51 protein-coding genes and 1 riboswitch (2 of these 52 cut by a window edge) are annotated in these 57,671 nt (G+C 43.1%); of the genes, 42 read left to right on the forward strand and 9 right to left on the reverse strand.

Going from position 1 to position 57,671, the window contains the following annotated elements:
• The 18 genes from minD to T487_RS0107320 all read left to right on the forward strand — a co-directional run.
• A protein-coding gene (gene minD / locus T487_RS0107235; RefSeq protein ID WP_031575899.1) for a septum site-determining protein MinD crosses the window boundary here: on the forward strand, window positions 1-128 show its end. Its footprint begins 670 nt before the window's first position; the window shows 128 of its 798 coding nt (coding positions 671-798); its start codon lies off the left edge, out of view; its stop codon occupies window positions 126-128.
• Between the two features lie 12 nt (window positions 129-140).
• Window positions 141-404 (forward strand): cell division topological specificity factor MinE, encoded by a 264-nt coding sequence (minE, locus tag T487_RS0107240; RefSeq protein ID WP_031575901.1) that lies wholly within the window; start codon window positions 141-143, stop codon window positions 402-404.
• Between the two features lie 106 nt (window positions 405-510).
• Window positions 511-1,650 carry an FtsW/RodA/SpoVE family cell cycle protein gene (locus T487_RS0107245; protein ID WP_031575903.1) on the forward strand — a complete coding sequence of 380 codons (1,140 nt, stop codon included), beginning with the start codon at window positions 511-513 and terminating at the stop codon, window positions 1,648-1,650.
• A 42-nt stretch (window positions 1,651-1,692) separates the two neighbouring features.
• Window positions 1,693-3,102, forward strand: a complete 1,410-nt coding sequence (locus tag T487_RS0107250) for a ribonuclease E/G (RefSeq protein ID WP_031575906.1) — start codon at window positions 1,693-1,695, stop codon at window positions 3,100-3,102.
• A 125-nt stretch (window positions 3,103-3,227) separates the two neighbouring features.
• Complete coding sequence (rplU, locus tag T487_RS0107255) at window positions 3,228-3,542, forward strand: 50S ribosomal protein L21 (RefSeq protein ID WP_031575909.1); 315 nt, start codon at window positions 3,228-3,230, stop codon at window positions 3,540-3,542.
• A 2-nt stretch (window positions 3,543-3,544) separates the two neighbouring features.
• Window positions 3,545-3,877, forward strand: a complete 333-nt coding sequence (locus tag T487_RS0107260) for a ribosomal-processing cysteine protease Prp (RefSeq protein ID WP_031575911.1) — start codon at window positions 3,545-3,547, stop codon at window positions 3,875-3,877.
• A 4-nt stretch (window positions 3,878-3,881) separates the two neighbouring features.
• The gene (rpmA, locus tag T487_RS0107265; RefSeq protein WP_031575914.1) at window positions 3,882-4,181 is read left to right on the forward strand and encodes a 50S ribosomal protein L27; all 300 of its coding nucleotides are present in this window, start codon (window positions 3,882-3,884) and stop codon (window positions 4,179-4,181) included.
• A 117-nt stretch (window positions 4,182-4,298) separates the two neighbouring features.
• Entirely contained in the window at window positions 4,299-5,576 is a 1,278-nt protein-coding gene (obgE, locus tag T487_RS0107270) for a GTPase ObgE (RefSeq protein ID WP_031575917.1), read from the forward strand.
• A gap of 11 nt (window positions 5,577-5,587) precedes the next feature.
• Window positions 5,588-5,884 carry a ribosome assembly RNA-binding protein YhbY gene (gene yhbY, locus T487_RS0107275; RefSeq protein ID WP_031575920.1) on the forward strand — a complete coding sequence of 99 codons (297 nt, stop codon included), beginning with the start codon at window positions 5,588-5,590 and terminating at the stop codon, window positions 5,882-5,884.
• Window positions 5,881-7,065 carry a nicotinate (nicotinamide) nucleotide adenylyltransferase gene (nadD, locus tag T487_RS0107280; protein ID WP_074542640.1) on the forward strand — a complete coding sequence of 395 codons (1,185 nt, stop codon included), beginning with the start codon at window positions 5,881-5,883 and terminating at the stop codon, window positions 7,063-7,065. Before yhbY ends, nadD begins: the two co-directional genes overlap by 4 nt.
• On the forward strand, window positions 7,055-8,014 hold the full coding sequence (locus tag T487_RS0107285) for an RluA family pseudouridine synthase (protein ID WP_051651579.1): 960 nt from the start codon (window positions 7,055-7,057) through the stop codon (window positions 8,012-8,014). Before nadD ends, T487_RS0107285 begins: the two co-directional genes overlap by 11 nt.
• 90 nt (window positions 8,015-8,104) lie before the next feature.
• Window positions 8,105-8,338 carry a hypothetical protein gene (locus tag T487_RS0107290; RefSeq protein ID WP_031575928.1) on the forward strand — a complete coding sequence of 78 codons (234 nt, stop codon included), beginning with the start codon at window positions 8,105-8,107 and terminating at the stop codon, window positions 8,336-8,338.
• 214 nt (window positions 8,339-8,552) lie between these two features.
• Window positions 8,553-10,469, forward strand: coding sequence for a 1,4-alpha-glucan branching protein GlgB (gene glgB / locus T487_RS0107295; protein WP_031575931.1), 1,917 nt, complete (start codon window positions 8,553-8,555; stop codon window positions 10,467-10,469).
• On the forward strand, window positions 10,466-11,602 hold the full coding sequence (locus T487_RS0107300; RefSeq protein ID WP_176758089.1) for a glucose-1-phosphate adenylyltransferase: 1,137 nt from the start codon (window positions 10,466-10,468) through the stop codon (window positions 11,600-11,602). Before glgB ends, T487_RS0107300 begins: the two co-directional genes overlap by 4 nt.
• Before the next feature lies 1 nt (window position 11,603).
• Window positions 11,604-12,740 carry a glucose-1-phosphate adenylyltransferase subunit GlgD gene (gene glgD / locus T487_RS0107305; protein ID WP_031575936.1) on the forward strand — a complete coding sequence of 379 codons (1,137 nt, stop codon included), beginning with the start codon at window positions 11,604-11,606 and terminating at the stop codon, window positions 12,738-12,740.
• Between the two features lie 9 nt (window positions 12,741-12,749).
• Window positions 12,750-14,183: a glycogen synthase GlgA gene (gene glgA, locus T487_RS0107310; protein ID WP_031575939.1), complete on the forward strand. Its 1,434-nt coding sequence runs from the start codon at window positions 12,750-12,752 to the stop codon at window positions 14,181-14,183.
• Between the two features lie 13 nt (window positions 14,184-14,196).
• Window positions 14,197-16,620 carry a glycogen/starch/alpha-glucan phosphorylase gene (locus tag T487_RS0107315; protein ID WP_031575941.1) on the forward strand — a complete coding sequence of 808 codons (2,424 nt, stop codon included), beginning with the start codon at window positions 14,197-14,199 and terminating at the stop codon, window positions 16,618-16,620.
• Between the two features lie 99 nt (window positions 16,621-16,719).
• Window positions 16,720-18,549, forward strand: coding sequence for a glycoside hydrolase family 13 protein (locus T487_RS0107320; RefSeq protein ID WP_074542639.1), 1,830 nt, complete (start codon window positions 16,720-16,722; stop codon window positions 18,547-18,549).
• A gap of 54 nt (window positions 18,550-18,603) precedes the next feature.
• Here the strand turns inward: T487_RS0107320 and T487_RS0107325 are convergent, their stop codons facing one another.
• The gene (locus tag T487_RS0107325; protein ID WP_162178234.1) at window positions 18,604-19,950 is read right to left on the reverse strand and encodes a D-alanyl-D-alanine carboxypeptidase family protein; all 1,347 of its coding nucleotides are present in this window, start codon (window positions 19,948-19,950) and stop codon (window positions 18,604-18,606) included.
• Window positions 19,951-20,108: 158 nt separating this feature from the next.
• On the opposite strand from T487_RS0107325, the gene T487_RS0107330 reads away from it, so the two are divergent.
• The gene (locus tag T487_RS0107330; RefSeq protein ID WP_162178235.1) at window positions 20,109-20,663 is read left to right on the forward strand and encodes a helix-hairpin-helix domain-containing protein; all 555 of its coding nucleotides are present in this window, start codon (window positions 20,109-20,111) and stop codon (window positions 20,661-20,663) included.
• Window positions 20,664-20,774: 111 nt separating this feature from the next.
• Here the strand turns inward: T487_RS0107330 and gltX are convergent, their stop codons facing one another.
• Together gltX and T487_RS15415 are read right to left on the reverse strand one after the other, a co-directional pair.
• Window positions 20,775-22,241 carry a glutamate--tRNA ligase gene (gltX, locus tag T487_RS0107335; RefSeq protein ID WP_036909298.1) on the reverse strand — a complete coding sequence of 489 codons (1,467 nt, stop codon included), beginning with the start codon at window positions 22,239-22,241 and terminating at the stop codon, window positions 20,775-20,777.
• 83 nt (window positions 22,242-22,324) lie between these two features.
• On the reverse strand, window positions 22,325-23,194 hold the full coding sequence (locus T487_RS15415) for a ComEC/Rec2 family competence protein (protein ID WP_162178236.1): 870 nt from the start codon (window positions 23,192-23,194) through the stop codon (window positions 22,325-22,327).
• 211 nt (window positions 23,195-23,405) lie between these two features.
• On the opposite strand from T487_RS15415, the gene T487_RS0107345 reads away from it, so the two are divergent.
• On the forward strand, window positions 23,406-24,149 hold the full coding sequence (locus T487_RS0107345) for a lysophospholipid acyltransferase family protein (protein ID WP_051651582.1): 744 nt from the start codon (window positions 23,406-23,408) through the stop codon (window positions 24,147-24,149).
• Between the two features lie 44 nt (window positions 24,150-24,193).
• Here the strand turns inward: T487_RS0107345 and T487_RS0107350 are convergent, their stop codons facing one another.
• Window positions 24,194-24,661 carry an Lrp/AsnC ligand binding domain-containing protein gene (locus T487_RS0107350; RefSeq protein WP_031575961.1) on the reverse strand — a complete coding sequence of 156 codons (468 nt, stop codon included), beginning with the start codon at window positions 24,659-24,661 and terminating at the stop codon, window positions 24,194-24,196.
• 243 nt (window positions 24,662-24,904) lie between these two features.
• Between T487_RS0107350 and T487_RS15890 the strand changes: the two genes are divergently transcribed.
• Window positions 24,905-25,288, forward strand: a complete 384-nt coding sequence (locus tag T487_RS15890) for a hypothetical protein (RefSeq protein WP_143004621.1) — start codon at window positions 24,905-24,907, stop codon at window positions 25,286-25,288.
• A 73-nt stretch (window positions 25,289-25,361) separates the two neighbouring features.
• Here the strand turns inward: T487_RS15890 and T487_RS0107360 are convergent, their stop codons facing one another.
• On the reverse strand, window positions 25,362-28,400 hold the full coding sequence (locus T487_RS0107360; RefSeq protein ID WP_031575966.1) for a vitamin B12-dependent ribonucleotide reductase: 3,039 nt from the start codon (window positions 28,398-28,400) through the stop codon (window positions 25,362-25,364).
• 186 nt (window positions 28,401-28,586) lie between these two features.
• On the opposite strand from T487_RS0107360, the gene T487_RS0107365 reads away from it, so the two are divergent.
• Genes T487_RS0107365 through T487_RS0107375 form a run of 3 tightly spaced genes read left to right on the forward strand, consistent with a single transcriptional unit; the run spans window position 28,587 to window position 30,447 of the window.
• Window positions 28,587-29,102: a gamma carbonic anhydrase family protein gene (locus T487_RS0107365; protein WP_031575969.1), complete on the forward strand. Its 516-nt coding sequence runs from the start codon at window positions 28,587-28,589 to the stop codon at window positions 29,100-29,102.
• Entirely contained in the window at window positions 29,095-29,952 is an 858-nt protein-coding gene (locus T487_RS0107370; RefSeq protein ID WP_031575971.1) for a CvfB family protein, read from the forward strand. Before T487_RS0107365 ends, T487_RS0107370 begins: the two co-directional genes overlap by 8 nt.
• A 12-nt stretch (window positions 29,953-29,964) precedes the next feature.
• Entirely contained in the window at window positions 29,965-30,447 is a 483-nt protein-coding gene (locus tag T487_RS0107375) for a GAF domain-containing protein (protein ID WP_031575972.1), read from the forward strand.
• 62 nt (window positions 30,448-30,509) lie between these two features.
• On the opposite strand, the gene T487_RS0107380 is transcribed toward T487_RS0107375, so the two are convergent.
• The 3 genes from T487_RS0107380 to T487_RS0107390 form a co-directional block, all read right to left on the reverse strand.
• Complete coding sequence (locus T487_RS0107380; RefSeq protein WP_051651584.1) at window positions 30,510-31,544, reverse strand: aromatic acid exporter family protein; 1,035 nt, start codon at window positions 31,542-31,544, stop codon at window positions 30,510-30,512.
• A gap of 154 nt (window positions 31,545-31,698) precedes the next feature.
• A complete protein-coding gene (locus T487_RS0107385) occupies window positions 31,699-34,359 on the reverse strand; it encodes a cation-translocating P-type ATPase (RefSeq protein ID WP_031575978.1) in 2,661 nt (886 codons plus the stop codon).
• Between the two features lie 81 nt (window positions 34,360-34,440).
• Window positions 34,441-36,354, reverse strand: coding sequence for an NAD(+) synthase (locus T487_RS0107390; protein ID WP_031575980.1), 1,914 nt, complete (start codon window positions 36,352-36,354; stop codon window positions 34,441-34,443).
• 299 nt (window positions 36,355-36,653) lie between these two features.
• Here T487_RS0107390 and T487_RS0107395 point away from each other — a divergent pair, with 299 nt between their 5' ends.
• From T487_RS0107395 to T487_RS0107475, 17 genes are all read left to right on the forward strand, one after another.
• The gene (locus T487_RS0107395; protein WP_031575981.1) at window positions 36,654-40,367 is read left to right on the forward strand and encodes a phosphoribosylformylglycinamidine synthase; all 3,714 of its coding nucleotides are present in this window, start codon (window positions 36,654-36,656) and stop codon (window positions 40,365-40,367) included.
• Window positions 40,368-40,403: 36 nt separating this feature from the next.
• Window positions 40,404-40,886 (forward strand): 5-(carboxyamino)imidazole ribonucleotide mutase, encoded by a 483-nt coding sequence (gene purE, locus T487_RS0107400; protein ID WP_031575983.1) that lies wholly within the window; start codon window positions 40,404-40,406, stop codon window positions 40,884-40,886.
• Complete coding sequence (gene purC, locus T487_RS0107405; RefSeq protein ID WP_031575985.1) at window positions 40,883-41,584, forward strand: phosphoribosylaminoimidazolesuccinocarboxamide synthase; 702 nt, start codon at window positions 40,883-40,885, stop codon at window positions 41,582-41,584. The genes purE and purC overlap by 4 nt, the downstream gene beginning before the upstream one ends.
• Before the next feature lie 5 nt (window positions 41,585-41,589).
• Window positions 41,590-42,981, forward strand: a complete 1,392-nt coding sequence (gene purF, locus T487_RS0107410) for an amidophosphoribosyltransferase (RefSeq protein WP_031575987.1) — start codon at window positions 41,590-41,592, stop codon at window positions 42,979-42,981.
• Window positions 42,982-42,983: 2 nt separating this feature from the next.
• Window positions 42,984-43,985: a phosphoribosylformylglycinamidine cyclo-ligase gene (gene purM, locus T487_RS0107415; protein WP_031575990.1), complete on the forward strand. Its 1,002-nt coding sequence runs from the start codon at window positions 42,984-42,986 to the stop codon at window positions 43,983-43,985.
• Complete coding sequence (locus T487_RS0107420; RefSeq protein ID WP_051651585.1) at window positions 43,973-44,560, forward strand: formyltransferase family protein; 588 nt, start codon at window positions 43,973-43,975, stop codon at window positions 44,558-44,560. The genes purM and T487_RS0107420 overlap by 13 nt, the downstream gene beginning before the upstream one ends.
• Complete coding sequence (gene purH / locus T487_RS0107425; RefSeq protein WP_031575994.1) at window positions 44,535-46,034, forward strand: bifunctional phosphoribosylaminoimidazolecarboxamide formyltransferase/IMP cyclohydrolase; 1,500 nt, start codon at window positions 44,535-44,537, stop codon at window positions 46,032-46,034. Before T487_RS0107420 ends, purH begins: the two co-directional genes overlap by 26 nt.
• A 10-nt stretch (window positions 46,035-46,044) precedes the next feature.
• Complete coding sequence (purD, locus tag T487_RS0107430) at window positions 46,045-47,298, forward strand: phosphoribosylamine--glycine ligase (protein WP_031575996.1); 1,254 nt, start codon at window positions 46,045-46,047, stop codon at window positions 47,296-47,298.
• 100 nt (window positions 47,299-47,398) lie between these two features.
• Window positions 47,399-47,500: riboswitch (SAM riboswitch) on the forward strand.
• Window positions 47,501-47,583: 83 nt separating this feature from the next.
• A complete protein-coding gene (locus T487_RS0107435) occupies window positions 47,584-48,555 on the forward strand; it encodes a methionine ABC transporter ATP-binding protein (RefSeq protein WP_031575998.1) in 972 nt (323 codons plus the stop codon).
• Complete coding sequence (locus tag T487_RS0107440) at window positions 48,545-49,186, forward strand: methionine ABC transporter permease (protein WP_031576000.1); 642 nt, start codon at window positions 48,545-48,547, stop codon at window positions 49,184-49,186. Before T487_RS0107435 ends, T487_RS0107440 begins: the two co-directional genes overlap by 11 nt.
• Before the next feature lie 144 nt (window positions 49,187-49,330).
• Window positions 49,331-50,122 carry a MetQ/NlpA family ABC transporter substrate-binding protein gene (locus T487_RS0107445; RefSeq protein ID WP_031576003.1) on the forward strand — a complete coding sequence of 264 codons (792 nt, stop codon included), beginning with the start codon at window positions 49,331-49,333 and terminating at the stop codon, window positions 50,120-50,122.
• A 191-nt stretch (window positions 50,123-50,313) separates the two neighbouring features.
• The gene (locus T487_RS0107450) at window positions 50,314-51,576 is read left to right on the forward strand and encodes a 4Fe-4S dicluster domain-containing protein (RefSeq protein WP_031576006.1); all 1,263 of its coding nucleotides are present in this window, start codon (window positions 50,314-50,316) and stop codon (window positions 51,574-51,576) included.
• Window positions 51,577-51,588: 12 nt separating this feature from the next.
• Window positions 51,589-52,461, forward strand: a complete 873-nt coding sequence (locus T487_RS0107455) for an RnfABCDGE type electron transport complex subunit D (protein WP_051651586.1) — start codon at window positions 51,589-51,591, stop codon at window positions 52,459-52,461.
• Window positions 52,461-53,465 carry an RnfABCDGE type electron transport complex subunit G gene (locus tag T487_RS15895; RefSeq protein ID WP_051651587.1) on the forward strand — a complete coding sequence of 335 codons (1,005 nt, stop codon included), beginning with the start codon at window positions 52,461-52,463 and terminating at the stop codon, window positions 53,463-53,465. Before T487_RS0107455 ends, T487_RS15895 begins: the two co-directional genes overlap by 1 nt.
• A 1-nt stretch (window position 53,466) precedes the next feature.
• Window positions 53,467-54,180, forward strand: coding sequence for an RnfABCDGE type electron transport complex subunit E (locus T487_RS0107465; RefSeq protein WP_074542638.1), 714 nt, complete (start codon window positions 53,467-53,469; stop codon window positions 54,178-54,180).
• Complete coding sequence (gene rsxA, locus T487_RS0107470; protein ID WP_031576015.1) at window positions 54,180-54,755, forward strand: electron transport complex subunit RsxA; 576 nt, start codon at window positions 54,180-54,182, stop codon at window positions 54,753-54,755. The genes T487_RS0107465 and rsxA overlap by 1 nt, the downstream gene beginning before the upstream one ends.
• 18 nt (window positions 54,756-54,773) lie before the next feature.
• The gene (locus tag T487_RS0107475) at window positions 54,774-55,604 is read left to right on the forward strand and encodes an RnfABCDGE type electron transport complex subunit B (RefSeq protein ID WP_031576017.1); all 831 of its coding nucleotides are present in this window, start codon (window positions 54,774-54,776) and stop codon (window positions 55,602-55,604) included.
• A 158-nt stretch (window positions 55,605-55,762) separates the two neighbouring features.
• Here the strand turns inward: T487_RS0107475 and T487_RS0107480 are convergent, their stop codons facing one another.
• A complete protein-coding gene (locus T487_RS0107480) occupies window positions 55,763-56,941 on the reverse strand; it encodes an acetyl-CoA C-acetyltransferase (RefSeq protein WP_031576019.1) in 1,179 nt (392 codons plus the stop codon).
• Between the two features lie 426 nt (window positions 56,942-57,367).
• Between T487_RS0107480 and T487_RS0107485 the strand changes: the two genes are divergently transcribed.
• On the forward strand, window positions 57,368-57,671 hold the 5' portion of the coding sequence (locus T487_RS0107485; RefSeq protein WP_051651588.1) for an NfeD family protein. 116 nt of this gene lie beyond the right edge of the window; the window shows 304 of its 420 coding nt (coding positions 1-304); its start codon is at window positions 57,368-57,370; its stop codon lies beyond the right edge, outside the window.

Consider the following 57,671-nt stretch of genomic DNA (forward strand, 5'->3'; position numbering starts at 1 on the left):
CCTTGGCGGGTACCGCCTTTATCAATATCGCAAAGAGAATCACCGGTGAAGAAGTGCCTCTACTGGACCTGAAACCAGAGGAACTCGGATTCTTCGGCAAAATATCCAAGTTATTCAAAAAAAAGTAGAGGGGGTACCACATGGATATATTTAGCTTCTTTAAAAAGAAAAGCGGATCTAAAGATACCGCGAAGGACCGTCTGAAACTGATTTTAATGCACGACAGAGGGGATGTCTCTCCTGAGCTTTTAGAGAATATCAAAAATGATATTCTGGAGGTTCTGAGAAAATATGTGGAAATCGATATAGACCAGGAACTGGATCTGCAGATAACACAGACTGACAGTGAGTTCGGCTCAGTACCTGCCCTCGTGGCAAACATTCCGATCCGTAAGAAAAAATAGGCTAAATCCTAAGAAAATGTTAAATTGAAAGTGAGAGTTGTATGAGTTACTATAATAATGCATACAACTTTTATTTTTTGTTTCCACAAGGGAAGGGATTTTACACATGAATGTACTCAAAGCTCTGATCATTGATCGCAAAGATCTCAAAGAACTGGATTTCGGCATACTGCTCAGTGCAGTGGCGATCCTGTTCTATGGTGTTTTCAATATATATACTGCAACAAACTTCTACTACGCAAGACTTCAGCTCATCTGGCTTGTTCTGTCTTTGTTTGTGGTTTATGTGATCCTTCTTATGGATTATCGGAAGGTTTATAGAATAGTGGATTTATTTTACTGGATTGTTATCATTTTACTTGTGCTTGTTTTATTCACCTCCAAAGTGAAAGGCGCCGCTGGATGGTTCAGTATTGGTTCAAGAGGATTCCAGCCCGCTGAGTTTGCTAAGCTCACTACGATGCTGATGGTGGGAAAAGAACTGCAGAAAGTGGATGGAAACATCAACAATCTGAGAAACTTCATGAAGGTGACTTTCTATGCAGCACTGCCGATGATTCTTATGATGCTGCAGCCTGAAATGGGGATCACCATGATCACATTTTTCATCGTGTTGGGTATTTATTTTGCTGCAGGTCTGTCCCTGAAAGTTATTTTTGCTGGATTTGGTTTTGTCGCCATGGCTGTCATCATCGTGCTTCAGACAAACTTTCTTCCTTCTCACTGGAGTGCAAGGCTCACAAGCTTTCTGTTCAATGAGGGAAGTGAGCTTGGTATAAACTATCAGCTCAGCAGAAGCGTCATCAGCATCGGTTCAGGACAAGTGTCTGGTAAATTCAATTTTCTTCAGTTTCTTCAGGATATGACAGTCTCCACACAATCCAGCACTCAATTTTTCAATCGTGTTCCAGAAAATCATACGGACTTTATATTTTCTGTGCTTGCAGAAAATTTCGGTCTCATTGGTGGGATCACACTGCTTTTGCTCTATGGATTTCTCCTGTATCGTATGATCAGAATTGCCAAGAAGTCTGAAGATATTTTCGGCAGCACCATTGCTGTTGGGGTGTTTTCCTCTTTCTTGTTCTCTATCCTTCAAAATGTTGGGATGACCATGGGACTTATGCCCATATCAGGAATCACACTTCCGTTGGTTTCCTATGGAGGAAGCTCCGTTCTGACTACGTTTATTGCCATCGGAATGGTTCTCAATGTAGGTATGAAAAAGAAAACAACACTTTTCTAGTAAGTATGCTGAGGTATAAACACCTCAGAAAGGTTGAATAAAATGATTGAACTGTTTATAGAAGACGATGCTCATCGTCGAATTGCACTTAAAGAACGAGGCAGCCTGACTGAATTTTATATAGAAGATACCGGACAGAACATTCAGCCTGGAGACCTCTATCTTGGGATTATCAAGAAAAAAGTGAAGTCACTTAAATCTGTATTTGTCGATATTGGCGCAAAGAAAAACGCCTATCTCTATGTTCAGGATTTCCAAAGATTTCAGGACTATAAAGAAGGACAGAGTGTTCTTGTGGAAGTTCTGAAAGAAGAAGAAGGATCCAAAGGGACGAAGGTCACTGATAAGATTTCTATTGGTGGGAAATATGTGGTTCTTTTCCCAGGCAAAGGACTTGGATTTTCCAAAAAACTCAATCGGGATCTTTTTCTTGATACACATGGCAGTTTTGCAGCAATAGAAGGGTATCGCATACTATTCCGTGAAGCTTCCATGGATGCTTCAAGAAAAGATATTGAAGAAGAAATAAGCCAAATAACACGTTCCTTTGAAGATGTATATAAAAAATCAGAAACTGGAGCAGGTCCACTGAAACTCTATGGCCAAAGTTCTGTGCTTTCGAGGATTCTGCGAGACAATTTTTCAAAAATACAGATGATCTACGTCAATAGCAGAAGCCTTCAGAGCGAACTGGAGGATCAGTATGGGATTCCATCTCTTCTTCATAAAAGCGAGCGAAGTCTTTTTGATTTCTACGGTATTGAGAATGAACTGTCAAATCTTCGGAATCGAAAAGTATATCTGAAAGACGGCGGGAATATTGTCATTGAAGAAACAGAAGCCATGGTGGTGGTTGATGTGAACAGCGCGAAGCACAAAGGATCCCAGAGCAAAGAAGATTTTGTGATGGAAGTGAATCTTCAGGCAGCAGGGGAGATTGCCCGTCAGATCAGGCTCAGAAATTTATCAGGAATTATACTGATAGACTTCATCGATGTGAAAAATGATGCGCAAAAATCTCTTTTGAAAGAAGCCGTAGAAAAAGCATTTCAAGAAGATCCTCTCTTTGGCAAATGCTATCCCATCACAGATTTAGGACTTCTCCAGCTGACAAGGAAAAAGAAGGGATCTCCCATCTACTCTTATCTTGAAGAATTCTGCACGTTCTGCAAGGGAGCGGGTACTAGGCTCTCTTTCTCCTATGTCATGATGCGTATCAAGAATGAACTGGCAAGCAAGACAGAACAGATTGACATCAAAGATTTCCACATTCAGCTCCATAAGCATTATGAAGAAACCGTCAGAGATGACATCGACTTGTTTATCCAGAAGATTGAATCTGGTCAGAAAAGAATCTATTTGGAATTTAAAGATTTTCATCAGGATTATGAGGTTCAGCCTCTGGTTTTTAAAAACCAGATTCAGGAGATGGAAAAATATTTGATCTCATAACAACTTATCCTTTACATTGCAGGGTAAGATTGCTATAATATTTTGTAGGCCGCTCCGAAAAGGTTTTGTTAAACAGCCCAAAGCTGTACCTTGAAGGCGAGTACTGATATGAGGAGGTGTTTCATATGTATGCAGTTTTAAACACAGGTGGTAAGCAGTATAAGGTATCTGAAGGAGATATTCTCAGAATTGAGAAGATTTCTGCAGAGCTGAATTCTACTGTAGAACTCACTGATGTTTTGGCAGTTTCCAACGGAGAAGGTGAATTGACCATTGGTAACCCTGTAGTAGAGGGTGCTAAGGTTGTTGCGAAGGTTCTTGCTCACGGTAAGGCGAAGAAGGTTGTTGTCTTCAAGTTCAAGCCAAAGAAGGACTATAGAAAGAAGCAAGGTCACAGACAGCCTTTCACAAAGATTCTGATTGAGAAAATCGAAGCGTAATCATGATTGAAGTCCGATTTTTAAGAAAATCCGGTAATCTGATCTCGTTCACTTATGAAGGTCATGCAGACTATGATGAATATGGCAAAGACATTGTATGTGCAGCAGTTACAGCACAATGTATGATGGCATATAACGGTCTGGATGAAGTGCTGAAAGTGAAAAACAAGATCGATCTTCACGAAGATGGCGGATATTTATCTGTCAGCATCGATGGTGCAGATGCTTCTGAAAAGAAGGATGCCCAAGTGATTATGGAGACATTGTTATTAGGAATCAAAGCAATTAAATTGCAGTACGGTCATTTTATTAACCTAATTGAAGAGGAGGTGTAACACCATGCTTATATTAAACCTTCAGTTTTTTGCTTCCAAAAAGGGAGTAGGAAGTACAAGGAATGGTAGAGACTCTGAGGCGAAAAGACTTGGAGTGAAGTCCGCTGACGGACAGTTTGTTCTTGCAGGAAATATTCTCGTTAGACAGAGAGGAACAAAGATTCACCCAGGCACCAACGTGGGCAGGGGAAGCGATGATACTTTATTCGCAAAAGTTGATGGAGTCGTAAGATTCGAAAGACTTGGTAAGGATAGAAAAAAAGCGAGTGTTTACCCAGTTGAACTGGAAGCAGTTGCAGAATAGTTAGCTTGAATGGGCCTGCTTATGCAGGCCTTATTTTTTAGAAAGTGAAATCACGAAACAAGTGATTTGTAGTATAATAGAAAAAAACCAGATAAGGTAGGTGAGAAGGCTATGAATATGTTTATAGATATTGCAGATATTTTTATTAAAAGCGGTGATGGTGGCGACGGTGCTATTTCCTTCAGAAGAGAAAAATACGTTTCTCATGGTGGTCCAGACGGTGGTGACGGCGGACGTGGTGGTGACATCATTTTCGTAGTAGACCCTTCGATGACAACACTTCTGAATTTCAAGTATAAGAGAAAACATGAAGCAGGACGTGGTGAAAACGGCGGTAAGAACAAGTGTTATGGCAAGGATGCAGAAGACCTCATTATTCCTGTTCCTCTAGGTACTGTCATCAAGGACAAGGAAAGCGGGAAAATCATTTCTGATCTTTCATCGGTTGATGATACGTATATCGTACTAAAGGGCGGAAAAGGCGGAAAAGGAAACACCAAATTCGCCACTCCCACAAGACAGGCCCCCGATTTTGCTGAACCAGGCATGCCTGGTGAGGAACGTCATGTCACACTGGAGCTGAAACTTCTAGCAGATGTGGGCCTCTTAGGATTCCCGAATGTTGGTAAGTCCACGCTTTTATCCAAGGTATCCAAAGCTCAGCCAAAGATTGCCAATTACCACTTCACCACTCTGGAACCCAATTTAGGTGTAGTCGCAATGCCAGGGATCAATCCTTTTGTAATTGCAGACATCCCAGGAATTATTGAAGGAGCTTCTGAAGGTGTTGGACTTGGAATACAGTTCCTTCGTCATATAGAACGTACCAGATTGCTGCTTCATATCGTGGATGTATCTGGTATCGAAGGAAGAAATCCAGTGGAAGACTTCATCAAAATCAATGAAGAATTAAAGAAATACAAATTAGACCTGACAGACAGACCTCAAATTGTTGTCATGAATAAATTGGATCTCCTTTATGATAAATCTTATTTAGATGAGTTTAGAAAAGAGATTGAAGGCCTCGGATATTCTGAAATCTATGCCATTTCCGCTGCTACAGGGGAAGGCGTTGCAGAAGTCATGAAGGCATGTGCTGAAAAACTTCAGACGATTCCAGTGATAGAAACCATCTACGATGTAGAGGACTTCTATATTCCTGAAATCAAACAGTTCACCTATGATGTGGAAATTGATGAAGAGGGTGTATTTGTTGTTTCCGGTTCCTTTGTGGACAGACTGCTTAATGCCGTTGACATCCATAACCCAAGCCACTTGAGATACTTCCACAAAGTGCTTGGAAACAAGGGCGTTCTAGACCGCCTCAAAGAAATGGGTATTGAAGACGGAGACTTTATCAGACTCAATGATTTTGAATTTGAGTATTACGCATAGGAGGAACCTAAATGATTTCAACAAAACAAAGAGCATACCTTAGAAGCTTAGCCAATCAGATTGATCCAATTTTCCAAGTAGGAAAGGGTGGCATTGAAGCGCCCTTTATCCGACAGGTAGAAGATGCTCTTGAAAAAAGAGAACTGATCAAAATCCATATACTGGAAAACAGTGGAATGGATGCAAGAGAGGCCCATGATCAGCTGGTAAGTGCAATCGGATGTGAAGGCATTCAGATTATCGGCTCAAAGATTGTGCTCTATAAAGAAAGTAAAAACAACAAGAAAATAGAACTTCCAAGAAGATGAACATTGGTATCCTAGGGGGGACCTTCAACCCCGTTCATCTTGGCCATCTTTATATGGCTGAGGAAGCTATGAAAAATTTGAAGCTTGACCACGTGATATTCATGCCCAATTATATCCCCCCTCATAAAGAAAATAGTTCTGTTTCAGCTGCGGAACGTGTGAAGATGCTTCATCTTGCACTTTCAGACCATCCCGACTTTTCTGTTTCTACTTTTGAAGTCGAAAAGACCGGTATCAGCTACACCTATGAAACAGTAGAAGAACTTCATAGAAGGCATCCTTTGGATACCTTCTTTTTTATCATTGGCGAAGATTCCTACGTGAATTTCTGGAAATGGAAGAACCCCGAAGGAATTCTCAAATATGTGGAAGTTGCAGTGATTGAACGGACAGGATTTCCGAAGGAGGCCTCCAGTAAAACCGATGAACTTTTCAGACAGAATCATAAGAAAGCATTCCGTATCTTATCTGAAACAGTTGATATTTCCAGTACAGACATCAGAATCAGATTAAAAGAGGGGAAGGACGCTTACGAACTGCTCCCAAGAAAAGTTGCAGAGTATATTAAAGAGAAGAAGCTTTATCTCTGTTCTCCCTGGACGTTCCAACAGCTGCAGACTTATGTGAAAGAGCATGTGAAGCCCATGAGGTACGTTCATATTGAAGGAGTGGTGGAAGCGGCGCTGCTCCTCTCTGAACTGTATGGCGGTAATAGGGATGCCATTGCACTTGCAGCACTTTGTCATGACATGCTGAAAGATCATGAAGTCTCCTTCCTTTTGGAGCTCATTCATCGATATGGGGAAATGCCTGTAGATGATGGGAACTCACCACAAATTCTCCATGCTCAGGCAGGTGCTATTTATCTGGAGCATGTTTGCTGCATCAGAAATGAAGAGGTGTTAAACGCAGTCCGGTATCACACCACAGGTCGAGCTCAAATGAGTCTTACTGAAAAAATAATATTTATTGCAGACTATATTGAAAAAGGCAGGAATTTCCCGGGTGTGGAAAATCTTCGGAAACTCGCAGGAGAGAATCTCGACCAAGCCGTTCTCGCTGCATTGTCAGGCACCATAAAGCATCTGGAAAGCCTTAATAAGCCTGTTGCTGCTGTCTCCAGATCGGCAATGGATTACTATGAGCGAGTTCTGCAGGAAAGGACCAAACATGAACAATAGAGAGAATCTACAATCCATTGAAAAAAATATCCCGCTCACCTATGTGGGAGAAAAAATCAAAACCTACCTGAAAGATGAACTGGGACTGTCCACGAGATTCGTTAGAAGTGCTGCGCTGTCCAAGCGGATACTGATCAACGGAAAAACTGTAAAACTTGATTATATATTAAGGGAAGAAGATCAGCTTCGAATCCATTTAGAGGCAAAAGAACATCAGGAAATTGAAGCTGAAGAGATCCCTATCCATGTGGTATACGAAGATGATGCGATTCTGGTGCTCAACAAAGAGCCTTATATGGTGGTACATCCTACGAAATCCTATCAAAGCGGCACACTCAGCAATGCTGTGATGCACCATTATAAAAGCAATGGAAAGAACACCATCATCAGACTTGTGTCAAGGCTTGATATGAACACGTCTGGACTCATCATTCTTGCTAAAAACCAGTTTGTGCATTCCAGAATTTCACAGGATATGCAAGCGGACTTATATGAGAAGTATTATGTGGCCATCGTCAAAGGAGCTTTTCCTGAAGAAACTTCTTTAATTGACCTGCCTATATACCGAGATGAGGAAGGCGCCTATCAACGTGTTGTGGATGAGAGAGGCCAACGAAGCCTGACTGAGGTAAAGGTGCTTCACTACGCAAACGGTCACACTTTGCTTCTCCTGAAGCTACTGACAGGACGGACCCATCAAATCCGCGTTCATCTCAGTCATCTAGGCTATCCCATAATTGGAGATGAGCTTTATGGCGGAGATCTTACTATTATGAAAAGACAGGCACTTCATGCTGTTTACCTCTCATTCAGGCATCCAGTGACCGAAGAGAAGATGAGCGCTTATGCTGAAGTTCTGGAAGATTTTAAAGAAGCGGCACAAAAGATTGGTCTTCATCTGAGTTCAATTGAAAATGAAATCGCAAAACTGCAGGTTGTGGAAAGCTAAGGCTTTTCACAACCTTTTTTTACGTTGTATTTTTAAAATTTTCACAAAGTAATGCTAGAATGGAACTAATAAAGCAGAAGGAGAATTCAGATGAGAGATCATAAAAACCAACCGTCCTCCTCGTTCGATCCTATTTTAGATGACTATAAGGACAAAGAGAAAAAATTGATGGAGAATGAGTGCATCACTGGCACCCATGATGAAGAAAGCACGGATAGGCTTCTTTCCAGGTTCAGGGGAAACCGCACCCTGTATTTGCTCACGCAACTGATGTTTATTCTAGGAATACTCATCGCCCTGATTCTTTTTATAACGAGAGAATAATTCACGCTTCCAAAGGGCTGTATATATCTATGAAAATGGCCTATTTCCTACTTTTGCACTATTAGAAGCAGTGGAATTATGGTATATTATAAATAGAAAATAGTAAATATTCTCACATTATCACATAGTTTTTTTGCGTGATTACTTCAACTGAATCAGAAAGCAAAATTCGAGTGCTGATAATAGTACTGTATTCAATACATGGGAGGAAACTATGACAAAGACAAAAGACGATCCAAACAAGGTATTAAACACGGAATTCAACCACTATCTGTTCAACACTGGAAACCACAGAAGGGCCTATGAATTTATGGGCGCACATCTCATCGAATTTGAAGGAAAAAAAGGGGTCCAATTTACAGTTTGGGCACCGAACGCACAGAATGTGACCCTTGCTGGAGACTTTAACAATTGGGGTTATGAGGAGATGTTTCCACAAGGCTCCACAGGAATCTGGACCTGTTTTTTAGAAGGTCTGGGAGAGAATGTACTTTATAAATACAGAATCAGAAGACACGATGGATATGAATTTTTAAAAGCGGATCCCTATGCCTTTTACTCCGAACTTCGACCAAAAACCGCTTCCATCGTAAAAGACCTGGATGGCTTCAAATGGACAGATGGCAACTGGCGCGGCAGAAGCAAAAGAGTGCCCGTCAATGAAAAGCCCATGAATATCTATGAAGTGCACCTGGGATCCTGGAAAAGACATTGGGATGGGACATTCTTTACTATTGAAGAATACACCAAGGAGCTCATTCCCTATGTGAAAGAAATGGGATACACACACATTGAACTGATGCCGCTGATGGAACATCCTTTAGATGATTCTTGGGGCTATCAGATCACTGGATATTACAGCATGACTTCTCGTTATGGTGATCCTAAAGATCTTATGGCTTTTGTAAATGAGTGCCATAATGAAGGAATCGGCGTCATCATGGATTGGGTTCCTGCTCATTTTTGCAGAGATGCCCATGGACTGCTCCTCTTTGATGGAACTCCTACCTATGAATACCAGGATCCAAACAAAGCGGCCAACAACAGATGGGGAACCACCCATTTTGATTACGGAAAGCCACAGGTCCACAGTTTTCTCATTTCCAATGCTCTCTTCTGGATGGATTTCTTCCACATAGATGGACTCCGTGTAGATGCAGTGTCTGCAATGCTCTATCTCGATTATGACGATGGACCCTGGACACCTAATATATACGGTGGGAACACAAACCTGGAAGGCGTAGACTTTCTCAAAAAGCTCAATACGGTCGTCAAAGAAGAGTATCCCGCTGCACTGATGATCGCCGAAGAAAGCACTGCTTTTCCACTGATTTCTCATGAAATTGAGAAGGGCGGTCTTGGATTTACTCATAAATGGAATATGGGATGGATGAATGACATCCTCCGATATTTTGAACTGGATCCATTATACAGAAAGCAGCACCATAACCTGATCACTTTTTCTTTCATGTACGTTTTCAATGAGAATTTTATACTGCCCATGTCCCACGATGAAGTGGTCCATGGTAAAAACTCTCTGCTGAATAAGATGCCTGGTGATGAAACCATGAAGTTCAGGGGTCTCAGGACTCTAATCACCTATATGATGTGCCACCCTGGCAAAAAAATCAGTTTCATGGGCAATGAGATTGCTCAGTGGATGGAGTGGAGATTCAGAGAAGGTCTGGAATGGATTGGACTGAAGCATGAAAACCATCGGAAACATCAGCACTTTGTAAAAGTGCTCAACACAATCTATAAAGACCATAAATCACTTTATGAGATTGACAATTCTTATGATGGCATCGATATTCTGGATGCGGACAACAAAGAGGAGAGCTTGTTTACCTTTATCCGAAAAGGGAAGAACACCAGAGATTTTCTTTTGGTCATCTGCAACTTTGTGCCAGTGGAGAGACAGGGGGTAAAAGTTGGCGTTCCGTTTGAAGGTCAGTATGAAGAAATACTCAATACAGAGCTGAAAGAATATGGTGGAACTTGGGATTATTCCCAAAATGTATATCAGACAAAAGATGAAATGATGAACGGTAAAGACTTCTCCCTAGAGGTAACCATACCTCCATTATCCGTTCTTATCATAAAACCTAAAAGAATAAAGGGGGCCAAATGATGAAAACAGAAATTCTTGCAATGATTCTTGCAGGGGGGCAAGGTACGAGGCTTGGCAAATTCACCAAAAATATCGCAAAACCAGCAGTTCCTTTCGGCGGAAAGTACAGAATCATTGATTTCGTTCTTTCCAACTGTGCCAACTCCAACATGAATACCGTTGGTGTACTGACACAGTACCAGCCGTTGATCCTTAATACCCATATTGGTATTGGTGCACCATGGGACATGGACCGCGGCACTGGTGGTGTCACCATCCTTCAGCCCTATGCCAGCGCCACAGAAGAAAAATGGTTCAGAGGAACTGCTCATGCAATCTATCAGAACTTTTCCTATATCGAAGATTATGATCCAGATTTTATTTTGATTCTTTCTGGAGATCATATCTATAAAATGAATTATGAAGCGATGCTGGATTACCATAAAGAGAAAGAAGCTGCACTCACCATCGCTGTCCTTGAAGTTCCTTGGGATGAAGCATCAAGATTCGGTATTATGAATACGGACAGCGAACTCAAAATCGTTGAATTTGAGGAAAAACCTGCAAATCCAAAATCAAACTTAGCCTCTATGGGAATTTATATTTTTAACTGGAAGATGCTGAAAAAGTATATGAATGAAAGCATCAACGCAGGAAAGAACATGGATGACTTCGGAAAAAATGTAATACCAGAATTTCTGGATGCAAATGAAAGGGTATATGCATATCCCTTCAAAGGATACTGGAAAGATGTAGGTACTCTTGATTCTCTATGGGAAGCGAATATGGATCTTTTGGATCAGGACTCAACCCTACAGCTCAACGACAGGTCCTGGAAAATCTACTCCAAAAATCCATCCATGCCTCCACAATACCTGTCCAAAACTGCAGATGTGAAGGATTCCCTTGTGGTGGAAGGATGCATTGTCCATGGAAAAATCAGAAAATCCATTCTGTCACCAAAGGTTATCGTGGGCGAAGGGACAGAAATCTATGACTCCGTCATCATGGAGGATGTCAAGATTGGAAAGAATTGTGTCATCAGGAAGGCCATGATTGGCTCCCATGCAGTGATTCCAGACAACTCTGTCATCGACGAAAAAGGTGAAATCGCCGTTGTGGGCGAACACGAAATCTTCAAGGGAGGGAACTAATATGCCAAGAAATAAATTATTCGGGGTTGTAAACCTCACAGAAAATGATTATTACATGAAGCAGCTCACCATCAACAGACCATTGGCATCTGTTCCATATCTTGGAAGATACAGACTCATTGACTTCACCTTATCGAATCTGGTGAATGCGGGTATCGATACCGTTGGTATTTTTTTAAATGATAAATACCGTTCCTTAATGGATCATATCGGTAATGGAAAAGAGTGGAACCTAGACCGCAAAAAAGGAGGTGTATTCTACTTCTCTCCTTATTCTACGCCTGACATCCACAGCTCCTTAAGAGGAGACTTATCCACCTATTTTTCAAACATTGATTATTTGACAGAAGCCTCCGCGGATTATGCGGTCATCATGGGAACGTCCATGGTATGCAATATTGATTTAAAGGAAGTCTTTAAAAATCACCTGAGCACCAAAGCCGATATCACTGTTGTCTATAAGAATATTGCCGAGGACGATTTGGGCTTTGAAAGATGCAATACTGTAACGACCAATGAATACGGCTCGGTCACTGCTTTCGGGAAAAACATCAGACGACCTGATATGCTGTCCGAAAGGAAAAAAGTTTCTATGGAGATCTTTATCGTGAAAAAAGAACTTCTTGTAGATATGATCACTGATGCGGTGACCACAGGAGAAAATGTCTATCTTACAGAAGTACTGCACGATGCAGTGACCAAATATAAGGTTCGTGGCTATGAGTTCAAAGGATATCTGAAAAACATCGGATCCATTGAGAACTACTTTGAAGCAAGCATGGATATGCTGGATGAAGATCATATCGAAGAGGTTTTCTTTGGAGAGAATAAAATCAAAACCAAAGTAAAAGATGAAACGCCCACCTACTATGCTCCAGAAAGCAAGGTAGAGAACTCTCTCATCGCCAATGGATGTAAGATTGAGGGCACTGTTATCAATTCCATTATCTTCAGAAGAGTCCATATAGCCAAAGGCAGTGTTGTGAAGGACTCTATCATTATGCAAAACTCTGAGGTAAGAGAAAACTGCAGTTTGGAAAATGTCATTACGGACAAGCAGGTCATCTTAACCAGTGAAACTGAACTGAAGGGAAGTCCAAAGAATCCACTTGTGGTCAGCAAGGGCTCCGTTCTATAGGAGGAAAACATGAAAATTTTATTTGCGACTTCAGAATGTTATCCCTTTTTAAAAACAGGAGGACTGGCTGATGTTGCCTATGCACTTCCAAAAGAACTGGTGAAAATGGGAGAAGACTGCAGAGTCATTATGCCCAACTATGGAACCATCAAGAAAGAGTTCTCAGATAAGATGGAGCATCTTTTTGAAACCACCGTCCGTGTTGGATGGAGAGAACAGTACCTCGGTGTAAAATATCTGAAATACGAAGGAATTGAGTACTACTTCCTGGACAACATGTACTACTTTCATCGGGAGACTCCCTATGGTTACTTCGACGATGGGGAAAGATTCTCCTTTTTCTCACAAGCAATTTTGGAAATATTGACCAGAATTGATTTCGTTCCGGATGTTCTACATGCCAATGACTGGCATACGGCTGTCATTCCGGTGCTGCTTCGTACGAAATACCGATGGGAGAAAGCATTTGAGAAAGTGAAGACCGTTCTGACCATCCATAATCTAAGATTTCAGGGCGTATATCCTCCAGATGTACTTGGAAATCTCCTTGGTCTTGGGAACGAACTTCTTCAAGATTTCTGTTTCGAGTATTATGGGAATGTCAATTATCTAAAAGGCGGCATCAACTATGCGGATCTTGTAACCACCGTGAGCCCCACTTATGCTGATGAGATTAAGACGGAGTATTTTGGAGAGGGCCTTCATGGTGTTATGCAGAAAGTGTCTTATAAGCTGAAAGGCATTCTCAACGGAATTGATTATGATATCAATGATCCGTCCAATGATCCCAACATTCCTCATGGATTCACCTCTGCTGAGCTGCAAGGAAAGATCCAGAACAAACTGGACCTTCAAAAGGAACTGGGATTAGAAGTTCGGGAAGATGTGCCCCTGTTTGGAATCATCTCCAGGCTCACTGACCAGAAGGGATTTGATCTCATTGCAGAGCGGATAGAAGAACTCCTTCAGAATGATCTCCAGCTCGTTGTGCTTGGAACAGGAGAAAGGCGTTATGAGGATATGTTCCGCTACTTCAGTTTCAAGTATCCTCATAAAGTGTCTGCAAATATTACCTATAATGGTACGCTAGCTCAAAAAATCTATGCGGCTACAGATTTTTTTCTGATGCCATCGCAGTTTGAACCCTGTGGTCTCTCACAGCTTATGGCACTGCGCTACGGCAGTGTGCCTATCGTCAGAGAGACTGGCGGTCTAAAAGATACTGTAATACCTTACAATAAATTTACCGGTGAGGGAATCGGTTTTACCTTTTCAAACTATGACAGTTATGATATGCTACAAGCTGTATATCGTGCTTTAGAAGCGTATCAGGACAAGAACAGTTTCAATGACATCATCACACAAGGGATGGGTATGGATTACAGCTGGACATCCTCTGCGCTACTATACAGACAGCTGTTTGAGGACATTCTGAAACAATAAAAGGAGTAACCGAATGATTATTACAAAAGAACAGTTCAAAAAGGACTTTGAGAAGAAAATGCTGAAACTTTATGCTCAGGAAGTGGAGAATGCGACGATTCAGATGCAGTACTTCACCCTTGGGTATCTGATTAAAGAATATATTTCAGAAGGGTGGGCAAAAACCACCACAAGATATACAAAATACGGAGAGAAGCAAGTATACTATTTTTCAATAGAGTTTCTTCTGGGAAGACTTCTGGCAAGCAACCTTCTGAATCTGGGCATCCGGAACACAGTGCAGGAAGCACTGAATGAGATGGGCTTGAATTTGAAATCCATAGAAGATGTAGAAGTGGATCCTGGTCTTGGAAATGGTGGCCTTGGCAGGCTTGCCGCTTGTTTTATGGACTCCATGGCATCTTCAGGTATCCCTGGAAACGGAAACGGAATCCGATATAAGTACGGATTGTTCCAGCAGAAAATCGTAGATGGATATCAGGTGGAGCTTCCTGAAAACTGGTTGAGAGATGACAATGTATGGGAAATCCGTAAGTCCGATAAGGCTGTGAAAGTCCGCTTTTATGGTGATGCATGGATGAAACCAACGGATGACGGGAAACTGGTGCCCATCCATACAGATTATCAGGAAGTGCTGGCTGTACCCTATGACACCGCCCTGGTCGGCTATGAGAACAAAACAGTAAACACATTAAGACTCTGGAATGCCGAAGTGCCGAACTATGCAGATGAGCCAAAAGGGGAGCTGAATTTCCATAAAGTGCTTCTAAATAAGCGGGAAATTGAAAGCATCTCTGAGGTTCTATATCCGGATGATTCCAACCACGAGGGCCGAGTCTTAAGACTGAAGCAGGAGTATTTCTTTGTTTCTGCAGGTCTTCAGAGCATTGTAACCCAGCATAAGGAAGCAGGAAGACCTTTGGCCGAACTGCATAACTCTGTTGCTGTACACATCAATGACACACATCCTGCCGTAGCCATCCCGGAGCTTATGAGAATCCTTATGGATGAAGAGGGTATGGAATGGAATGAAGCGTGGCATGTTACACAAAACACCATGAGCTATACCAACCATACCATCATGAGCGAAGCACTGGAAAAATGGCCTGTGGAACTCTTTAAGGATCTTCTGCCTAGAATCTACCTCATCATCGAAGAAATCGACCGTAGATTCAGAGAAATCCTTACCGCCAAATTTGGCGAACAACAGGATCAAGTGGAAAAGATGGCCATCATATCCGGCGGATTTGTAAAAATGGCACACCTGTGTATCCATGGAACCCACAGCATCAATGGTGTTGCAAAGCTCCATACAGAGCTTTTGAAAAGCCAGGAACTGAAAGACTTCTATATGCTGTACCCTTATAAGTTCAATAACAAAACCAATGGCATTACCCACAGACGATGGCTGATGCTTGCTAACCCTGAACTTTCTACCCTCCTGGATGATACCATTGGTACATCTTGGCGTAGAAATCCCCAGGATCTCAAGCTTTTCAAAAAATACAAGAGAGATCCGGAAGCTCAGAGAAAAGTAGAAACCATCAAACAGCACAACAAGGAGAAACTTGCAGAGTATATCAAGGAGAAAAATGACATCATTGTGGATCCGAATTCCATATTTGATGTGCACGTGAAGAGACTCCACGCTTATAAGAGACAGCTTCTGAACGCACTCCATATACTGCATCAGTATCATGAAATACTGGAAAATCCAAATTTCGATATGGTGCCAAAAACTTATATTTTTGCTGCTAAGGCGGCTCCAGGGTACTACTACGCCAAGGAAGTCATTAAATTCATCAATGCTTTGGCACAGCAGATCAACAATGATCCTAGAGTCAAAGGACTGATCAAAGTGGTTTTCCTTGAAAACTATGGAGTGACCTTGGCTGAAAAAATCATTCCTGCATCTGAAGTATCCGAGCAGATCTCCACAACCACCAAGGAAGCATCTGGTACCAGCAACATGAAATTCATGATGAACGGTGCAATCACTCTTGCTACCTTAGATGGAGCCAACGTTGAAATTCTGGAAGAAGTAGGGGATCCCAATATTGTCATCTTCGGTATGACTGAAAAGGAAATTCTGAGCTACTACAGAAACGGCGGGTACAGATCCAGAGAAATTTACGAATCAGATATCCGCGTTAAGCGGGTTCTGGACAGCCTTGTAAATGGACATATCAAAGGAATCCCTGTGGAAGGGGTCGACATTTTCAAGAGCCTCATCGACTATAATGATGAATTCTTTGTTCTGAAAGATTTTGATTCCTATGTGGATGCCCAGAAGAAAATTGATTCCTTGTATCAGGACAGATTTACCTGGAACAAGATGTCCATTGAGAACATCTCCTCATCAGGTGTGTTTTCTGCAGATGTTACTGTGATGCAGTATGCTTCAGGAATCTGGGACACCAGAATCATTGAGAGATAAGATCGGATGATATAAATTGAAGTCCTGGAGAAATCCAGGACTTCTGTATATATCAGCTAAAACGAGATAAGGGGAAAGAGACATACAGTCTCAGAAAAAATGATGAAATACCGTGAGATTCACATCCATTACAATTCATTTCAGATTCAGCACAAAAAACCTTTTGGCGCTGTGCTGAAAGATCAGGAAATCCATTTTTCACTCACTGTGGAGTACGCCATGAATCCAGAAGTGACTTTTGTTGTTTCTAAGGAAGGGCAGGGTGAGCAGTATATAAAAATGTCCTCTCTACAGGAAAGCAGTTTCACCACATCCTATTCTTCATCTGAATATGGCCTGTGCTTCTATTTCTTTATGCTGAACTATGACGACCATGGCATGCGCAGAACTGTTTACTTGGGTGCACCCAGTCAGGGAATCGGCGGCGAAATTGTCGCCCGTGACAACCGATGGGAATTGACACCTTATCAGATCACGGTACACAACTATCAGGAAAGTACTCCTGCTTGGTATAAGAATGCCGTTTTCTATCAGATTTTTGTGGACAGATTCTTTAATGGGGAGGAACACGGAAAAGTACTCTCTCCAAAAAAGAACTCTTTTCTTTATGCCACCTGGGATGACAGCCCCATGTACATCAAAGACCATCAGGGAAATATTCTTCGGTGGGATTTCTTTGGGGGAAATCTCAAAGGTGTCCTCCAAAAACTGGATTATCTTGAGTCCCTTGGGATTGGTGGAATATATCTTAATCCTATATTCAAGGCAAGAAGCAATCACAAATACGATACTGGTGATTATATGGAAATTGATGAGATGTTTGGTGATGAAGAGTCCTTTAAAACACTCCTTCAGGAAGCAAAGAAAAGAGGAATCCGTATTGTTCTGGATGGTGTCTTCAACCATGTGGGGGCAGACTCCAAATACTTCAATGCTTTTGGCACCTATGATTCTGTAGGTGCAGCACAAAGTACAGAATCTCCTTATTACTCTTGGTTCAATTTTTTCCAGTATCCTCATGATTATGAAAGCTGGTGGGGTGTCAAAGACCTGCCTAATGTGAACGAGAACGAAGACAGTTACAAAAACTTTATTGTCGGTAAGGATGGCGTCATCGAGAAATGGTCCCGTATGGGAATTGGCGGATGGAGATTGGACGTTGCCGATGAGATGCCTGATGAGTTTATCGAAGAAATCAGAAAAACCATGGATACCGTAAGTGAGGACCAGGTTCTCCTTGGAGAAGTATGGGAAGATGCATCCAATAAGATTGCCTATGGCAAAAGAAGGCGGTATCTTTTAGGAAAGGAACTTCATGGAACCATGAACTATCCTTTCAAGGATGGTGTCATAGCCTATCTCAAAGGCCATATGCGGGCAAAAGATCTTTATATGAGGTTTATGTCTCTTAAAGAAAACTATCCTCCTGAAGCCCTTTATTCCGCTTTAAACAACTTGGGTACTCATGATACCCGCAGAATACTGACAGAGCTCAAAGATGTTCGAAAGCTCCAGGTCGCCGTAGGGATGCTGCTGACATTCCCTGGTGTTCCTTGCATCTATTATGGGGATGAGGCTGGAATGGAAGGGGAGTCGGATCCTTTTAACCGTGGGCCTTATCCTTGGGGGAAAGAATCTCCCGACACCTTTGCCATCTACCAGTCCATGATTCAGCTCAGAAAGAAACACGAAACACTTACTTCAGGAGAGTTCATCCCATTCTACCAAGAAGAAATGTTTGGTTACCTTCGAAAAACAGAAGATGAGTGCCATCTGATTCTCGTGAACTCGAAACCAGAAAAAATCCGAACGGTACTGGCAGATGTCATCGGCCTTGAAAATATGAGCTGTGATATCTCAGCTCAGTTCGGTGAGGTGCATCATCTGGAGCCTTATAGCTTTACACACAAATATATCTCCCTAAAATGAGCAGTTAAAAACCTCCAGATTACGATGATTTATCATCTCAATCTGGAGGTTTTTTTAGACTCTTCTGGTCTCTTCTAGTTGTTTCAAATATTGCAATCTCTTATTGGACATTTTTTGGGTCCGTACTCTTCTACGTCGTTTTCTTAGAACCAGCCCTAAAAGGAATAAGAGTGATCCGAGGAGGATGATGCTGAAAATCAGCAGGGAGACAACTTTAACAACGGGATGGCTGAAAATAGAACTCTTTGATTCTTCTGCTTCTCCTTCTGGCGTCTCTTCTCCTTCGCTCGCAATAAGATGAATGTTATCTTCACAGACAAGTTCGATTTCTCCGATGACCTCCTGTCCTAAGGTGACCTTCGCCACATGTACTGTTTCACCAGCCTTATAGTTCTGGCTGATTTCCAAACCATCAAAGTTGATGACAGGCATCGGCGGATTGTCTGTACCACTGACATAATAAAAATCGTCTTTAGCAAACAGAGGAACAGACTCACCGTTGCTGAGCATGGTATTTTCTAGAAGTTGACCTTTCGAATACAATTTGTGCACTTCTGTTTCCTGGAACGCCCATTCCAGAAGAGCCTTGGACTCTTGCCAGTAAGTTGCTTGATTTGGTGCTTCAAGCATTGTGACAACAAGCCTTCTGCCATCCTTCTCTGCAATTGCTGTCCATGAGAATCCTGCATCCGGTGTCCAACCAGTTTTCCCGAATATAATGGGTTCATAGTAGAACTTATTATTGGGATAGAGCATCTGATTTTTATTCGTTGCCCATCGGTTGGAGTCAGCAACAATATTTGTGAGAGGGAACATGTGACTTTTTTTCTGCCCCAGTTCAATCAGCTCATCATATTTCAAAACTTCAGCCATGATGAGAGACAGATCTTTCGCAGTGGTATAATTGTTGTTCTCTAAATTTTCAGAGTCAGAAAGTCCTGAAGGGTTATGGAATACTGTATCCGTCGCTCCAATTTCGTGTGCTCTTTTTGTCATTCGCTCAGCAAACTTCTCTTTAGTTCCATCCACAGCTTCAGCAAGTGCTTCTGCCGCATCATTTGCTGAATGCAGAATTAGAGCATACAGGAGATCACTCACCATAATTTCCTCATTTTCCAGAAAACCCATGGAAGATCCTAGAGCATAAGGTGGATTTGGCCCGATGGTGACCATCTGATCCATTTCCAGGTTCTCGTATGCCAGTAAGGCAGTCATCACCTTTGTGGTGGAAGCAATCATATGACGGCTTAAACCATTTTTGTCATATACGACCTGACCGGAAGCTACATCCAGAACCACAATGGATTCAGAAAATGTTTCAGGGGGACTTGTGCTCGCCTTTACTTCCCAAAGTGGAAGCCCTAATAAACAAATTAGTGTCCAAATAAGTAAAATCTTCATAAATCTTATGTAATGTTTCAATTTGTTAACACCTCGCTGTTGTAATTATAACAAAATATTGAAATCAACTCTATAAAAAATCAAAACTTCTGCATAATATAAAAGACTAAAATACTGGAGGTAAACAAAACATGCGAAGATGCTTAATTTTACTTTTGATGTTCCTCTTATTTTCTTTGTCTTCTGGCTGTGCTCTGGAACAGAAGAATCTATACGCGGAAGAGGATCCGGAGAATGCCTCTGAAGTGATTTCTCCAGATCTTCCAAGTAAAGAAGAGCTGGAGCGTGAAATTATTGTAGAAATCAAAGGTGCCGTTCTAAGCCCAGGTGTATATCGTATGAAGGGTGACGCACGACTTCATGATCTTTACTTGAAAGCTGGAGGCGGAACTGAAACTGCCGAACTGCGTATGGTGAATCTAGCAATGCATATAGAAGACGGTGAATCCTTCTACATCCCAGAAAAAGGTGAGGAGATTATCATGATGACTTCTGATGTGCATGGGGATCAAAAAGAGAGCAAGATCAATCTAAACACCGCTACAAGGGAAGAGCTCATGTCTGTCACAGGCATCGGCCCATCCACGGCAGACAATATCCTGGCTTATCGAGAGAAGACCGGGAAGTTCAGTTCTGTGGAGGATCTTCTTCAGGTAGACAGGATTGGTGAAAAAACATTAGAGAAACTAAGAGATTTTTTCACGGTGAAGTAACTAGGGGCACTTATCCGAGATCATGATATGGAAAAAGCAGCTAAAATGAACATTTTAACTGCTTTTTTAAGTGTCTTGAAAAATCGTGTGACTCTATTCTGTTATATTCTGTTATTGAAGTTCTTTCTTCAGAAGGTCCATACCGATTCTGATTCGCTCCAGGGATTCTGTTTTCCCAAGAATATCCGCAGCTTCAAATGCTCCACCAGGAGTGAACTGCTTTCCGGATAAAGCGGTTCTGATCGGCCAGAGCATCTGGCCATTCTTAAGGCCCAGCTCCTTCACTTTATTGAGAACAATCTCATGAAGATTCTCCAAGGTCCATGCATCTTCCGGTATACTTTCAAGAACTGGCAGGATCGTCTCCAGTGAAGACAGAGCGACAGTGCTGTCTGTTTTCATCTTCTTATGGGTATAAAGGTCTGTAGAATACTCTGGAAGTGCATAGAAGAAATCAAGCTGACCCTCAATCTCTGCAAGGACCTCCACACGATTGTGCAGAATTTCAGCAATCTTCATCGTATTGAGCGGTTTCTCCTTAATATCCTTCAAGATATAAGGAAGTGCAAGAGTATGGAACTCTTCCAAGGACATCTTTTTCAAGTACTCCCCATTCATCCATCTCAGTTTTTCTGAATCAAAAATCGCAGGGCTTTTATTGATGTTCTTATAGTTGAATATTTCAACCAGCTCTTCCAAGGAGAAAATCTCTTGTGTAGTTCCAGGATTCCAACCAAGAAGGGAGATGTAGTTCATGACCGCTTCCTTCAGATATCCTTTTCCTAGAAGATCCTCAAAAGATGCGTCTCCTGTTCTCTTGGAAAGCTTATGCTGAGCATCCTTCATAATAGGAGGACAGTGAACATACACGGGCACATTCCATCCAAAAGCCTCATAAAGACGATTGTATTTAGGGGAAGAGGAGAGATACTCACTTCCTCTTACCACATGGGTGATCTCCATCAGGTGGTCATCCACCACATTGGCAAAGTTGTATGTGGGCAGTCCATCGCTTTTTAAAAGCACCATATCTTCAAGTTCTTCATTATCAACACTGATGGTGCCATAGATGACATCTTCAAACTTTGTCACACCTTCAGTGGGGTTATTCTGTCTGATGACATAAGGAAGTCCTTTACTCAGGTTCTCTTCCACTTCATCCTCACTCAGCCCACAGCAGTGCTTGTCGTACTTAAACGGCTTTTTCTGCACTTCTGCATTCTCTCGCAGCATATCCAGACGTTCCTTCGTACAGAAACAGTAATACGCTTCTTTCTTTTCCACCAGTTCAAGCGCATATTTCTTATAAAGATCTCTACGTTCACTTTGCACATAGGGGCCAAAGTCTCCGCCTACATCTGGACCTTCATCATGAATCAGTCCCGTATCTTTCAGTGTCTTGAAGATCACATCCACTGCACCTTCCACATAACGCTCCTGATCTGTATCCTCAATTCTCAGTATGAAATCTCCACCCTCATGCTTTGCAATCAAATAAGCATAAAGTGCTGTTCTTAAATTACCCACATGCATGTAGCCCGTTGGGCTGGGGGCAAATCTTGTTCTAATTTTGCTCATAATGGCCTCCTTACAGATTAAAGAAGTTTTGGTCTGCCCAAAACTTCATCGTCATTCTCATTATACTATCCATCGGATTTCTGTCAATTACGAAGGGGAATCACTTCTTTGCCGTTGGAACCAAAGACAACGCTTCCCAAATCTTCCGTCAGTAGTGTCTTAATTCCCAGCGCACCATAGCGTTCCAGAATCTCAGGAGAGGGAAGATTATGATCATTTCCAAGCCCCGAGGTAACTACACCATACCGCGGCGCCACTTTCTCAAGAAAAGCCTGCGAACTGCTGGTTTTGGAACCATGGTGGGGAACCTTCATCACCTCTGCTTCAAGTGGTATGCCAAGTCTCAGAACTTCCTGTTCAATAAGCTCCTCTGCATCCGCCGTGAAAAGAAATGCATTGCTGCCAACCACAAGTCTCATGATGGGTGAGTAATTATTGGGGTTCAGATAGGTGTCCCGGTTTGGAGACAAGAATTCCATACGGATGTCCTTGCTGAAATTGAGAGTCATACCGCCTTGAATATAAAGGGGCTCCAGCCCATGATTCTTTACTTCACTCATCATCTGCTGAAAGGATTTTGTGACAAGATGCTTATCCGGCATGTAAAAAGACCGGACATCAAAAGCTCGGAGCACCTCTCCCATACCACCGATATGATCCTCATGGGGATGGGTCGCAATCACATAGTCCAGTTTTTCCACATCATAACTTCTCAGATACTCAATTATCTTCTCCGCGTGTTCCTTCTCGCCAGCGTCAATGAGCATGGTCTGACCCAAAACTTCAATAAATGTGGCGTCTCCCTGACCAATGTCAATGAAATGAACTTTTACAGGCAGGGGAGAATTCTGGATTCTTTCAACTTCAGATGTTTTCTCGACCCCAACAATGCCATAGTCCAGAAAAAAGTATATGCCTGCAAGACCCGCAAGCAGTAAAACTATCAGTATCATAGGAAAATAACTTCTTTTTCTCATGGCTCATTCCCTTTCTTTTCATCTTCTTATTTTACCATTAATTTCATGCTTTCTGAACACATTCCTCCGTTGTACTGCTAATTATGGAAAAAAGCCATTATAATATTCGATGAGACACAAAATCATAGGATAAAAAGAAGAAATCACTTATAATAGAACTAGTTCAAATGGAAGAGGAGAGAAGAACATGCTTTTTGACATTATTGCAAAACTCCGTTTCGGATTGTCTCTGATCCGCCTTTGGTTCAGACTGATTTGGGCGAAACGAAGGAAACAGAGCCTTTCAAAAGATGAATACTATCATGAGATTGTAAAGAAAGCGGAAATCCATACCGGCGAACTGATAAAGTATTCAAAAATGAATCTTACAGTGGATGGTCTGGAGAATATCCCAGATGAACCTGTGATCTTTATGGGGAATCATCAGTCTTATATCGATATATATGTAACGGTCAATGCCCTGATCCAAAAAATCAAGTCCCGTCATCTGACCCTCATTGGGAAGAAGGAGATTCTGAAAATGCCTATCATAGGCAGATTAGGCACAGAGATGGACGTTCTATACCTGGACCGTGAGAATGCCCGTGAAGGATTAAAAACGATTCTGGAGGCCATCAGGCGCGTCAAAGAGGAGCATCACGATGTGCTTATCTACCCAGAAGGAACCAGAAGCAAGTCCAGAAAGATGAATGAGTTCCACAAGGGAAGCTTTAAAATCGCTCAAAAGTCTGGTGCTGCTATTGTTCCTATGGTGGTTAATGATGCGTATAAAGTTTTCGAGGAAACCTATCGGGTGAAACCCAATGTTCCCGTCCATCTGAGATTTCTGCCTCCGATCTATCTCAGTGAGCTGGATCCTGAGGATGAGAAAAACATCGATCAGATTCTTTCAGAAAGAATCCAAAAAGAGCTGGATAGCTGGAACAGCTGAGTTCATATAAAAAAAGCAACACCGCAGAAGTGTTGCTTTTTATATTACAGCTTTATATTTCGGTCCAGCGGCTGAGAAAGGGAAATGAAGGTATCGGTTCTCTGCACTCCGCTGATCACATTGATGCTGTTCAGCAGAAGGTCTTGCAGATGAGCGATGTTCTTGCATACAAGCTTCGTGAAAATGGAGTAATCTCCTGTAGTGTAGTGAAGCTCCACAATCTCATTGATTTTTGAAAGCTCGTCAATGGCCGCCTGGAAAGAAGAACTCTTGTCCAGATAAATTCCAACAAAACAGCACACATCATAGCCTAATTTTGGCATATCCAAAAGAATCTTCGTGCCTTTGATAATCCCCAAATCTTCCATTTTCTTCATTCTGACATGAATTGTTCCACCAGAAACATGGCAAACTCTTGCGATCTCAAGATATGGTGTTCTGGCGTCTTTGATGAGAATCTCCAATATCTGCAGATCCAAATCATCTAAGTTAATACCTGCGTGACTTGTCATAATGCACCCCCATAATCGATATAACTTATTATATCAAATAAAATGACATAAAATAATAATATCGTAAAAAAAATATTATTTTTCCATGGAATTTATAATACACAAAAAATAACGATTTGTCTAGATACTCTTTTGAAAAACAAAGTATTGTTACGATCTTCACAAGAATAATTATGCAAGCGCTGTACTTGCCAAGTTTATAGAAATATCCTAAAATAAGAGGGAACTGAGGAGGTTTTAATCTTGAATTGGAACAATTTACTTATGGTATTTGCACTTTCTATCGGTATTTTCGTGGTATATTCCATGGCCAATCTCTACTTCTTGAGTAAAATCAAGATCAACAAATGGATTGTACTGGTCCTGGGACTGTTCTTTCTGTTCATTGGTCTGATTGTACCAGCATATACCGACAACAAGTTCTTGAATTATCTGCCAACCGGAATCTTTGTCTTCTTATTCCTGTGGTATGCGGATCTTTCAGGTCTCTCAAAAATCGGAGTGCCAAAAGAAAAAGCTCAAAATACACAAGTCATCAAACCAAAGGCTAAGCCAAACAAGCTGAAGTATGCGGATGAAAAAGACATCATCCGGGACAATGGAAAAGGCAAAAAGAAAAAGAAATAACAAAATGGTTTGAAGTGATAAACCCCCGATGCCTAAAAGCATCGGGGGTTTTCGCTGTCCTATGAGTTTAATTTTATGAGCAACCAGTTGTGGTTCCACAGTCAAGGCATACTTTACAGGTGCCATTTTTCACCATTCTCGTACTCTGACAGGTAGGGCAGACGGAGTCGTAAATCTTCTCTCCGTTTTTCTCCGCATCTTTAATGATGTCTTTCACATCACGTTCATCCACCACGAGAGAAAGCTGCTTTGTGGGCACTTCTTCAAACTGTGCGTTGACAAATCGGGATCTGGATCTTGTCAGCACATCATTTTCTTCCGGTTTGATCTGAACTCTGGAGAAATCTCCAAGTTCAATATCAATGACCTTTGAAATCAGGTCAGAGATAGAACTCACATTTTTGATGTATGGATGCTTGGACACAAATCCATATGGCTCATATTTCTGGCCTCTCAGCATTTTAGAAATATCCTTTGGTGGGATATGATACTGGAGCATCACAGAAATAGTCTTTGATAAAGAGTTCAGAAGTCCAGTGATGAGTGTTCCTTCACGGTCCGTAGTCATATAGATTTCTGAAATTTCTCCACGTACATTTCTGTTCACGGTAATATATACTTTAACATCCTCAATCTGTGCTGGATGTGTATGTCCAGCCCGAATGCCAGTCATCTTTTCTCTTCTGTTTCCTGCTACACTGGATGCTTTTGGCATATGGTTTTTTGCTTCTTTCGCATAAGACAGAAGAGCATCATATGTAAGATTCTCCAGGCTCAGATTCTCATCTTTGAAGTCGATCTTGGTGTTCAAAGGCTGTGCGAATTTGGATCCATCACGGTAGAGGGAAATACCTTTCACGCCAGTTTCCCAGGATCGGATGTGCACTTCTTTGAAATCTTCCACTGTCGCTTCCCTTGGCAGATTGACAGTTTTGGAGATGGCACCGGATACCAGTGGGGTAAGAGCCGCCACCATGTATACATGTCCATAGTGATGGATGAATCTCTTTCCTGTTCCACAAACATTCGCAGTATCAAAGATCGGATAGTGTTCTTCTTTCAAATGAGGAGCACCTTCAATCTTCCCATCCATAACCATACCATTTTCTTCCTTGCCCACATAGTCCATGATGTCTTTGATTTCATCCCGGCTGTAGCCAAGGTTCTTCAGCGCCACTTCGATGATAGGGTTCGCAATGGTCATATATCCGCCGCCAACCAGTTTCTTGTAAACAACATGAGAGAAGAAAGGTTCAATGGATGTGGCTGCACAGTCCATCGCGAAGGAGATGGTACCAGTAGGAGCAATTACACTCACCTGAGCATTTCTATATCCATACTTTTCACCCTGTTCCACAGCTTCCATCCAGGATTCTTTCAGTGTGTCACTAAGTTCCACATGTCCAATATTCTGAAGAACACCATGGTTCACTCTAAATGGCTCATAGTGGAGTTCTTCCAGATCCGAGTCCAGAGCGCCTGCAACTCTTGCATGGTTTCTGATGACACGGTTCATATAAGGTTTGTTGATGCCGTATTTCTCAAAGGTGCCCACTGCCTTTGCCATAAGAGCGGAGACATGATAGCTTTCTCCAGTAATCAGTCCCATAATGGCTGCAGACAATGCTCTAGCTTCCTCAGAATCATAAGGAATGCCTAGCGCCATGAGCAGGGAAGCACTGTTTGCAAGGCCTAGCCCTGTAGTTCTGAACATATAGGTCTTTCTTGCGATATCCACGGTAGGGAACTGTCCCCAGTGGATGGACGCCTCCAGCAGCAGCTGGTTGAGTCCGATCATATGCTTCAGACCTCTCACATCCAGATGGTTTTTCTCCACATCGTAGAATCTGTATATATTAAGAGAAGCAAGATTGCAGCTGGTGTCATCCAAGAATGCATACTCTCCGCATGGGTTGGTGGAGTTCAGCATGTTGTGCTTTGCATACAGTTCTCCATCTTCTCCGGCAGGGCAGGTATGCCATGCATTGAATGTATCTGTGAACTGAGGGGCAGGGTCAGCAGATTTACAAGCGGCATCATTGAACTCTTCCCAGAGCTTTGCCACTTCAATGTCACGATTGACTCTTTCATCTACTCTTCCTTTGAGTGTGATGGTTTCATTCGGATTTTCCCCAAGGTTTCTCACCTTTCTCATGAAGTCATCTGAGATTCTCAAGGAGTTGTTTGAATTCTGACCAGATACCGTCTCGTAAGCTTCTCCATCGATATCCGCATCATAACCCATCTTGGATAATGCACGAACCTTGTCTTCCTCTTTTGCTTTCCAAAGAATGAACTCTTCAATCTCTGGATGGTCAATATCAAGACAAACCATCTTCGCTGCTCTTCTTGTGGTTCCACCGGATTTGATGGCACCCGCATTTCTGTCAAGTCCCTTCAGGAAGCTCATGAGCCCTGAGGAAACACCACCACCAGTCAGTTTTTCACCAATGGCTCTGATGTTTGAGAAGTTTGTTCCAGTTCCTGAACCGCCTTTAAAAAGTTTGGTTTCTGTCACATACTGCTCTGAGATGGAATGATCTCCAAGAAGCTTGTCTTCAATGGAAAGTATAAAGCAGGCTGATGCCTGTGTTCTTGAATAGGTGTCTTTGGACTTGACCACTTTTTTCTCAGCTTCATCATAGTAGAAGAGGTCATTTTGTCCGCCTGTGATACCATAGCTTAAATGAAGCCCTGTGTTGAACCACTGGGGTGAGTTTGGCGCATACATCTGATTCAGCAGTCCGTAGACCATTTCATCATAATAGATATCCTTTTCATCGTCTGTTGTGATGATTCCTTCATCCACAAGAGATTCTGTCCAGAAATTCACCATTCTGTGAGCTACCATACGCATGGAGTTTTCATATCCAAGCTCATTGTTCACGCCAGCTTTTCTGAAGTACTTGGAAGCAATAATATCCACGGCATTTTGGGAGTAATGTGCAGGAAACTCCAAATCTTTCATATCTACCAGAACCTTACCGGTCTTATGATTTTTCAGAAGCACATCTCTTTTGGTCCATTCAAACAGATCATATACAGTTTTGTCTTTATTATTCTCCAGCTCTTTAGTATAATAACGTTTGAACAAGTCTTTAATATCCTTCATTTCGAACCTCCTGAATTAATTACGATGGATTAAGTATAATACCATATCTAGTGTAAATCAACCTGAAAAACCACTAGATATAGAGAATTAACATTTTCGCAATGTAATAGCGTTGAGTAGCAAAGGAAAGAAATTTTGAAGGGAAAAGCAGGCCATTATTACACATTTTGAAAGGCGGGATGAACCATGATCAAAAAACTGAAGGATTTTACCCCACAGATTCATGAGCACACCTTTATCGCGGAAACTGCTGCAGTGATTGGTGATGTTCATATCGGGGAAGGGTCTTCTATCTGGTATGGTTCAGTTCTCCGTGGAGATGTAGCCCCCATAATGATCGGGAAGAAAACAAACATTCAGGATTTATGTGTACTCCACTCAGACCATGATCTGAGGCTGGAAGTTGGTGATTCTGTGACCATCGGTCACAGCTGTATCATTCACGGAACGAGAATTCTCGGAAACTCCATCATCGGCATGGGAAGTATACTTTTGAATGGTTCAGTCATTGAGAGAAATACCATCCTTGGTGCAGGAAGCCTTGTCACAGAAGGAAAAGTAGTGAAAGAAGGAGAACTTTGGATGGGTCGGCCAGCAAAGTTTGTCAGAAACCTCACTCCGGAAGAAATTGAAAAAATCAAAGATTCCGCTGAACATTATTACCAAAATGGCCTGACGCATAAAGGAGATAAAAATGATTAAATTTGGAGATTACAACGAACTGAAAGTAGCCAGAGAAGCATCTTTTGGTCTGTATCTTGATAAAGAAACAGGCAACACCTCAGATGATATTCTTCTCCCAACAGGGAGCATCGTCGGTGAGATACCCAAAGTCGGTGAGACTGTAACAGTCTTTATCTATCGGGATTCCAAGGACCGTCTCATCGCCACAATGAAGAAACCGATCGTTACCGTTGACAACACTGCTGTACTGAGTGTGACTTCCGTAACAAATTTCGGAGCATTTGTAAATTTCGGTCTGGAAAGAGACATTCTGGTACCCCAAAGAGAAATGAAATTCCCATTGGAGACGGGAAAAGAATACCTTTTCTTTATCTATGAGGATAAGACTGGACGTCTGGCGGCTTCCACTGAAGTAGGCAGATATCTGGAAACCCCTGAAGAAGATCTCTACAAAGTAGGGGATACTGTTTCAGGTATTATTTATAATAAACAGACAAACGGCACCCTGGAAGTTGCCATAGATGATATGTATCCAGGAATCGTATTGGTGAACGAATACTTCTTCAACGCAAACCCAGGTGACAGAATTTCTGGCACTGTGAAAAAAATATTGGAAGATGGAAGAATCAGCTTCACACCACGAAAAAAAATGATTGAAGCAAAAGAGGAACTTTCCGACACCATCCTCAGATATCTGGAAGAACATGATGGATTTATGCCTTACAATGACAAATCCACTCCAGATGAAATCAAGAAAAAATGGAACAGCAGCAAGAATTATTTCAAGATCGCGCTGGGAAACCTCATGAAAAAAGGACTGATCCGACAGGATGAAAAAGGAACGCACCTCGTGAAAAACGATAAGTAGTGGGAGGCAATCATGATAGAGACAAAAGATCCAAAAGGAATGACTGCAGAGAAGAAACTGGAAAGTGCTCTGCTTTTTACGAAAGCACAACTGAAAAATGAAAAGGATACGATGGCAAATCTAGCCAATATCAGCGCCATCATCAACATGTACATGGATGATATCAATTGGGTCGGCTTTTATCTGATGAAAGAAGGCACTCTGATCCTTGGACCATTCCAGGGAAAACCAGCCTGCAACAGAATTGCTGTAGGAGAAGGGGTTTGTGGAACAGCGGTACAGGAAGGCAAAACCCAGCGGGTTGATGATGTGCTCAGTCTTGACAATCATATCGCTTGTGATTCAGCATCCCGTTCAGAGCTGGTGGTTCCCATCTATAAAGAAGGAGTTGTTTTTGGTGTTCTTGACATCGACAGTCCTTCTCTGGCCCGGTTCAGCGATTTGGAACAAACGTATATGGAGAAACTTGTGAATCTTCTGGAAAGCTCACTCTAATCCAAAACAATAAAGCACTGAAAGAACGCCTATGATGGTTCTTTCAGTGCTATTTTATTACATTATTTTACCCGGAGATGGTCTTCCACAATGGTATTGTACTCTGAGAAAATCAAATCCAGATTTTCATGGATTCTTTTGGACTGCTCATCCTCCAGATCTTTTGATGGGTAGTGGGGCATAAAACTTTCACTGTCAGGACTGTCCTTTAAAAAATCGAGCTGTCCAAACTTCATTATAAAGTCATGATAGGATTTCAGATCTTTCGGGTGGAAAGTGACTTTGAAGGTGTCTTTGATGAAACAGCTGTCATAGGCTAAATGTGTCATCAGTTTCATTCTTTTCACAATATCCTTGGCCGATTCCAGATGTTCTTTCTCCAGTATTTTCAGGGGCAGGAGAGGGTCTTTAGACAGCGCTTCCAAGTTGCTGGAGACTGTTTCAATATCCGCAAATACAGGAGAAAAAATGGCATTATACTGCTTTTTCACATCGTCTTCCTCTGTTAGAAAACGGTAGGTATAGTTCATGACATGATCCAGCTTCACCTTCACATATTCCAGTCTCTTTCTTGTGATTTTTCTGTAATAAATCAGGGAAAACGCAAGGTTGAAAACCATAGCTATGAGTACACCAAGTCCCAACGCAAAAAATCGGAGTCTTATGGTCAGAAGGATGCTTGGGTTGCCCAGTGCATCGCTTTGAAGATATTGCGTCATATAAATACTTGTGAAAATTGCCACTGGTGAGACCGCCATGTAATCAATTTTCAGTGCAATAAAGAGGGTCAGGCCCATTCCAAACATAACCGTAACGACATTCACACCGAAAACATAGACCAATATTCCAGTGGTCACCGCTCCAAGAAAAGATGCCAGAAGCTGGTTGATTCCGCCTTTTACCGCAGAAATGTTGGTTGCTTCCAGATTATACATAACACCAAGGAGCACAGAAATCATATCCAGCCTTGTAACGGAAAACATATTGCCTAAGATATAGCCCGTACCGATGGCAAGCATGGATTTAAGGATATAGAGCCAAGAGTCCAGAAGTACCGCTTCTTTTTTAAGTCCTAAGAACCTATTAGATCTTTCCATATTAACCTCACTATTCTTCCTATCTTCTAAGGATTGACTGTTTAAAGATTATACCATGGAGAAAAATTCTTCGGTATCCTGAATTTAATGAATCAATAAAAAAAAGGCACAGAACTAGCGGAGATTCCGCCAGTTCTGTGCCTTAAATGTTGTATCAGTCTTCTTTTATTCTCATAAAGATTTTGATGATCTCATTTGCAATTAAAGGCAGCAGAGATAATCCGAATACAATGAGCCAATCGTTCAGAGGCAGTGCATGCACTTTAAATGCATTTGCCAGGAAGGGGATTGTAATGACCCCAAACTGTAGAACTACACCTGCAATGATAGATAAAATCAGATACTTGTTTTTGAAGATACCCACTTGGAAGATGGATTTTGTTTCGCTTCTCATGGTCAGGCTGTAGAACAGCTGTGATGTCGCCAGAACGACAAAGGCCATGGTTCTTGCATAGACAATAACATCATCCGGAGCACTCATGGAGTCTCTTAGGGAAACGCCCCGTTCAGCTAATCCTATGGAGAACGCAAGAAGGGTCAGTCCTCCAATGAGAAGACCACCGATGATGGCCCGCACTCCAGCCCCTTGGGCAAAAAAGCTTTCCTTTGGATTTCTTGGTTTTTTCTTCATCACAGCATCATCTCCTGGATCTACGCCAAGGGAAATTGCTGGCAATGTATCTGTTACTAAATTTACCCATAGAATCTGAGTTGGCAAGAGTGGAATCGCAAAGGAGAAAAGCACCGAAATAAAGATGGCAACTATTTCACCAAGGTTACAGGAGAGGAGGAATATGACCGCTTTCTTGATGTTGTTGTAAATATTTCTTCCTTCTTCAATGGCAGCCACGATGGTGGTGAAATTATCGTCTGTCAGAATCATATCAGCAGCGCCTTTGGATACATCTGTACCTGTAATTCCCATGGCTACACCGATGTCTGCATGCTTCAGGGAAGGGGCGTCATTGACTCCATCACCCGTCATAGAAACGATATTTCCTTGGGCTTTATATGCTTTCACGATCTTCACCTTGTGTTCAGGAGAAACTCTAGCAAAAACACGGTACTTGATAATTGTCTTTGCAAACTCCTCATCACTGAGTTCATCAATCTCGGCACCCGTCATGGCCTGCTCTATACTGTCTGCAATGCCCAGCTCTTTGGCAATGGCCACAGCGGTATTCTTATGGTCTCCTGTAATCATTACAGAAGTGATTCCTGCTTCATGGGCGGATGCAATGGAGTCTTTCACTTCAATACGTGGAGGATCAATCATTGCGACGAACCCGATCACTATAAGATTAGTCTCCATATCCTCTGGAGAGATCTTTTCTTCAGTATCCTTATAGGCTACCCCCAGCACTCTAAGCGCTGCATTGGACATTTCTTCTGAAGCTTTCATGATGCTTCTTCTCATGTCCTCCGTCAGCGGCTTTACCTCTCCACCGATGAGAATCTTATCTGAGATTTTTAGAATATTATCTATGGCACCCTTCGTATGGACTCGGTACCCTGATTCCTCCTCATTCATAGTGGACATGAGTTTTCTGTCTGAATCGAAAGGTTTCTCATCGATTCTGGGATACAGTCTGTTGAGTTCATCCTTCGTCATCCCATGACGGTTTCCAAGAACGATCAACGCGATTTCTGTGGGGTCACCGGTGGATTCCTGTTCGTTGGATGTGGCGTCACTGCAAAGAACAAAAGATTTGATGAGCTCTTCCTGAGTCTCACTTTCCACTTCAATGGACTTCGCATTGATATCCACATCTTTGATTTCATCATAAACATAATATTTCAAAACAGTCATCTTGTTTTGGGTTAGAGTACCCGTTTTGTCGGAACAGATGATATTGACAGATCCTAGGGTTTCCACTGCAGGCAGTTTCTTGACAATGGCGTTGATTTTACTCATTCTTGTGACACCCAAAGCTAAAACAATGGCTACAATGGCAGGAAGTCCTTCCGGAATTGCTGCTACCGCAAGACTGATAGATGTAAGCAGCATATCCAGAAGATCTCTTCCTTGGAAGAATCCTATGACAAACATCAGAATGGTGATACCTAAGGCCAGCTTTCCAAGTGTTTTACCCAGCTCATCCATACGTTTCTGAAGGGGCGTCATTCCATCCACCTCTTCGTTCAAACTCTTAGCAATCTGACCCACCACAGTATCCATACCAGTGGAAACAACCACACCTTCTCCACGGCCATAGGTGACCAGGGTAGACATGAATGCCATGTTTGCCTGATCTCCCAGCGGAATTTTATTTTCATCGAACACTTTGTCAAAGAACTTGTCCGAAGGGACCGATTCTCCTGTCAGAGCTGACTCTTCAATCTGAAGGTTCACACTGCTGATGAGACGAAGATCCGCTGGAACATAGCGTCCAGCATCCAAAATAACAATGTCACCAGGCACAATATCTGTGGAATTGATTTCTGTTGTCTCACCATTTCTTCTGACCAGAGAATGGGGAGTGGTGAGTTTATTCAGCGCCTCGATGGCTTTTTCCGCTTTATTCTCCTGAATGACACCAATGGCCGCATTCAGAAAGACCACCGCAAGAATGATGACTGTATCCGCATATTCACCAACAAATAGGGTGACCACGGAAGCTGCCAGCAGCACATAGATCAGCGCATCCTGAAGCTGTGACAGAAAGAGCTGAAGGAGCGTTTTCTTTTTCTTCTCCTGTAGCTTGTTTTCGCCATATTTTTCTTTTCTTTTCTGAACTTCCTCATTACTGAGACCAATCGAATTTTCAACCTGAAGCTCAGTTAAAGCTTCCTCGTGTGATTTCTGGAACCACATATACAACACCTCACTTAATCTATTTTATACAGCAATAATTACCTCTTTTATTATATTCCTTAAATGTTCAAACAGATGAACTTAGTCTAAATGTTTTGTGAAAGTTCCATAGGAGGCATCTGATGGCATCCGGAGATCTCCACGGGGGGAGAGAGAGATGCTGCCGACCTTTGGACCATCCGGCATGGCTGATCTTTTGAACTGCTGGGTATGGAAACGGCGGATGAAAACCTTCAGCCACTTCCTGATGGTTTCTTTGTCATAGGTTTCTTGGAAAGCATGCTCGGCCATAAAGAGAATCTTCTCCACTCCAGCACCGTATTTCATGAAATGATAAAGGAAAAAATCATGGAGTTCGTATGGACCTACAAGATCCTCCGTTTTCTGCAGCAGTTCATTCTGATCTCCTTTGGGAAGAAGCTCTGGACTGACAGGAGTCTCCAGAATATCTTTCAGTATCCTGGACAGTTCACCGTGAAACTCCACTTCATAGAAGTATTTCACCAGATAACGGACCAAGGTCTTCGGGATGGAACCATTCACACTGTACATAGACATCTGGTCACCGTTGTACGTGCACCATCCAAGAGCAAGCTCGGACAAGTCTCCCGTCCCGATGACAATACCACCTTCTTTGTTGGCGATGTCCATCAGAATCTGGGTTCTTTCTCTCGCCTGGACATTCTCATAGGTTGCATCATGAACCAAAGGATCGTGGCCTATATCCTCAAAATGCTGAAGAGAAGCTTTCACAATACTGATTTCACGCAGGTCTGTTCCCAGCTCTCTGCAAAGAGAAAGCGCATTCTGATAAGTTCTGTCTGTAGTGCCAAATCCCGGCATGGTCACCGTGATGATGTTCTTTAAAGGGAGATCGAGCACCTCATAAGCCTTCACAATCACAAGGAGGGCTAAGGTGGAATCCAGTCCACCGGATATCCCCAGAACTGTTTTATCAAGCCCAATATGTTTCAGTCTTTTGATGAGACCATGGCTTTGTATCGAAAGAATCTCCCTCGCCCGTTCTATCCGTTCGGATTCCGCTTTGGGCACAAAAGGATGGGGATCTATTTCTCTATCAAAGTTCTTTATGGGCTTTTGCTCCTGTGAAAAACGGACTCGAAGAGCTTCCTGGGATGCCTGGTATGCTTCTCTTTGAAAGGTGGTGTTCTTCAAGCGTTCCCCACGGATTCTGCTCACATCAATGAAAGCTTCCAGGAGATCACTTTCAAAGGAAAAACGTTTATTTTCCTTTAAGAGGGTTCCATACTCACTGATGAGAAGATGCCCGGAAAATACCAGGTCAGTTGTGGACTCATTGGGTCCAGAAGAGGCATAGACATAAGCTCCGATGTTCTTGGCACTGGTCATGTTTACTAGGCTTCTCCGAAACTCTTTTTTCCCGACCAGTTCATTGGATGCCGAAAGATTGAAGACAATCTCTGCGCCCTGAAGGGAAAGGCTTGCAGAAGGTGGAATCGCCGCAAACAGGTCCTCACAGATCTCCACGCCAAAGGTGAATGCATCACTTTCAAAAACAAGAGGTCCAAAAGGAACTGTGCCAAAGCCTTTCAGATGAATCTCATTACCGTGGCTCTTATCATAAGCAGTAAACCATCTGCTCTCATAAAACTCATTATAATTCGGTAAATGCTGCTTCGGCACAATCCCAAGCACTTTGCCCTGATGGAGCACCGCAGCAGTATTGAAGAGGCGGTTTCTGTGACGAAGGGGGAGTCCAACCACAAGGATCAGATCCAGTTCTTTAGTTTCCTCCGCAATCAGGCGGAGTGCTTCTTCTGAAGCATGCAGCAAATCTTCCGTAAAAAAGAGATCCGCTGGTGTATATCCTGTTAAAGAGAGCTCTGGAAAAAGAACAGCGCTCACATCGTCGGATAGCCTGCGGTGTACAATATGCAGGATCTCCTTGGTGTTGTAGGCCACATCTGCCACACGAAGCTCAGGTGAAACGGCCGCAGCTTTAATATAATTCATACGATTCCCTCACAATCTGTCTATAGTCTTGTTTCTTTGAAATTAACCATATTATACCATCTACAGTTCTTCCTTGGAACAGCAGGGACGGTGGGTCCTGACAGAGGGGGCTGGTTTCACGAAAAAAGAATCTTCATTCAGATCATCACAAGAACTTCTGTCCCTCCTATACAGACAGATGAATCCTCGTAAATTTTATAGTTCGTACCTGTACGAATCTTTTAAAGAATTATAGCGAAAATTATTGACTATTTCAGGTACAATGTTATGATTTACCTATAAATCGTTCGGAGGTTGTCATGGAAATTATAAGAAATGTGTTTGTGGAAAAGAGATGGGGTTTTCAGCAGGATGCTGACGCGCTGAAAAATGAACTGAATGAAATGCTGGGTTTCAATTTATCGCCAAGAGTTCTTCATCTGTACCAGGTGAGGGGGCTCCAGGACGAACATTTGAACGCTCTAAAGAACACGGTTTTTAGTGATCCGCAGATTGATGTGGTCCACGAAGAACCTTTTTCATTTTTAGATGAACCACATTTTCTGCTTGAACTTCTTCCGGGGCAGTATGATCAGAGAGCAGAAGCAGTAAAAGAGTGCATTCTGCTTACCCTTGGACTTTCTGATATAGAGGTCCGTTACAAAACCCTTTATGTGATACCGTCAGCAACACCTGCAATGCTGGAAGAAATCAAACGCTACCTGCTCAATCCTGTGGAAATGAGAGAAGGTATGGTTGAAGAGAGATTCACAGAATTCCCTAAAAAACCTCTACTGGTTGAGACATTGAAAGGCTTCACAAAGCTCGATGTGGAATCACTGGAAAAATTCCAGAAAGAACACCAGCTTGCCATGACCGTGGAGGATCTTGTTTTAGTGCAAACCTACTTTATACAGGAAAATCGTGATCCCTCTATTACAGAAATGAAAGTGCTGGACACGTACTGGTCCGATCACTGCAGACACACTACGTTCCTCACAGAAATCAAAAACATCAGATTCAGCGAAGATGCAAGGAAAGAAAACGAGAGCTATGAACGTTATCTTGAAATCAGAAGGATTCTTGGCAGAGAGCACAAGCCCGTCACTCTGATGGATTTGGCAACGGTAGGGACAAGGTACCTGAAAAAAACAGGCAAGGTTCAGGATCTCGATGAATCAGAGGAAATCAATGCCTGCAGTATTGAGAGAACTGTCCGAACCACGGATGGTCTGAAGGAAGCTCTCCTCATGTTTAAAAACGAAACACACAATCATCCTACAGAAATCGAGCCTTTCGGTGGCGCTGCCACTTGTCTGGGTGGCGCCATCAGAGACCCGCTCAGTGGGAGAACCTATGTGTATCAGGGTATGAGAATCACTGGTGCTGCCGATCCTAGAAAATCCATAGCACAGACCAGAAAAGGGAAGCTCCCTCAGCGAACCATTACAAAAGGGGCGGCGAAAGGATTCTCCTCCTATGGAAATCAGATCGGACTCACCACAGGATTTGTAGAGGAAATCTATCATCCTGGGTATGAAGCGAAAAGAATGGAAACGGGTGCTGTCATTGCTGCAAACCTGAAGGAAAACGTCATCCGGAAGCCCCCAGTCCCAGGAGACCTGATCCTGCTTCTTGGTGGCAAAACCGGCAGAGACGGCATTGGAGGTGCCACGGGCTCTTCCAAGGAGCACGATGAGAACTCAGTGGAAATCTCCGGACAGGAAGTGCAAAAAGGAAACGCCGTCGAGGAAAGAAAACTCCAAAGACTCTTCCGAAGAGAAGAGCTGACAAAATGCATCAAAAAATCCAATGACTTCGGTGCAGGAGGTGTTTCTGTCGCCATTGGTGAACTGGCACCATCCCTTGCCATCTATCTCGATCGGGTGCCTAAAAAGTATCAGGGACTGGATCCTACTGAAATTGCCATTTCAGAATCACAGGAAAGAATGGCCGTCGTCATCAGTAAAGAAGATTTGGACTTTGTTCAGAAGATCTGCAAAGAAGAAAATGTAGAGGCTACTTTTGTGGCAGAAGTGACAGATACAGGGTATATGGAAATGTATTATGAGGATCAGAGTGTGGTCCGTCTGCAGCGCTCATTTCTTGACACCAATGGTGCACATCAGGAGACAGACGTTCTTATAGAAGCAGGAAAACCTGCGGAGGATGAACCTGCTGATAAGCTGCCATCGAAGGAAACAGTGCTCAGCATGCTGCAGCAGCTGAATAACGCCTCACAGAAAGGGCTCCTGGAAAATTTTGACACCACCATCGGAAGAGGCACTCTTCTGCTCCCTTATGGGGGACTGTATCAGGACACCAAAAGCCCCGGTATGGCTGCGGTGATTCCTCTGAAAAACCTGACCACTCTGGACGCTTCTCTTATGACCTATGGATTTGACCCGGAAGTAACAGACCGCGCACCGTATGAGGGCGCCTATGAGGCCGTGGTGGAAAGCATCGCAAAAATCATTGCCATGGGGGGAGATCTCACCGGCATCCGACTCAGTTTTCAGGAATACTTCCGTAAACTTGGCACCGATGCGCGCAACTGGGGAAAGCCTTTTTCTGCACTTCTTGGAGCACTTCAAGCACAGCTGGATTTTGAGATACCTGCAATTGGCGGCAAAGATTCCATGTCCGGCAGTTTTGAAGAGATTCACGTGCCAAACACACTGATTTCCTTTGCTGTACAGACAGCAGAAAAAGAGAAGATTCTTGTAAACACAATGAAAGGTGGAAAGACCAGTCTTCTGATTCTTCGAACAGAAAGAAACAATGGGATATATGAGAAGACTTCATTCAAAGAGAATGCAGCTCTGCTGAAGACCTTGACAGAACAAAAGAAAATCATATCCATAGATACATTGAAAAGAGGATTCTTCCCCACGGCACTGAACATGGCCCTGGGCAACAGAGTGGGCATGGAGCTCACAAGAATCCCCAGTGGCTGGGCTGAAAAAGATCCCGGAAGCTTTCTCCTGGAAGTGGCCTATGAAGATGTGTGTGGGATTCTGAGAGAAGGTCAGGACCATTCACTGCTGGTGGTTGGTAAAACCAGCTCCTCTACCGGTATTCAGTATGGCAAAGAGTTCATTTCCTATGATGAAGTGCTGACCCACCTGGAATCACCACTGAAAAATGTTTTCCCTTCTTATCAGAAAGAAGGAGAGAACCTTCCTACCGTATTTTCCCCTAAGACACCAGAACGATATCAAGGAAAACAGACGGATAAACCCAAGGTGCTCATTCCTGTTTTTTTCGGCACCAACTGTGAGCTGGACTTGGAATTCGCCTTCAGAAAGGAAGGAGCGGAAGTGCATTCCTTTGTTCTGCCCAGCGGAAAAGATGCCCTGGAGAATGGGCTAAAAACCCTAGCAGATAAGATCGACAGCTGCCAGATTCTGATGCTGGCTGGCGGATTCAGTGCAGCAGACGAACCAGAGGGTTCAGGTAAATACATCGCCAATGTGCTCAGGAGCACACCTGTGAAAGAAGCGGTGGAAAGGCTCATAAAGGAGAGAGACGGACTGATTCTTGGCATCTGCAACGGATTCCAGGGTCTCGTGAAATCAGGTCTTCTGCCCTATGGAAGAATCATCAGTCCCAAGGAGGATATGCCGATTCTCACATATAATACCGCAGGAAAACACATGTCCAGAATGGTGAGAACCAAAGTAGTCTCCAGAAATACTCCATGGATGAACTACACCGCACTGGGTGATGTCCACGATGTTCCTGTCTCTCATGGGGAAGGCCGATTTGCAGCCACTCCTGAGATGCTTGAAACACTCCTAGAGAATGGACAGGTCATCACACAGTATGTGGACCTTCAACACAACGTCACCATGGAAGCCCCCTTTAACCCCAATGGTTCCATGTATGCCATCGAAAGCATCGCTTCCAAGGATGGACGTGTTTTCGGGAAGATGGGTCATACAGAGCGTTATCAGGATGGATTATACAAAAACTATACTGGCACCTACTATGAAGAATTTTTCAAAGCAGGTGTGGATTATTTCAAAAAATAAAACGATATTCAAGTCTGTCTATTTTAGGAGGATCATATGAAAGCACTAATTCTATTTGGAAGTCCAAACGATCAGGCCATCATGAAAAAAGCAAAAGACCTGTTGGATCAGTTTGGTGTCCACAATGAGTCCTACGCAATTTCTGCCCACCGTGCACCTGAACTTTTAGAAGAGGTTCTTCACAAAAAGGAGGAGGAAGGCTTTGAAATCATCATAGCCGGAGCAGGTCTTGCTGCGCATCTTCCTGGTGTAGTCGCCTCAAAGACGCTCCTTCCTGTCATTGGCGTTCCGCTCAATGGCGCTTTGGAAGGTCTGGACGCTCTCTTATCCATCGTCCAGATGCCAAAAGAAATTCCAGTGGCCACAGTAGGAATCAACAATTCATTCAACGCCGCTATGCTGGCTGTGGAGATCCTCTCCATCAAATATCCGGAACTGAAAGAAAAACTCAAAGCATACCGTGAGACCATGAAAGAGACCATAAGAAAGAATAATACTCTGGAGGTAATGTATTCATGAATAAACTCTATGAAGGAAAAGCAAAAATCATCTACAGCACAGAAAAGGAGAATGAAGTCATTGTCTATTATAAGGACGATGCCACTGCATTCAACGGAGAAAAAAAAGGCAGCATCTCTGACAAAGGCATCATGAACAACGATATTTCATCCATGATCTATACTTATCTTGCAGAAAACGGCGTGAAAACGCATTTTATTGAGAAGCTTTCTGAAAGGGAGCAGAGGGTGAAAAAGGTCACCATCGTTCCCCTCGAAGTGATTGTAAGAAATGTAGCGGCAGGCTCCTTTTCCAAAAGACTTGGCGTAGAAGAGGGCAGTGCACTGAACACAACAATTTTTGAAATCTGCTATAAGAATGATGACTTCGGTGATCCGCTCATCAATGACACCCATGCGGTGGCTCTGGGTCTGTCCACCTTCGAAGAGCTGAAAGAGATTTATGAGGCCACAGCAAGAATCAACGTACTTCTGAAGTCTTTCTTCCAGAAATTAGGTCTGATCCTTGTGGATTTCAAGCTGGAGTTCGGAAAGGATCAGGAGGGAAACCTCTTGCTGGCAGATGAAATCAGCCCAGATACCTGCAGACTCTGGGATGAAGTAACCTTGGAAAAAATGGACAAGGACCGTTTCAGAAGAAATCTTGATAATGTGAAGGGCGCATACGAAGAAGTGGTGTCCCGTATGAAAAGAGGATAAAAAGCATGATTGAAATCATCGATAAGTTTAAAGAGGAGTGCGGTGTCTTCGGAATCTACTCAGATTCCAGCAGTGCGGCCTATGATGTCTATGATGGACTCTACGCTCTGCAGCACAGGGGACAAGAAAGTGCTGGAATTGCATCCATCCATCAGGGAGAGCTTCTGGTCCGTAAAAAAATGGGGCTTGTGAACTCTGCAATCAGCGAAGAGGATCTGGCTCAGCTGAAAGGAAATATCGCAGTGGGTCATGTGCGTTATTCCACAAAAGGAGACTCTAATGTGCTGAATGCGCAGCCGCTGACAGCCAAAAGCAAATTCGGCTCCTTGGCAGTTGCCCATAACGGTACCCTGATCAACACGAATCTCATCCGCAGTCTTCTTGAAGACAGTGGGGTTCTGTTTCAGACAGATACAGATTCAGAGATTGTGGTGAATCTCATCTCCAGAGGGATCCACAAAGGGCTGGAAAACGCTGTACTCAATGCAGTTCAGACAGTGAAGGGCAGCTTTGCTCTGGTCATTGCATTCGGCTCCAAACTCATCGGGATCAGAGATCCTTTCGGCATACGGCCTCTCATCATCGGCAAAAGAGGGGAAGACTATATCCTTGCCTCTGAAAGCTGTGCCATCGATACCGTGCAAGGAACAGTCCTTCGGGATGTGCTTCCAGGGGAAATGGTCGTCGTCGAAAATGGCGAGCTCACATCTTATACTTATTCCGAGAAAACCAAAAAGCAGACCTGTTCTTTTGAGTACATTTACTTCGCCAGACCTGATTCCATCATAGACGGCATCAGTGTGCATGATCTGAGAGTAAAAACAGGAGAGAAGCTTTATGAAGAATCTCCTGTGGATGCAGATGTCGTCATTGGTGTGCCTGACTCTGGCCTGGCAGCTGCCATCGGCTACTCCAGAGCGTCGGGTATTCCCTTTGATATCGGATTCTCCAAGAACAAATATATCGGAAGAAGCTTCATAACACCCAATCAGGAAACCCGTGAAAAGGTGGTTTCCTTAAAACTGAATGCACAGAAAGATGTGGTGGCTGGAAAACGTGTGGTACTCATCGATGACTCCATTGTAAGAGGAACCACGTCCAAATATCTTGTGGATCTTCTCTACAGAGCCGGAGCCAAGGAAGTTCATTTTAAAGTATCTTCTCCCATGGTTATGTTTCCCTGCTACTTTGGCATTGATACACCCTACAGGGAAAATCTCATCGCTGCCAATATGTCCAAAAAAGAAATCAATGAGTACATCGGCAGCACCAGCCTCACCTATCTGTCCACAGAAGGACTCCTTTCCTGTCTGGAGGACAATTCCTTCTGCATTGGCTGTTTTACAGGGGTGTACCCTTTAGGCGCACCAAACGAATTCTTAGGAGGTCTCGAATAAAGATGATGGATTACAAATCTTCAGGCGTGAATATCGAAGAAGGCTACCGTTCGGTGGAAAAAATCAAAGGATATGCTAAAAAAACCTTAAGCCCTCTCGTTCTGAACGGATTGGGCTCCTTTGCAGGAATGATGGAACTGCCGGAAGGCTACAGAAAACCAGTGCTCATTTCGGGTACAGATGGTGTAGGCACAAAACTCCGTATTGCGCTGGATCTGAAAAAATACGATACCGTCGGTATTGACTGCGTTGCTATGTGTGTCAATGATATTCTATGTCACGGCGCACAGCCGCTGTTTTTTCTGGATTATATCGCCTGCGGAAAACTGGACGCAGATGTCTCTTCAGAGCTTGTAAAAGGCATCGCGGAAGGATGTCTGCAGGGGGAGATGTCTCTCATCGGCGGAGAAACTGCTGAAATGCCAGGGTTTTATGAAGAGGGTGATTATGACATGGCAGGATTCGCTGTGGGCGTTTGTGAGAAAGATCAGATCATCACCGGTGAAACCATTGAATCAGGAGATGTTCTCATCGGTCTGCCTTCCTCAGGGTTTCATTCCAATGGATTTTCGCTGCTTCGAAAGGTCTTTCCTGATTTCCAGGAAAGGGTGAACGGGGAGAGAATTGGGGATCTTCTTCTCACACCTACACGAATCTATACTGCCATCGTCATGAAAGCCTTGGCTCAGTTTGACATCAAAGGAATGGCTCATATCACTGGAGGAGGTTTTATCGAGAACCTTCCCAGAATGACGCAAAAGAAGAGTCTCAGACTGAATGTATACAAGGATGCATACAAACTGCCTGCCATCTATGAGGTTCTTGCTTCAAGAGGCGTGGACAAAGAGAGCTTCTACAAAACGTTCAACACTGGAATCGGATATGTGTTCTGTGTCAGCAGCGTCTTGAAAGAATCCTTCTTGGAGTTTCTGAAATCAGAAGGCGAAAACCCAGTTCTTCTTGGTTACGTGGATGAAGGAGAAGAAGAATTATGTTTCAGGTAGCTGTACTGATCTCCGGTAAAGGATCGACTCTGGAGGCTATTTTGAAAGATCAGAAGAAAGACGCTCTTTATGAGGTGTCTCTCGTTCTCGCAGACCGTCCCTGTGAAGGTTTGCGCTATGCAGAAATGGAAGGAATCAGGACCAGAGTTCTGCCCAGGGATCGGGAGCTGTCCAGAAGGATTCTCGAAGAGGTTTCTTCTTTCGACCTGGTGGTTCTGGCGGGGTTTCTATCCATTCTGGAAGAACCTGTCGTCACAGAAATGTCCAATAAAATCATCAATCTTCATCCCTCACTGCTGCCGAAATTCGGCGGCAAGGGCATGTATGGTATGAGAGTGCATGAAAAGGTCCTGGAGTCAAAGCTCCCCATATCAGGCTGCACAGTCCACTATGTCAGTGAGGTAGTGGATGGAGGGTCCATCCTTCTTCAAAGAATTGTTGGAATCCGAGATTGCCTTACCAGCGATGAAGTTATGAAAAAAGTATCAGCAGTGGAAAAAGGCGCATTGATTGACGCCATAAGACTGCTTGCAAAGGAGGAACTGATCCATGAAAGCGTTACTGAGTGTCTATAATAAAGAAGGAATTGAAGAACTCGCAGATTTTTTTGTCAAAGAAGGGATTGAAATTCTCTCCACTGGCGGAACTTATACCCATTTAAAGTCATTGGGGTATTCTGTAACCAAACTGGAAGATTTTACACAAAGTCCTGAAATCCTTCATGGACGGGTTAAGACTCTTCACCCGAAGGTCCATGGAGGAATCCTCTACAGAAGGGATCATCAGGATGACTTGAGAGATGTGTCGGAAAATGGCCTTTTCAGCATCGATTTTGTCTGCGTGAACCTCTATCCTTTTTTCGAAAAACTGGAGGAAAATCTTTCTGAACTGGCTCAGGTGGAGTTTATTGATATTGGCGGACCTACCATGCTTCGCGCCGCAGCGAAGAATTATCCCTTTGTGTATGTGCTGAGCAGTCCAGAAGAGTACCACGGTTTTATGCACATATATAAAGAGGGAACAGAAGAGGAGAAACTTGCATTCCGAAGAAGGAGCGCAGGACTTGTCTATAACCTCATGGGGGCCTACGACAGTGCCGTGGCCAATTTTCTCCTGACGGAAGAGGAGAAGTCATATGGCAGCTTCTCCTACAGAAAAGTGCAGGCCCTGCGTTATGGAGAAAATCCCCATCAGAAAGCCTCTGTCTATGAAGAAATCGATGGACATGGTGCGCTGAAAAGCATCAGAATTCTAAGTGGAAAAGAACTTTCCTACAATAACTACAAAGATCTTGATATCGCCTGGAAGGTGGTCAACGAATTTTCTGAGCCATGCTGCTGCGCACTGAAGCATAATACCCCTTGCGGAGTTTCACTGGGTGAGAATGCGCTGGAATGTTATGAGAAAGCCTACGCGGCAGATCCTGTTTCCATCTTTGGCGGTGTCCTTGGCTTTAATGTGGAAGTGACCAGGGAATGTGCGGAGAAGATGAATGAGATTTTCTTGGAAGTAATCATCGCACCATCCTACACAGATGAAGCACTGGAAGTGCTGAAAACCAAGAAAAATCTCCGGATCCTCACCTGCAGCGAGAAGCCTTCTGCCACAAATACCATGGTTTCTCTGGACGGACTCCTTCTTGTACAGGAGGAAGACCAGAAGATCTTTGATCATCTTAAGACCGTCACCAAGACAACTCCCACAGAAGAGTTGATGGAAGAGATGATTTTCGCCTATAAAGTCGTGAAATATGTGAAGTCCAATGCCATTGTGGTGACAAAGAACAAAATGACCTTAGGCATCGGTGGGGGTCAGGTCAACCGCATCGATGCGGCAAAATTCGCACTGTCAAAGGCAAACGGACAGGCGGTGGTTCTTGCTTCAGACGCATTTTTCCCATTCCCGGATGTAGTGGAGGAATCTGCTGCCAATGGAATTGCTGCCATCATCCAGCCAGGTGGTTCATTAAAAGATGAAGCTTCCATAAGCGCCTGTGATGCCCACGGCATTGCCATGGTATTTACGGGAATGCGCCATTTCAAACATTAGGAGGAAACCTATGAAAATACTGATTGTTGGTGAAGGGGCGAGAGAACAGGCCATTGCCCATAAACTGTCCCAGTCTCCTAACGTGGAAGAAGTCTATCTGTGTCCAGGGAACGGCGGAACCCGTTATTTAAAGAAATGCACAAATCTGCCTCAAATGACCCAAGAGGAGCTCCTTGATTTTTCAGTGAAAACAGGCATTTCCTATACTGTGGTCGGTCCAGAAAAGGATCTCATGGAAGGGATTGTAGATCTTTTTCAGGCACATCAGCAGCGCATCATCGGTCCCCATAAAGATGCAGCGCTCCTGGAAGGCTCCAAAAGCTTTGCCAAGGATTTTATGAAAAGACATCACATTAAAACAGCTGCCTATGAAGTGTTTGATGACTTTCATAAAGCCCAGGAATATCTGGAAACAGCTTCCTACCCCCTGGTCATAAAAGCAGACGGTCTGGCCCAGGGAAAAGGGGTGGAAATTGTTCTAGACTATGAAAGCGCCCTGACAATCCTCACAGAATTCATGGTACAGGAAAAGTTTCAGGATGCTTCAAAAACCATCGTAGTAGAAGAGTATCTTGTGGGGAAGGAAGCGTCCATCATTTCTCTTTATGACGGAAATCACATTGTTCCTTTGTGGTCCACCATGGACCACAAGAAAATCGGAACAGGCGAAACAGGACTTAATACAGGGGGAATGGGAAGCATCACGCCAAACCCGCACTATACTCCATTCATGGAAGAAGACTTCAATAAAAATATCCTTCTCCCTACCCGGGACGGATTGTCCCAAGATGGCCTTACTTTTCAAGGCATCCTATTTTTCGGCCTCATGATGACTGAAAAAGGGGTTTATCTTTTGGAGTACAACCTTCGTTTTGGTGATCCGGAGACCCAGAGCCTTCTTCAGGTGCTGTCCTCTGATCTTCACGAGGTTTTCCTTTCACTCCTTTCCGGGAAACTGAAGGACACACCGCTCACCTTTCAGGAGGACGGAGCCTCTTGTGTTGTTTTGTCTTCGGCAGGATATCCGCTGGACTATAAGAAGGGAATCGATATCACCGATTATTTCAGACTTTGCCCTGAAGACATTACTCTGTATTCTTATAAATCCAGAAGTGAGAAAGACCGCGTCCTCTCGGATTCCGGTCGTGTGCTGTCAGTGGTTGCCAGCGGGGATAAAGACGAAGCCACGGATAAGATCTACAGATTTCTCGAAAAAGTTCGCAATGAAAACCTTTATTATCGAAATGATATTGGAAAGATTTGATATTACAAACCTTTACATAAATCACTTTTATAAAAGAATGTAGAACAGCATTGACATAGGCTGAATTCGTGCTAAGATAATAACAATTCAATAATTTATGTTCTTATCCAGAGAGGTGGAGGGATAGGCCCTGTGAAACCCGGCAACCAATACGAGAGTATATGGTGCCAATTCCTACAGCGTAACAGCTGAAAGATGAGAATAAACTTGTATGTGTATCGTCTAAGTTTATTCTTAGGCGATTTTTTTATTGCCTAGAAGACCAAGTAAAGGAGAACGCGGATGTTGATTCAAATCAGATCACTTCGAAAAAAATATGATCAGCAAGCTGTCATCGACGATGTAAGCTTCGATATCATGAAAGGAGAAATTTTTGGTATCGTGGGGAAAAGCGGTGTTGGAAAATCCACACTTCTTCGCTGTATCAACGGACTGGAGCCCATCACCAGTGGTGATATTATTGTAGATAATTTTAGACTGGCTTCCCTGGACAGTGACGGTGTCCGGAGTCTAAGAAGAAAGGTCAGTATGATTTTCCAGAATTTCAATCTTCTAAACCAGAAAACTGCTCTTGAAAATGTGATGCTTCCTATGGAAGTATGGGGGATGGAGAAACATTCATCCAAAGAAAAAGCCAAGTCTCTTTTGGATCTGGTGGGACTGAAAGAAAAGTACCACAGCAGGCCCAAGTCCCTTTCCGGGGGAGAGAAGCAGCGAGTTGCCATCGCCAGAGCACTTGCCCTTGATCCAGAGATTCTTCTTTGTGATGAGGCTACCTCAGCACTGGACCCCAAAACAACCAAGGAGATTCTCTCCCTTCTCAAGGAAATCAACAAATCCCTGGGACTGACACTGGTTGTTGTGACACATCAGATGGAAGTGATCAAAGAAATCTGCCAGCGTGTTTGCGTCATGGAGAGTGGTAAAGTATCAGCACTCGGCAAGGTGGAGGATCTTTTCCTCAATCCGGAAGTCAGTCTAAAAAAACTTCTGGGCGAGGAGGACCTTGAGATACTTCCAAAAGGGACAAATCTCCGCATTTTCTTCACCAAAGAATTCAGTGATGAAGCCATCATCACCAACATGAGCCGTGAGCTTTCCATCAACTTCTCCATTGTCTGGGGAAAACTGGAGAACTTCAACGGAAGCGTTCTAGGAAGCCTCGTACTGCATATAAATCCTGAAGACGAGTACCGCATCCGGGATTATCTGACACAAAGAGGCTTGAAATGGGAGGTGATAAAGAATGAATCTTAATGGGTATCTGAATGCCTTAAATGAATCATTACTGATGATTGTATTATCGGGTATTTTTTCTGTGGTACTGGGCTTTCTCTTAGCCATCGTACTGATTTATACAAAAGAGAAGGGGCTCTCTCCCAGAAAGAACCTCTATAATGCACTAGATTTTATCATCAATGTCTTTAGAAGTTTTCCATTCATTATCCTGATGTTCCTGCTGTTTCCATTTTCCAGAGTGATTGTAGGCACATCCATCGGAACAGTAGCTGCCATCGTGCCCTTAACCATTGCTGCCACACCATTTGCGGCTAGAATTATAGAGGGCTCACTGGATACAGTAGACAAAGGAATTATTGAAGCTGCCCGTTCTTTCGGTGCTACCAACAGACAGATCATCTTTAGAGTTATGCTGGTGGAAGCATTGCCGAATCTGGTTCAGGGCATCACGAATATTTTCATCAACATCGTAGGCTATTCTGCCATGGCAGGTGTCATCGGTGGCGGCGGATTAGGGGCTGTAGCCATCAACTACGGCTACTACAGATGGGAAGACAGCATCATGATCATTGTCGTGATTATGATTTTCCTTCTGGTACAGCTGATCCAATCTCTTGGAAATAGAATTTTCCAGAAGCTCACACGATAAATGACTCATTTAAGGACAAAATTATTGAACATCAAATTCACATCACGATAAATTTTTAACATATCGTGCAAAACCCAAAATTTGGGATTCCATAAAAATAGTACAGAATTAAAAAACAGATTAAAAAAAGCGAGGATGAATCAAATGAAAAAAATATTTGCTATACTAACTGCGGCTCTACTTTCCACATCCATTCTTACTGCCTGCGGAGAGAAAAGCTCTGCTGAAAAAATCGTTGTTGGAGCATCTGCTGTTCCACATGCTGAAATTCTAGAAAACGTCAGAGAGGATCTGAAAGAACTGGGATATGACCTGGAAGTGAAAATCTTCAATGACTACGTATTACCAAACACCGCATTATCTGAAGGCCAGCTGGATGCAAACTTCTTCCAGCATATCCCTTACCTGGAAGAGATGAACACCAAAGAGAACCTGGGGCTCACCTGGACAGTAAAAGTTCACCTGGAGCCAATGGGTCTTTATTCAGAAAAGATCACTTCCTTGGACGAGCTGAAAGAAGGCGCACTCATCGCAATTCCAAATGATGCCACAAATGGTTCCAGAGCATTGAAGCTTTTAGCTGCAAATGGTCTGATCACTCTGAAAGACACTGAGATTGCCTCTGTGCTCGACATCACATCCAATGAAAAGAATCTGACTTTCAAAGAACTGGATGCACCTGCACTTCCTAGAACACTGGTGGATGTGGACGCTGCTGTCATCAACACCAACTATGCGATTGAAGGGAATCTGAACCCACTGGAAGATGCCATCGTTATTGAATCCGCTGAATCTCCATATGCGAACGTACTGGCTGTTAAGGAAGAAAACAAGGACTCTGAAAAAACAAAAGCTCTGAATACAGTGCTGAACAGCGAGAAAACCAAGAAGTTTATTGAAGAAAAGTATGAAAATTCTATCTTCCCGGCTTTCTAAACTGTACTAATTTTTTCACTATGATTTTAAAAACTGTTAAATAAAAGAAATTAAGAAAAACCGTTGATTTCCAACGGTTTTTCTTATAATTACGCTTGTTAATCTCTTGTCAAATATTGTTAATGAACGTTTACAATGTTATACTATGTAGTGTATTTGTTATATTTTTATTTAAAAATAGGGGGATGTATATGAAACTGTTTTCTATTTCAAAAGCAGTGCATGTGCCCAAGTTCAAGGTTGCGGAACACTTTAGTGAAGTCATAGAAGTGGATGCACCGAAGAACATGGTATATTCACTATCTCAACAGCATAATATGAAATGCTCACCGACAGTCAAAAGAGGCGACAGAGTACTGGTCAATCAGGTCATTGGGACCGGAGACAACAACAGTGTTGTTCCTGTGTATTCCAGTGTTTCTGGTACAGTAAAACAAATCACCACAAAAATCGATCTGCTTGGTAATAAGGTAGATGTAGTCCTGGTGGAAAATGACGGTCTTTACGAGAAGGAAGAGCGTGAAGTATTCAGCTACAGCACGTTATCTATGGATGAACTTCGTGAGAAAGTAAAAGCATTGGGCCTGATTGAAACACAGAACTTATCCAACCGAAAAAGAGGGATGCAGCTGTCATTTAAAGACAATGCGAAAAACATCCTGATCAATGCGCAGGAAAGTGGACTTTATGGTCAAGTAGATTCTTACCTGTATGAGAATGAAAAACATGATTTTCTGCGGGGCATCGAACTTCTGAAGTCTTTATACAAGGACGCTCAGATTGTCGTTCTTTCCACATCAGATGCAGATTCAGTCATCGGATTTACCGAACTTTTGAAAAACACAGGAGTGAGTCTGATCTCAAAGATTCCAACACAGTTCTATCATGACATGAACCTTGCGGCAAGAGACGTATTTGGCGATTTCGCCATGAAAGACACCATGGTCATTGATGCGTTCCTACTGCCATCTGTGGCTAGAGGCCTTATGGATCAGAGACTCACCCATTATCAGCTGCTTCTCATCAATGGCGGAGCAGTGAAGAATCCTGGTATATACAAGGTTATGTCCGGCACAACCCTGGACCTTGTCATGGAGAAAGCGGGTGTAGAAAACCCATTCAGAATTGTGGCAGGAAACATCCTGTCTGGTGATGCTGTTTTCACAACAGATTCACCCATCAACAGAGGAATCAGAGAAGTGCTTTTCCTCAATGAGAACGAAGTTTCCATCGATGAAGAGATGAACTGCATTAAGTGCGGTCGATGCGCAGATGTTTGCCCCATGGGTCTACAGCCTTATGAGCTGAATCAGCTGGTCATTGTCCGTGACTTCGATGAGTTCTTCAAGAAGCGTGGTGGCATGTGTGTTGAATGTGGCCGATGCTCTTATGTATGCCCATCCAAGAGACACTTGCTTCAATCTTTCAAAACAGCGAAAAAGGTTAAGAGATAGGAGGGAATAAGAATGGAAAACAGAAAAATAACCGTTGCATCCTCTCCACATATCAAATCAAACCTGAGGGTCAACAGAATCATGCTGGATGTCATTATTGCTCTAGTACCCGTAGCAGCAGCCGGGATCTACTTTAACGGCATCAAAGGTCTGCTACTCATTGCAGTTACTGTGCTTGGATGTATGGGTACCGAAGTTCTCTTTAAGAAACTTCTTCATAAAAAGCACTCACTGAACGACTTATCCGCGGTGGTGACCGGACTGATCCTCGCACTCATCTTACCTGTTGACACACCACTTTGGGTTGCACTTCTTTCTGCCATCTTCGCTATTTCACTGGTGAAAGAGATTTTTGGCGGACTTGGACAGAACTTCATGAATCCTGCTGCAGCAGCAAAGATCTTCGCTGTGGTATCCTACGGAACCCTCGTTGTGAATAAGGGGTTTGAAGGGGTTTCAATCCAGGAAAGACTCGTTGGAAGCGCAGGTGGTAACTTGGGAGAAGCTTCCATCATCGCCATTCTTGTAGGTGGACTTTACCTTGCAGTAAAAGGAATCATCCGTGCAAGAGTTCCATTTATGGTGCTTCTTGTGTCCTTTGTCTTCTCAGCAGTTGTCCTTGGGGATGTAACCATTCTTGCAGGAAACAGCAGTATTTATTTAGTAGCATTTTTCCTTGCCAACGATTATGCAAGCTCATCCATCACCAACCCTGGTAAATGGATTTATGCCGCATTCGTAGGACTGACAGCATCTTTATTCATTGGCTTGTCCAAGAATATTGAAGGAGCATACTACGCAGTTCTCATCGGTAACGTTTTTGCTCCATTTATTGATTCTTTCTTTGAAGGAAAAGTAGATACAAAGAAGGGGGCGACTGCATAATGAAGAAGAAAAGCTTACTTCATGAGCTGATTTCACTTGGTCTGACCCTCATGGTGATTTCCGTGGTCATCGGAGGCCTTGTTGCTTTCGTCTATGAGACTACAAAAGAACAGATTGCCATGAACAATGCCGTGAACGCGGATGATCTGGCTGTGATTATGCCTGGAACAGATAGCATCGAAGATTTTGCAGGTGAGTTCGAAGCAAATGAAGCTATCACGGAAATGTATCGTGCAAAGAGTGGAGATGAGGTCATCGGTCATGTTTACAAAATGACTGTGAATGGTTACAAACCAGGTCTCACCATCCTCGCCGGAATTGACAAAGACGGAAATCTTGTTGCCGCAAAAGTAACACAGTCTTCTGAAACACCTGGTTTAGGTGCTTTGGTTGCAGAAGAAGCTTTCATCTCACAGTTTACCGGTAAACCCACCACAGCTGATTTTCAGGTGGTAAAAGGCACAGCTGCAAGTGAGAATGAAATCGTAGCAGTCTCTGGTGCAACGATCTCCTCCAACGCAGTTGCAAGCGCCATCAATGAGGCTGTGAAGTTCCATAAACAGAACATCCTTGGGGAAGAGGTTGTGGAAGAAAAAGCACCTGAGGCTACCATTGAAACTCTTCTGCTTACAGGAGATGAAATGGTGGAGATTGAAGGGGAATACCAGACCTTCGAAGTGAAGACAGCCGGTGAAGTCACTGGATATATTGTGATCACATCCCACGCTGGATACTATCAAGATATGCCGATGACCATTGCTGTCGGATTTGACAACGCCACAATGAAAATTTCCAACATCGTTGTTCTGGAACAAAATGAAACGAAGGGTCTTGGAGATGTCATTGAGCAGGAAGGCTTCCAACAGCTCTTCCAAGGAAAAGAAGCTCAGGAACTTACCGTAGAAATTTACTCAGGCGCTTCGGAAAGCTCAAAGGGCGCATTCAAAGCAGTGAATCAGGCCATCCTCTATTACAATGATGTACTGATGCAAGGAGGAAATTAATATGTTGGCATTGATAGAAAGATTGAAAAATGGACTTTTCAGTGAGAACCCGATTTTCGTTCAGGTTCTTGCCATGTGTCCTACTCTGGCAGTTTCCACCAGTGTTGAAAATGCGCTGGGTATGGGATTGTCTTCTACTGCAGTACTGATATTGTCTAATGCAATTATCTCAGTACTGAGAAAATATATCCCTAATAAGATCCGTATTCCTGCATATATTGTTGTCATCGCTGGATTTGTATCCATGATTGATATGTTCCTTGCAGCGTACCTTCCAGACCTCTATAAATCTCTTGGTCTGTTTATTCCGCTGATCGTTGTGAACTGTGTTATCCTTGGAAGAGCAGAAGCCTATGCCAGCAAGAACAACGTTCTTCATTCCATCTACGATGGAATCGGAATGGGACTTGGCTTCACTTTTGCACTGAGTATTTTAGCATTCTTCAGAGAAATCTTTGGTGCTGGAACCGTATTAGGTTTCAGAGTGATGCCATCTGCATACGAGCCAGCAAATATTATGATCTTGGCACCTGGTGCTTTCCTTACCCTAGGATTGATCATGGCTTTTATCAATAAAAGAAACCTGAAAAAAGGAAAAGCTTCCCTGAAAATCCATGACTGTGAGAGCTGTGGTATGGGTTGTGACCTTCCTAAATCAGACAAGATGAACATCAAACTCGATAAAGAAGTTCTACAGAATGGAGGTGCCAACTAATGGACCTGCTCATTATATTTATCAACGCAATGCTTATCAACAACTTCGTTCTGTCAAGATTCCTTGGAATCTGCAGTTTCTTGGGTGTATCTAAAAAAAGAGACGCTTCCATCGGTATGGGGCTTGCTGTACTGTTTGTTATGGTGATTGCCTCTTTAGGTACCTGGTCCGTGTACACGTTCCTTCTGGAACCTTATGATCTGGATTACCTGAAGACCGTTGCCTTCATTCTTGTAATCGCGGCGTTAGTACAGTTCGTTGAAATGGTCATCAAAAAGATCAGCCCAGCACTTTATGATGCGCTCGGAATCTTTTTGCCCCTTATCACTACAAACTGCGCTGTGCTTGGTGTTACCTTCCTCAACGTGCAGGAGAAGCTTTCCCTGATGGGCAGCTTAACCAACGCAATAGGTGCTGCACTTGGATACTTTCTTGCTATTGTTCTGATGGCAAGCATCCGAGAAAAGCTTGATCGTGTTTCCAGCATTCCTCAGGCATTCCAAGGACTGCCCATCGCACTTGTTACAGCAGGCCTTATGGCTATCGCATTCCTTGGCTTCCAAGGCATGATTTAAAGAAGGGGGGATGAAACAATGACTGAAATATTGATTCCAATCGCCATTATGGCTGGATTAGGTATCGTCCTGGCGGTACTTCTCGGATATGCAGCAGAAGTATTTGCTGTAAAACAGGAGCCCAAAGTTGAAGAAATCCTTCTGGTTCTTCCTGGTGTAAACTGTGGCGGATGCGGATTTGCAGGCTGTGAAGCCTATGCAAAGGGTGTCGCACTGAACGGCGCTTCACCATCCCTTTGCACAGTTGGCGGAAACCCTGTAGCCAACCAGATCGGAGATATCATGGGCGTGAAAGTAAACGCTCAGGAAGTCATGGTTGCTTATGTGAAGTGTAACGGAGACTGCAATAAGGCAAAAGAAAAATATGAGTATCATGGTATTATGGATTGCGTCAGCGCTGCCGCACTTCCAGGTGGAGGATCAAAATCCTGCTCCTATGGCTGTCTTGGCCTTGGCACTTGTGTGGGTGTCTGCGAGTTTGACGCCATTGTCATCCGGGACGGCATTGCCATCATTGATGAGAACAAGTGCACCAACTGTGGCGCTTGTGTAAAATCCTGCCCTAAGAATCTCATCGAATCCGTTCCACTGAACTCCAGAGTTCGAGTTGCCTGCAACTCTTTAGACTCTGCCAGAGACATTATGCAGAACTGTGAAGTCGGCTGTATTGCTTGCAAGAAGTGCGAAAAAGCTTGTGAATACGATGCAATACACGTGAACAACAACCTGGCGAAGATTGATTACGACAAATGTACTCAGTGTAACGCTTGTGTAGAAGTTTGCCCTAAAACAACCATTGAGAATCTTCTTATGATTCACAAGGCTAAACCTAAGGATATCACTGCATAAGAAAAGCTGAAAAGGCTGTCTTCCATCGAAGACAGCTTTTATTTTTTTTACTTCAAATTGCTTTTCAGATAGAAAATCTGCTCCTAAAAGGGAAGCCATGACACAAAAAGCGTCATGGCTTGAAGCTGGTGCATACACCACTCTATATCAGTTTACAGTTATCTCTTTACAACCACTGAAGTCCCCATACCGCCACCAATGCACAGGGTAGCAAGGCCATAATTGGAGTTTCTTCTCTTCATTTCATGAAGGAGTGTCACAAGGATTCTCGCTCCAGAAGCCCCCACAGGATGTCCTAATGCAATGGCTCCGCCATTCACATTCACCTTTTCTGCATCCCATTTAAGTTCCTTGCCTACAGCTAAAGCCTGGGCAGCAAAAGCCTCATTTGCTTCAATAAGGTCCATATCATCAATGGTAAGTCCTGACTTCTGAAGTGCTGTTTTTGTGGATGGAACAGGTCCGATGCCCATAATGCTTGGATCCACACCTCCATTGCCATAGGAAACGATGGTTGCTAATGGAGTCAGTCCCAGTTCATCTGCTTTCTCTTTGCTCATGACCACAAGTGCAGCCGCACCATCATTGATTCCAGACGCATTTCCTGCAGTGACTGTACCATCTTTCTTGAATGCAGGTCTCAGTTTTGCCAGAGATTCTGCAGTCACACCTTTTTTGGGATATTCGTCTGTATCCACAACAAGAGGTTCACCTCTTCGCTGTGGTATGGTCACAGGAGCGATTTCATCCTTGAATTTGCCCTCCGCCATGGCTTTTTCTGCTTTGTTCTGGCTGGAAGCTGCGAATGCATCCTGTTCTTCTCTTGTAATTCCGTATTTTTCAGCAACATTCTCTGCTGTTATCCCCATATGATATCCATTGAATGCATCTGTAAGCGCATCATGAACCATGGTATCCACCATGGTATCATTACCCATTCTGGATCCGAAACGAGCGTTGTTCAGCACGTACGGAGCCCTGGACATATTTTCCGCACCACCTACAACAACCACGTCATTGTCACCAGCAATGATGGTCTGAGCTGCCAATGATACCGTTCTTAAACCAGATCCGCAGAGCATATTGATTGTTGTTGCAGGAACTTCCACTGGAATTCCTGCTTTCACAGAAATCTGCCTTGCAACCCCTTGGCCTAAGCCGGCCTGAAGAATACAACCCATATAAACTTCATTGACATCTTCTGGTTTGATACCAGCTTGTCTGATGGCTTCCTTCACAGCGACCACACCAAGATCTACTGCAGGAACATCTTTGAATACTCCACCGAAACTCCCTACCGGGGTTCTCACCGCACTGACAATTACTACTTCTTTCATTTTGACCTCCCTAATTTAAATGCTGCTCAACTACATGGGCATCAACAGATACACAGGTTTTGGCAAGCATTATTTTCACTCTTATCATAACATGAACAACCTTTCATTTGTAATAGATTTCATATTGCACTTTCACCAGAATTTCATTCATATTCTGCCACAATTGATGAAACCCGTTGAAATATGAGGGTTTCATCATGTTTAGAATATTCCGGCAGTTATTCCTGCAAAAATAATTTACATTTTATTCATAACTAACGTGAGATTTGTCTCTATATTCTATAAACCTGCAGCAGGCTCAGTAAGCCACCTTCAACACTTTTTCAACATGGTTTACTCTATTTTATTAAGCGTTATTATTTACTGCTTAATACTTTATTTTATACCGCATGTATGCTATACTATCAACATAAGGAGGAGATGAATATGAACTGGATCTGGCTCATTCTGATTATTGTTGTAGCCGTCCTGGATCTCATGACAAGCAATGTTCTGTTTTCATGGATCGGCATTGGATTTCTCGCAGCCTGGCTTGCAGGATTCTATGTTGATTTTTGGATTCAGATGCTGATAGCTTTTCTGATTGGTCTTGTTGCCCTCATTATTGGCAACCGCATCAGCAGGAAATATATCAAAAGGAACATTCCCAATGATCCCATTTTAGTAGATAAAATCATTGGACATACCTTTATTGCTGAAAAAGAGATTACAGGATCAGCACAGCAAAAAG

Origin of the sequence: Proteiniclasticum ruminis DSM 24773 (genome assembly GCF_000701905.1) — a bacterium.
Taxonomy (GTDB): Bacteria; Bacillota; Clostridia; order Clostridiales; family Clostridiaceae; genus Proteiniclasticum; species Proteiniclasticum ruminis.

Bases quoted from the DNA above. Each gene is read 5' to 3' on its own strand.
- minE (WP_031575901.1), top strand. From the start codon at position 141: ATGGATATATTTAGCTTCTTTAAAAAGAAAAGCGGATCTAAAGATACC.
- T487_RS0107245 (WP_031575903.1), top strand. From the start codon at position 511: ATGAATGTACTCAAAGCTCTGATCATTGATCGCAAAGATCTCAAAGAA.
- T487_RS0107250 (WP_031575906.1), top strand. From the start codon at position 1,693: ATGATTGAACTGTTTATAGAAGACGATGCTCATCGTCGAATTGCACTT.
- rplU (WP_031575909.1), top strand. From the start codon at position 3,228: ATGTATGCAGTTTTAAACACAGGTGGTAAGCAGTATAAGGTATCTGAA.
- T487_RS0107260 (WP_031575911.1), top strand. From the start codon at position 3,545: ATGATTGAAGTCCGATTTTTAAGAAAATCCGGTAATCTGATCTCGTTC.
- rpmA (WP_031575914.1), top strand. From the start codon at position 3,882: ATGCTTATATTAAACCTTCAGTTTTTTGCTTCCAAAAAGGGAGTAGGA.
- obgE (WP_031575917.1), top strand. From the start codon at position 4,299: ATGTTTATAGATATTGCAGATATTTTTATTAAAAGCGGTGATGGTGGC.
- yhbY (WP_031575920.1), top strand. From the start codon at position 5,588: ATGATTTCAACAAAACAAAGAGCATACCTTAGAAGCTTAGCCAATCAG.
- nadD (WP_074542640.1), top strand. From the start codon at position 5,881: ATGAACATTGGTATCCTAGGGGGGACCTTCAACCCCGTTCATCTTGGC.
- T487_RS0107285 (WP_051651579.1), top strand. From the start codon at position 7,055: ATGAACAATAGAGAGAATCTACAATCCATTGAAAAAAATATCCCGCTC.
- T487_RS0107290 (WP_031575928.1), top strand. From the start codon at position 8,105: ATGAGAGATCATAAAAACCAACCGTCCTCCTCGTTCGATCCTATTTTA.
- glgB (WP_031575931.1), top strand. From the start codon at position 8,553: ATGACAAAGACAAAAGACGATCCAAACAAGGTATTAAACACGGAATTC.
- T487_RS0107300 (WP_176758089.1), top strand. From the start codon at position 10,466: ATGATGAAAACAGAAATTCTTGCAATGATTCTTGCAGGGGGGCAAGGT.
- glgD (WP_031575936.1), top strand. From the start codon at position 11,604: ATGCCAAGAAATAAATTATTCGGGGTTGTAAACCTCACAGAAAATGAT.
- glgA (WP_031575939.1), top strand. From the start codon at position 12,750: ATGAAAATTTTATTTGCGACTTCAGAATGTTATCCCTTTTTAAAAACA.
- T487_RS0107315 (WP_031575941.1), top strand. From the start codon at position 14,197: ATGATTATTACAAAAGAACAGTTCAAAAAGGACTTTGAGAAGAAAATG.
- T487_RS0107320 (WP_074542639.1), top strand. From the start codon at position 16,720: ATGATGAAATACCGTGAGATTCACATCCATTACAATTCATTTCAGATT.
- T487_RS0107325 (WP_162178234.1), bottom strand. From the start codon at position 19,950: ATGAAGATTTTACTTATTTGGACACTAATTTGTTTATTAGGGCTTCCA.
- T487_RS0107330 (WP_162178235.1), top strand. From the start codon at position 20,109: ATGTTCCTCTTATTTTCTTTGTCTTCTGGCTGTGCTCTGGAACAGAAG.
- gltX (WP_036909298.1), bottom strand. From the start codon at position 22,241: ATGAGCAAAATTAGAACAAGATTTGCCCCCAGCCCAACGGGCTACATG.
- T487_RS15415 (WP_162178236.1), bottom strand. From the start codon at position 23,194: ATGATACTGATAGTTTTACTGCTTGCGGGTCTTGCAGGCATATACTTT.
- T487_RS0107345 (WP_051651582.1), top strand. From the start codon at position 23,406: ATGCTTTTTGACATTATTGCAAAACTCCGTTTCGGATTGTCTCTGATC.
- T487_RS0107350 (WP_031575961.1), bottom strand. From the start codon at position 24,661: ATGACAAGTCACGCAGGTATTAACTTAGATGATTTGGATCTGCAGATA.
- T487_RS0107360 (WP_031575966.1), bottom strand. From the start codon at position 28,400: ATGAAGGATATTAAAGACTTGTTCAAACGTTATTATACTAAAGAGCTG.
- T487_RS0107365 (WP_031575969.1), top strand. From the start codon at position 28,587: ATGATCAAAAAACTGAAGGATTTTACCCCACAGATTCATGAGCACACC.
- T487_RS0107370 (WP_031575971.1), top strand. From the start codon at position 29,095: ATGATTAAATTTGGAGATTACAACGAACTGAAAGTAGCCAGAGAAGCA.
- T487_RS0107375 (WP_031575972.1), top strand. From the start codon at position 29,965: ATGATAGAGACAAAAGATCCAAAAGGAATGACTGCAGAGAAGAAACTG.
- T487_RS0107380 (WP_051651584.1), bottom strand. From the start codon at position 31,544: ATGGAAAGATCTAATAGGTTCTTAGGACTTAAAAAAGAAGCGGTACTT.
- T487_RS0107385 (WP_031575978.1), bottom strand. From the start codon at position 34,359: ATGTGGTTCCAGAAATCACACGAGGAAGCTTTAACTGAGCTTCAGGTT.
- T487_RS0107390 (WP_031575980.1), bottom strand. From the start codon at position 36,354: ATGAATTATATTAAAGCTGCGGCCGTTTCACCTGAGCTTCGTGTGGCA.
- T487_RS0107395 (WP_031575981.1), top strand. From the start codon at position 36,654: ATGGAAATTATAAGAAATGTGTTTGTGGAAAAGAGATGGGGTTTTCAG.
- purE (WP_031575983.1), top strand. From the start codon at position 40,404: ATGAAAGCACTAATTCTATTTGGAAGTCCAAACGATCAGGCCATCATG.
- purC (WP_031575985.1), top strand. From the start codon at position 40,883: ATGAATAAACTCTATGAAGGAAAAGCAAAAATCATCTACAGCACAGAA.
- purF (WP_031575987.1), top strand. From the start codon at position 41,590: ATGATTGAAATCATCGATAAGTTTAAAGAGGAGTGCGGTGTCTTCGGA.
- purM (WP_031575990.1), top strand. From the start codon at position 42,984: ATGATGGATTACAAATCTTCAGGCGTGAATATCGAAGAAGGCTACCGT.
- T487_RS0107420 (WP_051651585.1), top strand. From the start codon at position 43,973: ATGTTTCAGGTAGCTGTACTGATCTCCGGTAAAGGATCGACTCTGGAG.
- purH (WP_031575994.1), top strand. From the start codon at position 44,535: ATGAAAGCGTTACTGAGTGTCTATAATAAAGAAGGAATTGAAGAACTC.
- purD (WP_031575996.1), top strand. From the start codon at position 46,045: ATGAAAATACTGATTGTTGGTGAAGGGGCGAGAGAACAGGCCATTGCC.
- T487_RS0107440 (WP_031576000.1), top strand. From the start codon at position 48,545: ATGAATCTTAATGGGTATCTGAATGCCTTAAATGAATCATTACTGATG.
- T487_RS0107445 (WP_031576003.1), top strand. From the start codon at position 49,331: ATGAAAAAAATATTTGCTATACTAACTGCGGCTCTACTTTCCACATCC.
- T487_RS0107450 (WP_031576006.1), top strand. From the start codon at position 50,314: ATGAAACTGTTTTCTATTTCAAAAGCAGTGCATGTGCCCAAGTTCAAG.
- T487_RS0107455 (WP_051651586.1), top strand. From the start codon at position 51,589: ATGGAAAACAGAAAAATAACCGTTGCATCCTCTCCACATATCAAATCA.
- T487_RS15895 (WP_051651587.1), top strand. From the start codon at position 52,461: ATGAAGAAGAAAAGCTTACTTCATGAGCTGATTTCACTTGGTCTGACC.
- T487_RS0107465 (WP_074542638.1), top strand. From the start codon at position 53,467: ATGTTGGCATTGATAGAAAGATTGAAAAATGGACTTTTCAGTGAGAAC.
- rsxA (WP_031576015.1), top strand. From the start codon at position 54,180: ATGGACCTGCTCATTATATTTATCAACGCAATGCTTATCAACAACTTC.
- T487_RS0107475 (WP_031576017.1), top strand. From the start codon at position 54,774: ATGACTGAAATATTGATTCCAATCGCCATTATGGCTGGATTAGGTATC.
- T487_RS0107480 (WP_031576019.1), bottom strand. From the start codon at position 56,941: ATGAAAGAAGTAGTAATTGTCAGTGCGGTGAGAACCCCGGTAGGGAGT.